The sequence below is a fragment of the Paenibacillus paludis genome, assembly GCF_042610515.1.
Classification (GTDB): domain Bacteria; phylum Bacillota; class Bacilli; order Paenibacillales; family Paenibacillaceae; genus Paenibacillus_AQ.
Genome location: NZ_JBGJZP010000029.1, coordinates 1 through 57,671, shown reverse-complemented (window position 1 = coordinate 57,671; position 57,671 = coordinate 1). Strand labels below are relative to the sequence as shown.

The 57,671-nt window shown below is 44.7% G+C and carries 45 protein-coding genes and 3 pseudogenes (1 of these 48 running past the window's edge); 13 read left to right on the top strand and 35 right to left on the bottom strand.

Annotated elements, in window-relative coordinates:
* The 3 genes and pseudogenes from ACAN56_RS32750 to ACAN56_RS32740 all read right to left on the bottom strand — a co-directional run.
* A protein-coding gene (locus ACAN56_RS32750) for an SDR family NAD(P)-dependent oxidoreductase (RefSeq protein ID WP_038587663.1) crosses the window boundary here: on the bottom strand, positions 1–682 show its 5' portion. It extends 68 nt beyond the left edge of the window; 682 of the gene's 750 nt are visible here — the first part of the coding sequence; its start codon is at positions 680–682; its stop codon lies beyond the left edge, outside the window.
* Positions 682–969, bottom strand: coding sequence for a heme-binding protein (locus tag ACAN56_RS32745; RefSeq protein WP_379148004.1), 288 nt, complete (start codon positions 967–969; stop codon positions 682–684). The genes ACAN56_RS32750 and ACAN56_RS32745 overlap by 1 nt, the downstream gene beginning before the upstream one ends.
* 158 nt (positions 970–1,127) lie before the next feature.
* Positions 1,128–1,250, bottom strand: a pseudogene (locus ACAN56_RS32740) (heme-degrading domain-containing protein); the annotation flags it as partial.
* Positions 1,251–1,554: 304 nt separating this feature from the next.
* On the opposite strand from ACAN56_RS32740, the gene ACAN56_RS32735 reads away from it, so the two are divergent.
* Positions 1,555–2,289: an IclR family transcriptional regulator gene (locus ACAN56_RS32735; RefSeq protein WP_379148002.1), complete on the top strand. Its 735-nt coding sequence runs from the start codon at positions 1,555–1,557 to the stop codon at positions 2,287–2,289.
* Positions 2,290–2,408: 119 nt separating this feature from the next.
* Here ACAN56_RS32735 and ACAN56_RS32730 read toward each other — a convergent pair whose 3' ends face one another.
* Genes ACAN56_RS32730 through ACAN56_RS32720 form a run of 3 tightly spaced genes read right to left on the bottom strand, consistent with a single transcriptional unit; the run spans position 2,409 to position 5,932 of the window.
* The gene (locus ACAN56_RS32730; protein ID WP_052092472.1) at positions 2,409–3,248 is read right to left on the bottom strand and encodes a carbohydrate ABC transporter permease; all 840 of its coding nucleotides are present in this window, start codon (positions 3,246–3,248) and stop codon (positions 2,409–2,411) included.
* Positions 3,249–3,304: 56 nt separating this feature from the next.
* Positions 3,305–4,195 carry an ABC transporter permease gene (locus ACAN56_RS32725; RefSeq protein WP_038587658.1) on the bottom strand — a complete coding sequence of 297 codons (891 nt, stop codon included), beginning with the start codon at positions 4,193–4,195 and terminating at the stop codon, positions 3,305–3,307.
* 21 nt (positions 4,196–4,216) lie between these two features.
* Complete coding sequence (locus ACAN56_RS32720; protein WP_379147999.1) at positions 4,217–5,932, bottom strand: extracellular solute-binding protein; 1,716 nt, start codon at positions 5,930–5,932, stop codon at positions 4,217–4,219.
* Between the two features lie 225 nt (positions 5,933–6,157).
* On the opposite strand from ACAN56_RS32720, the gene ACAN56_RS32715 reads away from it, so the two are divergent.
* The gene (locus ACAN56_RS32715; RefSeq protein ID WP_379147997.1) at positions 6,158–7,696 is read left to right on the top strand and encodes a response regulator transcription factor; all 1,539 of its coding nucleotides are present in this window, start codon (positions 6,158–6,160) and stop codon (positions 7,694–7,696) included.
* Between the two features lies 1 nt (position 7,697).
* Positions 7,698–9,398 carry a cache domain-containing sensor histidine kinase gene (locus tag ACAN56_RS32710; RefSeq protein ID WP_379147995.1) on the top strand — a complete coding sequence of 567 codons (1,701 nt, stop codon included), beginning with the start codon at positions 7,698–7,700 and terminating at the stop codon, positions 9,396–9,398.
* A 37-nt stretch (positions 9,399–9,435) separates the two neighbouring features.
* Here ACAN56_RS32710 and ACAN56_RS32705 read toward each other — a convergent pair whose 3' ends face one another.
* The 6 genes from ACAN56_RS32705 to ACAN56_RS32680 all read right to left on the bottom strand — a co-directional run bounded on the left by ACAN56_RS32705 (position 9,436) and on the right by ACAN56_RS32680 (position 15,207).
* Entirely contained in the window at positions 9,436–9,921 is a 486-nt protein-coding gene (locus ACAN56_RS32705) for a hypothetical protein (protein WP_379147993.1), read from the bottom strand.
* Positions 9,899–10,444: a helix-turn-helix transcriptional regulator gene (locus ACAN56_RS32700; RefSeq protein WP_038587643.1), complete on the bottom strand. Its 546-nt coding sequence runs from the start codon at positions 10,442–10,444 to the stop codon at positions 9,899–9,901. The genes ACAN56_RS32705 and ACAN56_RS32700 overlap by 23 nt, the downstream gene beginning before the upstream one ends.
* A gap of 238 nt (positions 10,445–10,682) precedes the next feature.
* Positions 10,683–11,741 carry a glycoside hydrolase family 130 protein gene (locus ACAN56_RS32695; protein WP_379147991.1) on the bottom strand — a complete coding sequence of 353 codons (1,059 nt, stop codon included), beginning with the start codon at positions 11,739–11,741 and terminating at the stop codon, positions 10,683–10,685.
* A 20-nt stretch (positions 11,742–11,761) separates the two neighbouring features.
* Positions 11,762–13,303 carry an extracellular solute-binding protein gene (locus ACAN56_RS32690; RefSeq protein WP_379147989.1) on the bottom strand — a complete coding sequence of 514 codons (1,542 nt, stop codon included), beginning with the start codon at positions 13,301–13,303 and terminating at the stop codon, positions 11,762–11,764.
* A 74-nt stretch (positions 13,304–13,377) separates the two neighbouring features.
* Positions 13,378–14,256, bottom strand: a complete 879-nt coding sequence (locus ACAN56_RS32685; RefSeq protein ID WP_379147987.1) for a carbohydrate ABC transporter permease — start codon at positions 14,254–14,256, stop codon at positions 13,378–13,380.
* Between the two features lie 12 nt (positions 14,257–14,268).
* Entirely contained in the window at positions 14,269–15,207 is a 939-nt protein-coding gene (locus ACAN56_RS32680) for an ABC transporter permease (protein WP_038587622.1), read from the bottom strand.
* Positions 15,208–15,440: 233 nt separating this feature from the next.
* Between ACAN56_RS32680 and ACAN56_RS32675 the strand changes: the two genes are divergently transcribed.
* Both ACAN56_RS32675 and ACAN56_RS32670 read left to right on the top strand, forming a co-directional pair.
* A complete protein-coding gene (locus ACAN56_RS32675; RefSeq protein ID WP_379147985.1) occupies positions 15,441–17,768 on the top strand; it encodes an AraC family transcriptional regulator in 2,328 nt (775 codons plus the stop codon).
* A gap of 289 nt (positions 17,769–18,057) precedes the next feature.
* A complete protein-coding gene (locus ACAN56_RS32670; RefSeq protein ID WP_379147983.1) occupies positions 18,058–18,888 on the top strand; it encodes a helix-turn-helix domain-containing protein in 831 nt (276 codons plus the stop codon).
* A gap of 150 nt (positions 18,889–19,038) precedes the next feature.
* Here the strand turns inward: ACAN56_RS32670 and ACAN56_RS32665 are convergent, their stop codons facing one another.
* The 11 genes from ACAN56_RS32665 to ACAN56_RS32615 form a co-directional block, all read right to left on the bottom strand.
* Positions 19,039–20,382, bottom strand: a complete 1,344-nt coding sequence (locus ACAN56_RS32665; protein WP_379147981.1) for a GH1 family beta-glucosidase — start codon at positions 20,380–20,382, stop codon at positions 19,039–19,041.
* A 5-nt stretch (positions 20,383–20,387) separates the two neighbouring features.
* Positions 20,388–21,965: a glycoside hydrolase family 43 protein gene (locus tag ACAN56_RS32660; protein ID WP_379147979.1), complete on the bottom strand. Its 1,578-nt coding sequence runs from the start codon at positions 21,963–21,965 to the stop codon at positions 20,388–20,390.
* Positions 21,966–21,999: 34 nt separating this feature from the next.
* Positions 22,000–24,663, bottom strand: a complete 2,664-nt coding sequence (locus ACAN56_RS32655) for a glycosylhydrolase-like jelly roll fold domain-containing protein (RefSeq protein WP_379147977.1) — start codon at positions 24,661–24,663, stop codon at positions 22,000–22,002.
* 36 nt (positions 24,664–24,699) lie between these two features.
* A complete protein-coding gene (locus ACAN56_RS32650; RefSeq protein ID WP_379147975.1) occupies positions 24,700–26,280 on the bottom strand; it encodes a type 2 periplasmic-binding domain-containing protein in 1,581 nt (526 codons plus the stop codon).
* 41 nt (positions 26,281–26,321) lie between these two features.
* Positions 26,322–27,191: a carbohydrate ABC transporter permease gene (locus ACAN56_RS32645; protein ID WP_379147973.1), complete on the bottom strand. Its 870-nt coding sequence runs from the start codon at positions 27,189–27,191 to the stop codon at positions 26,322–26,324.
* A 2-nt stretch (positions 27,192–27,193) separates the two neighbouring features.
* On the bottom strand, positions 27,194–28,099 hold the full coding sequence (locus ACAN56_RS32640) for an ABC transporter permease (RefSeq protein ID WP_379147971.1): 906 nt from the start codon (positions 28,097–28,099) through the stop codon (positions 27,194–27,196).
* Positions 28,100–28,310: 211 nt separating this feature from the next.
* Positions 28,311–29,903, bottom strand: coding sequence for a type 2 periplasmic-binding domain-containing protein (locus ACAN56_RS32635; protein ID WP_379147969.1), 1,593 nt, complete (start codon positions 29,901–29,903; stop codon positions 28,311–28,313).
* Positions 29,904–30,052: 149 nt separating this feature from the next.
* The gene (locus ACAN56_RS32630; protein WP_379147967.1) at positions 30,053–31,636 is read right to left on the bottom strand and encodes a response regulator; all 1,584 of its coding nucleotides are present in this window, start codon (positions 31,634–31,636) and stop codon (positions 30,053–30,055) included.
* 40 nt (positions 31,637–31,676) lie between these two features.
* Entirely contained in the window at positions 31,677–33,317 is a 1,641-nt protein-coding gene (locus tag ACAN56_RS32625; protein ID WP_331281753.1) for a sensor histidine kinase, read from the bottom strand.
* 478 nt (positions 33,318–33,795) lie between these two features.
* Positions 33,796–34,479, bottom strand: coding sequence for a DUF554 domain-containing protein (locus ACAN56_RS32620; RefSeq protein WP_379147965.1), 684 nt, complete (start codon positions 34,477–34,479; stop codon positions 33,796–33,798).
* Between the two features lie 58 nt (positions 34,480–34,537).
* Positions 34,538–35,359 (bottom strand): MerR family transcriptional regulator, encoded by an 822-nt coding sequence (locus ACAN56_RS32615; protein ID WP_379147963.1) that lies wholly within the window; start codon positions 35,357–35,359, stop codon positions 34,538–34,540.
* Between the two features lie 511 nt (positions 35,360–35,870).
* Between ACAN56_RS32615 and ACAN56_RS32610 the strand changes: the two genes are divergently transcribed.
* Positions 35,871–36,386: a sigma-70 family RNA polymerase sigma factor gene (locus tag ACAN56_RS32610; RefSeq protein WP_038587553.1), complete on the top strand. Its 516-nt coding sequence runs from the start codon at positions 35,871–35,873 to the stop codon at positions 36,384–36,386.
* Entirely contained in the window at positions 36,383–37,231 is an 849-nt protein-coding gene (locus ACAN56_RS32605) for a hypothetical protein (protein WP_038587549.1), read from the top strand. The genes ACAN56_RS32610 and ACAN56_RS32605 overlap by 4 nt, the downstream gene beginning before the upstream one ends.
* 659 nt (positions 37,232–37,890) lie before the next feature.
* Here ACAN56_RS32605 and pgmB read toward each other — a convergent pair.
* From pgmB to ACAN56_RS32570, 7 genes are all read right to left on the bottom strand, one after another.
* Positions 37,891–38,583: a beta-phosphoglucomutase gene (gene pgmB / locus ACAN56_RS32600; RefSeq protein WP_379147960.1), complete on the bottom strand. Its 693-nt coding sequence runs from the start codon at positions 38,581–38,583 to the stop codon at positions 37,891–37,893.
* On the bottom strand, positions 38,580–39,461 hold the full coding sequence (locus ACAN56_RS32595; protein WP_052091890.1) for an alpha/beta hydrolase: 882 nt from the start codon (positions 39,459–39,461) through the stop codon (positions 38,580–38,582). Before ACAN56_RS32595 ends, pgmB begins: the two co-directional genes overlap by 4 nt.
* Before the next feature lie 14 nt (positions 39,462–39,475).
* The gene (locus ACAN56_RS32590; RefSeq protein WP_379147958.1) at positions 39,476–41,179 is read right to left on the bottom strand and encodes a glycoside hydrolase family 3 protein; all 1,704 of its coding nucleotides are present in this window, start codon (positions 41,177–41,179) and stop codon (positions 39,476–39,478) included.
* Positions 41,180–41,196: 17 nt separating this feature from the next.
* Positions 41,197–42,174, bottom strand: a complete 978-nt coding sequence (locus ACAN56_RS32585) for an ABC transporter permease (protein ID WP_379147956.1) — start codon at positions 42,172–42,174, stop codon at positions 41,197–41,199.
* A gap of 77 nt (positions 42,175–42,251) precedes the next feature.
* On the bottom strand, positions 42,252–43,382 hold the full coding sequence (locus ACAN56_RS32580) for a sugar ABC transporter substrate-binding protein (RefSeq protein WP_379147954.1): 1,131 nt from the start codon (positions 43,380–43,382) through the stop codon (positions 42,252–42,254).
* Positions 43,383–43,415: 33 nt separating this feature from the next.
* Complete coding sequence (locus ACAN56_RS32575; protein ID WP_038587535.1) at positions 43,416–44,426, bottom strand: ABC transporter permease; 1,011 nt, start codon at positions 44,424–44,426, stop codon at positions 43,416–43,418.
* 18 nt (positions 44,427–44,444) lie between these two features.
* On the bottom strand, positions 44,445–45,968 hold the full coding sequence (locus ACAN56_RS32570; protein WP_379147951.1) for a sugar ABC transporter ATP-binding protein: 1,524 nt from the start codon (positions 45,966–45,968) through the stop codon (positions 44,445–44,447).
* A gap of 225 nt (positions 45,969–46,193) precedes the next feature.
* On the opposite strand from ACAN56_RS32570, the gene ACAN56_RS32565 reads away from it, so the two are divergent.
* Positions 46,194–48,686, top strand: coding sequence for a GH39 family glycosyl hydrolase (locus ACAN56_RS32565; RefSeq protein ID WP_379147949.1), 2,493 nt, complete (start codon positions 46,194–46,196; stop codon positions 48,684–48,686).
* Between the two features lie 919 nt (positions 48,687–49,605).
* On the opposite strand, the pseudogene ACAN56_RS32560 reads toward ACAN56_RS32565, so the two are convergent.
* Positions 49,606–49,779, bottom strand: a pseudogene (locus tag ACAN56_RS32560) (sigma factor-like helix-turn-helix DNA-binding protein); the annotation flags it as partial.
* A gap of 52 nt (positions 49,780–49,831) precedes the next feature.
* Positions 49,832–50,881, bottom strand: coding sequence for an NAD(P)-dependent alcohol dehydrogenase (locus ACAN56_RS32555; protein ID WP_379147947.1), 1,050 nt, complete (start codon positions 50,879–50,881; stop codon positions 49,832–49,834).
* Between the two features lie 120 nt (positions 50,882–51,001).
* Between ACAN56_RS32555 and ACAN56_RS32550 the strand changes: the two genes are divergently transcribed.
* Entirely contained in the window at positions 51,002–51,418 is a 417-nt protein-coding gene (locus ACAN56_RS32550) for a MerR family transcriptional regulator (RefSeq protein ID WP_038587526.1), read from the top strand.
* A 48-nt stretch (positions 51,419–51,466) separates the two neighbouring features.
* Here the strand turns inward: ACAN56_RS32550 and ACAN56_RS32545 are convergent.
* Positions 51,467–51,550: pseudogene (locus ACAN56_RS32545) on the bottom strand (sigma factor-like helix-turn-helix DNA-binding protein); the annotation flags it as partial.
* Between the two features lie 466 nt (positions 51,551–52,016).
* Between ACAN56_RS32545 and ACAN56_RS32540 the strand changes: the two are divergent.
* The 4 genes from ACAN56_RS32540 to ACAN56_RS32525 all read left to right on the top strand — a co-directional run bounded on the left by ACAN56_RS32540 (position 52,017) and on the right by ACAN56_RS32525 (position 55,564).
* Positions 52,017–52,712, top strand: coding sequence for a response regulator transcription factor (locus tag ACAN56_RS32540; RefSeq protein ID WP_379147945.1), 696 nt, complete (start codon positions 52,017–52,019; stop codon positions 52,710–52,712).
* Position 52,713: 1 nt separating this feature from the next.
* Positions 52,714–53,769: a HAMP domain-containing sensor histidine kinase gene (locus tag ACAN56_RS32535; protein ID WP_379147943.1), complete on the top strand. Its 1,056-nt coding sequence runs from the start codon at positions 52,714–52,716 to the stop codon at positions 53,767–53,769.
* A 223-nt stretch (positions 53,770–53,992) separates the two neighbouring features.
* Positions 53,993–55,174 carry an alpha/beta hydrolase family protein gene (locus ACAN56_RS32530; protein WP_379147941.1) on the top strand — a complete coding sequence of 394 codons (1,182 nt, stop codon included), beginning with the start codon at positions 53,993–53,995 and terminating at the stop codon, positions 55,172–55,174.
* Positions 55,175–55,246: 72 nt separating this feature from the next.
* A complete protein-coding gene (locus tag ACAN56_RS32525; RefSeq protein ID WP_379147939.1) occupies positions 55,247–55,564 on the top strand; it encodes an ATP-binding cassette domain-containing protein in 318 nt (105 codons plus the stop codon).
* Between the two features lie 49 nt (positions 55,565–55,613).
* On the opposite strand, the gene sigK is transcribed toward ACAN56_RS32525, so the two are convergent.
* Both sigK and ACAN56_RS32515 read right to left on the bottom strand, forming a co-directional pair.
* On the bottom strand, positions 55,614–56,315 hold the full coding sequence (gene sigK / locus ACAN56_RS32520; protein ID WP_038587424.1) for an RNA polymerase sporulation sigma factor SigK: 702 nt from the start codon (positions 56,313–56,315) through the stop codon (positions 55,614–55,616).
* 279 nt (positions 56,316–56,594) lie between these two features.
* Positions 56,595–56,684, bottom strand: a complete 90-nt coding sequence (locus ACAN56_RS32515; RefSeq protein WP_353953971.1) for a putative holin-like toxin — start codon at positions 56,682–56,684, stop codon at positions 56,595–56,597.
* Between the last annotated feature and the right edge of the window lie 987 nt (positions 56,685–57,671).

The window sequence follows — 57,671 nt, the reverse complement described above, 5'->3', positions numbered from 1 at the left end:
AGCTTGATTCATCAGAGGCCAAGAAATACATGGCTTTTGCCACTTCCTCCGGTGTACAAATTCGTCTTAACGGATTGGCTTGATTAAACGATTCAATAACTTCCGGTGGATTCGACAAAAACATAGGCGTCGCGCAAGCCGCAGGGCAGACGTTGTTTACCCGTATATTATACTTTCCGTAATCCAGTGCCATAGCTCTGGCCAGATTAACGACAGCCCCTTTTGCGGCATTGTAAGCAGCCATATCGTAATCTCCGACCATGCCGGATACAGATGCGGTGTTCACAATCGTTCCTCCGCCATTCTGGATGAGGTAAGGCACAAAGTACTTAGAGGTGTAATAAATAGATTTAACATCGATATTAAATAATCGATCCCAATCATCATCTTTCGTTTCGTGCAGCATCCCGCCGGCCCAAATACCTGCGTTATTTATGATGCTGTCAGTACCACCCATGGTTTTCATTGTATAGTCATATAAGTTTTGTATATCTGCTTCAACAGCTACGTTGCATTTGAAAAAGTACACCTCTTTATACCCCAAATCTTGTAGTTCCTCCATTACAGCAGCGCCGCGCTCTTCGTTGAGATCAGCCAGCAACACTTTCCAGCCTCTTTCAAGAAAGAGCTTTGCCGCACTTAAGCCCATGCCCGATGTCCCTCCTGTTATAACCACCCGCATTAGTTGTTCCCCTTCTTTCCCAGATATTTTCGAATGCCTTCCACACAGATTTGATGGTCAAGGTCACCCGTTAGTCCGCACACTGTAATTGAACCCACAACTCCTGCGTTTTGAATGCGAAGCGGATAAGAGCCGCCTACAGCTTGAAACTCTCCAGGATCAAGAAGACTGCTTTCGCTAAAAGTACTTCCTGAAGCTTTAAACATTTCTTCTGCGAATTTCGAAGAATGAAAATAACGGTCAACGACGTTCTTTTTCCGATCATACCAGTATGAATTTTCTGGCATTGTCCCATCCATGAGATGTGTGAATAAGACATGTCTATTTTTTTCGNAAAATAACGGTCAACGACGTTCTTTTTCCGATCATACCAGTATGAATTTTCTGGCATTGTCCCATCCATGAGATGTGTGAATAAGACATGTCTATTTTTTTCGATTTTAACGCCAATCCCTCCCATGTTCATCTCCTCTGCAATTTCAATAAATAGTAGTCCAAGCTGTAATGCGTCTTTGCTGGTAAAGGAAGAAAACTGAAGCTCATCTTCTTCAGCTAGCAAATTTTCCATTATTTCATTCATATGAATCATCTCCATAATTTATTACGACATTGTCGAATTGATTTCATTAATATCGTATAAAAAGATTATCACGGGCTCTGAACGAAGTCAAATGAATTCGGTAATGTCATATTGATTTCGCTATAATTGAAGTCTTCACAAGCAACTGTTATAATTTGTCCATAAAAGACATCAGCTTGTATATTCAGACCTAGATACCCCATTGTTTATGGGCATTTATCTTTGATCTAAAACTTTGTTGTTTTTGTTCGACCAAATACATTACAAAATATAAATAGTTTATGGGGGTACTATGAAAACGATTCAATCCATAGATAAAGCCATTTTCGTGCTGGAACATGTTTCGAAACACAACGGAAAACTATCTTTGACGGACTTAAGCCATTTGCTAGGTATGAAAATCACTACATTACACGGGATCATCTCCACTTTGGAATACGGAAAACTGCTCTACAAAAATCCGAGCAGCGGGAAATACTCATTGGGGTTGAAATTGTTTGAATGGGGGAAACAGTTCGAAGCCGATTTTTCAATCACAGAAATTGCACACCCTTATATGGAGGAACTTGCAGAACAATATAATGAAACCATTCATCTGGCTGTGCCCTATGAAAATAAAATTTTATATATTGACAAGGTTGAATCCGTTCACAAATTCAGATTTACGTCTATGGTTGGGACGACTGAGGAAGCCTTCCGCTCCGCTATCGGACTTGTTATCCTGGCCAATCTTTCAGCCCCCCATCTACCAGAATTTCTTGGAGGCATTGATGAATACCATGAAAAGCAACATTTCGAAACTCCGCTTCCTGCATTATTGTCTTCAATAAAACAGGAGGGTTATTACACTCAATTCGAGTCTCCTGATGATTATTATTGCATCGCGGCTCCTATCGTAAAGGCAGACGCTACCGTAGCTGGTGCACTCAGTATTGTGCTTCCTAGCCATCGATATCAGGAAGATTTGTGTCATCAGATTGTAGAGCAGTTAAAGCGAGTTGTTTCGGAAATCTCTTCTAATATTTAACAATCGGCCAGGATAGGAGGGCATGCCCGTTCGTTACTTTCACTTTAGAGTTGGCGTACAATACAAAAAGCAACTCATCCGTAGACAAGTCGCTTTTTGAACGCTGTATTCTCTATACATCACTCTTTAAGAGAACCTACTACAATTCCTGTAACAAAATATTTTTGCATAAAAGGGTAAATTAAGAGCAGCGGCAATGTTGAGACAACGATTTTGGCGGCATTTAGTGTCCGGTTCGAAATCTTAGCGTATTCGATCAGCTTTTGCGGATCGGTTATATTTTGCGCGTCTACGCTGAGCTGCTGGATATAAGTCTGCAACGGATAATTTGACGTTTTATTTATATACACCAGAGCACCGAAATAATCATTCCAATGCCCAACAATCGTGAACAGCGTTACTGTAGCAATTGTAGGCAACACCACAGGCACGTATATGGTTGAGAGAATTCTCCACTGCGAAGCCCCATCAATGGTTGCAGCTTCCTCCAAGGATTTGGGCACTGCCCGGAACGCGTTCATCAGTAGAATGACATTCCCGACCGCCACGGCTCCCGGCAGAATTAGAGCCCAGATAGAATCGAGGAGATGAAGCCCTTTGACTACCATAAAGGTTGGAATTAGCCCCCCGGAGAACAGCATGGCGATAATCACAATATTCATGTACACCTTCTGCGCCCGGAATTGTTTTGAGCTTTTGGATAACGGATAAGCGGCCAGAATCATCAGACTCATGTTGACGATCAAACCAAGGACAACACGCTCTACCGAAATCATAAATGAGCGCCAAAACTGGCTGTCCGAGAATAGCTTCTCATAGGAACTGAACGTAGGATGAACCGGAAAAATACTTACCATGTTTGCTGAAACCGCCGCGTTATCACTGAACGAAATAGCAACCAGATTAATTAAAGGGATCAGGCAGGACAAAGTGAGAGCTAACAGCAATATCCAGATCATGATGTCCGCAATTCGGCTTTTTATGGAATGCGCGTAAATGGAAAACACCTCCCTCTTTAGAAAATTCGGTAATCCGTTAACTTTTGAGCTAGCTTATTGGCAGAAAGAATGAGGACGATTCCGACAACAGACCGCAAGAGCCCGATGGCTGTACCCAAGCTGTATTGTCTCTCCACTAGGCCTACCCGGTATACATAAGTGTCAATAATATCGGAAGTTGCGTAAACCAAGGGATTATAAAGATTGAAAATTTGGTCAAAACCGGCATTAAGTACATTAGGCAAATTCAAAGTCGTAACAAGTAATATGGTAGGCATCAAGCCGGGCAAAGTCACATACCACAGCTGTTTAAAACGATTGGCTCCATCGATGGAAGACGCCTCATAAAGTCCCGGATCAATAGCCGTCAATGAGGCTAAGTATATGATGGAGCCATATCCAAACCCTTTCCACACATCAGTCAGCACCAGCATAGGTCTAAACCAATGATTGCTGGCCATAAACAAAACCGGATCAATGCCAAGCCAGCCCAATAATGCGTTGACCGGTCCTTCGTACGAAAAAATATTCATCACGACTGTAGCCAATACGGCCCAGGAAAGAAAATTGGGCAAATAAACAACGGTCTGCATAAACTTTTTGGCAAAACGTACGCGGATTTCATTTAACAATAAGGCGAATACAATCGAAACAAAGGTTCCCACAATAATTTTCCAAATGGCGATTACCATTGTGTTGATTAAAATCTGCCTGCTGTCGGGAATTTGAAACATAAACTTGAAATTATCAAGTCCCACCCATGCTGATCCGCTGATACCCTTGGCCGGAATGTAATTTTGAAAAGCCATTACGATGCCGAACATCGGTATGAAGGAGAAAATAATCAAGAATACCATACTCGGTGCGAGCATAAGGTGGAACGCAGTTTGGTCTTTTTTATTTTTCATCAAGAATCATCTCTTTCAGCATCATTTGGAGGTGAGTGCTTCGTTGACTTCCTTTGTAATCGTATCGCCGCCGGTTTTTTTCCAGCTGCTCACAAAACTATCAAATGCATCAGGGGTTTGCTCTCCGGTAATGATCTTCAAATACATTTCAAGCTCCATTTTCGTCAATGTCGGCAACTTCAGCGCCATGGAAGGCGTTGTTCCAAAAAAGATAGGGTTAATCTCGTTAACTTTTGAATTCTTGACCAGGTTGGCAGTTGTGATGCTCGAAGTATACCCAGCCCACGCGGTCGGGTCCGGCTTCTCTCCGTTTTTTACACTGTCCAAATATTTTTTGTAGGAGCGATAGGAGTTCTTGTCACTGTTGCTGAGCAATTTGCTGCTGTCACCGGTCTTTAGCGCATCCTCATAAATCCCGACATTACGGTAAAATGCATCATAGTAATCGATATTCATGGCCAGCGGAGAGCCTCCGATATTATTGCTGCTGTAGTCTTCAAACTCCTTCAAAACGGTTGCGTCCTTTTCCAGATAACGCTGGTAATCAAACTGAAGGCTGGCCATTTTTACAGCAACCTCCGGATGCTCGAATCCCTTCCGAACCACAAGGTAACTGCTGGCAGGATTGCCGGTGAACATCGTAACTGAGCCATCCTCTGATTGCGGAGCCACATAGGAAACCCACTTAGCATCCGGGTTCAGCTTAAGCGTATCCGCCACCGTCCAGCTTCCCCACCAGTTGTCCATGAACGAACCGCTTTTTCCGCTGGTAAGCAGCGCCTTTCGGTCGTCGGATGTCCGCACGGCAAATTGTTGGTCAATCAATTTCTTGTTGTATAGATCCGCCAGCTTTGCAAGGGCAGGTTTCATTTCAGGCTGTACGGAACCATAAGCCGCCTTACCGCTTCCATCCTTAATCCACTGTTTTGGGAAAGCGCCATACAGCGCAAAAATGTTGTTCAATTCGTACTGCCCCCCGGATATTCCGGCAACATTTTCATTATCAACCACAAGACCGACCGTTTTTCCGGCTCCATTGCCGCCGGGATCTTTCTCTAGAAATTGAGTAATAATATTTTCTACATCATCCATCGTTTTAGGCTCGGAGAGGCCCAGTTTGTCCATCCAGTCTTTACGCAACCAAAGTACACCCGGGCCGTGTGAAATTTCGGTAGTGGGCAGGGCCATTATTTTATCATCAAATCTGGCGGTCTCCAGAACACGGCCATCATAGGAATCGTAAATCTCCTTGATCCGGTCGCTGGCACAGTTTGTATAAGCATCCGTCAAATCCGCAATCAGGTCGTTCTCATAGAGCTGTTGCAGGGTGGTCTGGTCGGAAACCACCATGATGTCGGGAATAGTGCCCCCTGCAATGGCCATCGAAACCTTTTGAACATAATCCGTGCCGTCATTCGCTTCAAATGCAACTTCGTTTTGCACGTTGAGCTTATTTTTAAAATATCTCGTCCACACATTGTTGGTGGAATTATCCCCCTCATAAGCTGTCCCCTCAAGCGGCGTATAACTAGTTGCTGTCGCTCCAACCGTATAGTTAACGGTTTCAGGATAGGCTTCATAAGGTGTCGTCATGGCTTTCTTCCATGCCGGATCATTCAAATTGACCGCAGATTCTTTGGTGGTATTGTTGGAATTGGAGTTTTGACAGCCTGCGAGCGAAGCGGATAAAAGCGCTATCAACAAGATAGAAGCAGACTTTTTAACTGTCGATTTCATTACATAATCCCCCTTAATTGATAAGAACAAAAGCCCATATTGTTTTGCATCTTCATTGTAGAACTATGGCCATTTGACCGTATACGCAAATAAATTGCGTTTTACACAAATATATAACTCACTTTAAGCAACCTGTTTTGCCCGCTGATTGAATTCATTTAAACCATGGTACAATCAAAATGAATTACTGGGTTTGGCATACTGCGCTTGGAGAGGACGACCGAAATGTTAAGCATATTAGTAGTAGATGACCAAAGGGAAGAACGGGAGGGTATTGAATTTCTCATTCATGAACTGGGGTTTCCCCTCCATGTCGTAACGGCGGAAAACGGACGAAAGGCTCTCGATTATTTAGAGCATAAGTCTGTAGATATCCTCTTTACTGATGTTAGAATGCCATTAATGGATGGACTGCAGCTTTCAAAAAAAGCTTTAAGCCTTCAATCCAGCTTGAAAGTTATTCTGTTCAGCGGCTTCGCCGAATTTGAATATGCAAAAACGGCCATCTCCCTCGGTGTTTCTGATTATCTCCTCAAACCGATCAATGTTGAAGCCTTTCAAAATACCATGCAAAAAGTAATGGATCAGTTAATGGACCAAAAACAGGAAAATGCAGCTTCGCAAATTAAACAAGGTTATGTTAAGAAACATGTGCTTTTTAATCTGGTTAACGGCTTGGGAATGCCGTCCTCTATGAAGGATGTTTCGTTCGGTCTACCCGATCATTATCATGGAATGGTTTTGATGGAATTTGAAAAGAATTTTTTTGAGAATGCTGAACCGGATTTCGAGGAATTTATCTTGTCTTTGTTAGAGGGGCAGATTGATTACTTAAATCTAAATGATTGTCAAAGTCTGCTGCTGTTTTCCCAGCGCCAATCATGGTCTTTCTCTTCATCCCATGAATTAGGCATGCATATACGAGACAGCATACTAAAGAAATATAAAGTAAATTGCTACCTTGCTATTCATGATGAAATCACTTTGTTACCGGATCTTTCAACGGCTCTGATTCAATTAGATCAACTGATGGAATACCGGTTCTTCTCACCGGATTATTTTGTATTTGATGTCAAAAAAGATTTTTATTTTGCTGATGATAGGCTCCCCGAACTATCAGATAATGATTTATTAGACAAAATCAGAAGTGATTTGATGGCTAGAGATTTTTTTAGTCTTAGAGCCAATACAGATTTATTGTATCAAAAATATGCGAAGCAGCTTCAATTTTCACAATTATATGTCAAGTATATGTTCTCCTCTTTGTATCAGGAAATTATGACTTATTCAGCACCTATCCCTGAAATAGAGCTCTGCCGGGGAATCGAAAAACTATACAAATCAGAAGAATTAAAGGAAATAAACGAAATCATATTTGAAGGAATTGCCCGTCTTGAACAAGAGTACAGCAGTTCGGAATTTTTAAACCGGGATATTGCCTCTGTAAAGCAGTACATCGGGGATCATTATGGCGAGGATTTGAGTTTGGATCTTCTTGCTGCAAAGGTACATTTGTCTCCCCATTATTTAAGTTCAATTTTCAAAAAGAATACGGGAAACGGATTAAACAAGTATATTAAAAATGTTCGTATGAAAATAGCGAAAGACTTGCTGATGCAGACACATCTAAAAGTATCGGACATTTGCTATAAAGTGGGATTTCAAAACGTTTCTTATTTTTGCCAAAATTTCAGAGATTTTTTCGGGCATACTCCTGAGAAATTCAGACAGTTGAATCAGAAACTCAACTTGGGAGAGAAATAGCATGCAGATATGGCAGTCTTTTAAACAGAGAATCGGTGACTTTCGATTTCAAACCAAAATAAAGCTTTCTTTTTTACTGGTAAGTATGATTCCTGTGATTGTTCTCGGAAGTTTTTGCTTCTCGAAAACCAGGTCACTCTTAGTGCAGCAAGCAAAAGCCGATCTAAATGCCACATTAACTCAAAGTGTCTTAACTGTAAATAATCAACTTGATGTTTATAATAAATTCATGAACTTTCTGAGCTTCAATCAAGAAATTATAAATGCCGCCAATAACACTTATACCAGTGAATATGAAATGTATGATCAGTTAACTAACGTAATCGATCAAAACTTCTATACCGCACGTTACTTAAATCCTGGAGTAGAACAAATCACGCTTTATACCGGGACTAATTTACCTCAACACGGAAACACCGTAATCCCTATCGATGAAATAAAGGGAACCTCCTGGTATCCGAATGTAATGAAATCGGTTGATGTTCTTTGGTCTGCCAGTGAAAAAAACATATACAGTGTCCGCAGAATCCTTAGCACGAAACACAGAAATCCCAAAGATAATATTCTATTTGCACGGGTTAACTATGATAAACTATTCAAAACTTTTGAGCCCCTCCAATCTCACGGCTCGGAGATTATTATATTGGACTCCAGCGGAAATACCGTCTATTCCTCGGGCGCTAACCGTGAAAATCCGGATATTCCGGTTACCGCTAAGCAACATTGGCAAGGTGAGAGCTACACCGCCTTGTCTTCTACTGTCCCGCTTTCGGGATGGAACGTATATTTATATAAGCCGACAAATCTAATCACAAAGTCCGCATGGTGGATTGCCTTGATCGTCCTGTTGATGATTGCCACCTGCATCGCGGCAGTTGTCGTGGCAGGCACTCTCTTTTCGCGTAGAATTATGTTGCCTATTCACCGGCTGCATAAAAGCATGAAGCTTGTTGGAGAAGGGAATTTGGAAATTAAAGTCTCTAGCGAGTCTAAAGATGAAATTGGTGATCTGATCAGAGGATTTGGAAATATGGTGGGGAAAACCAAGACTCTTATTGATACTGTGTATGTGGCAGAAATCGCACGCAAGGAATATGAGATGAAAGCTCTGCAGGCGCAAATCAACCCTCATTTCCTTTACAATTCCCTCTCTATAATTAATTGGAGAGCACTGCGAATCCATGCGACGGACATTAGTGAAATGGCACAGCTTTTATCAACATTTTATCGTACTACTCTCAATAAGGGAGATAATCTTATATTGGTTTCAGATGAAATTCTTAATGTGCAGTCCTATATTAATATCCAATTGATTATGCACAGCAACAATTTCAAAGTGGACTATCAGATTGATGACTGCATTCTTTCTTGCCTTATGCCTAATCTGATGCTCCAACCTTTAGTCGAAAATGCGATCATTCATGGAATTGAAAACCGTGAAGACGGTGATGGAATAATACAGCTCTCAGCCAAGAAAGAAGAGCAAAGTATTGTTCTGCAGATCACTGACAATGGGGTTGGAGTGGAGGAAGAGCAGCTTGTACTTTTGCTTAAATCTCATTCTAAAGGGTATGGACTTAAAAATGTAAATGATCGGGCGGTTCTAATGTACGGCGAGCAGTATGGACTGACGATCCATAGTATTGTCGGGGAAGGGACTCAAGTTACACTCAAAATTCCTTATGGCGAACTTCAAGTATGATCCTAGTTCAAAGCATCTTCCCCGTTGTTATGAGAATTTATTTATTAAATTTATTTTCTATATCTTTAGCAAATTTCTCGCCCTCATCGGCTAAATGTTTTCTCATAAAGAATCCGCCAAAACCATTTATCCATGCTGCAATAGCCAGTAGCCGAGATGGAAAGTCCGCTCCAATCGTACAACTAAGTTCGCAAGAGGTGTTATCAATAGGCGTGACCTTCATTTCCCATGGAACTCCAACAATGGCTGGTATCCATCGGCATATATATGCTTTTGTCCTGTCAGAGTAAAAACGCAAATGATCGTCTGTGTGCTCTTTTAATTGATAGTGCTGAACAATCATCTCATTCCCCATGTTTTCCACATTAACCATATAGAATTCCCCATCTTCAAAATAACTGCCCATTGCCTTGTGACCTTTTGAAAAGGATTCATATTCAGCTGGAGTCATCTCAGTTACCCATTTGTACAAATTCACATGATTAGCAGCAATCTGCATTTTAAATTTCTTTGTCATTCTCATAGTCATTAACCTTCTTTCCTGTAATTTTTCTTGTGAGTTCATCGTGCCAGTTCATAATCATTTGATAATACTCTTTGCCAAACATCAACGTCGCGTGCTCATATCCCCCCATCTCATGACCATGTTGCTCTTCTATCAAGGTTAGCTTGTTATATTCACTGGCGACAGTGGTTTGAAAGTCGGCAATCAATCGAACAACCTCAAGATCGTCAAGATATTTATAGAAGAAAAGCTTATTCAAATACTCATAATTAAAAGGGGAAAACGTACAGGGTGTTTTTAACCATTCTATAAATTCACTCTTCCCTTTTTCCGTGATACCATATGATTTTTTAAATCTGCCTTCCTCTACCACTTCTTCAAACTTGATAAGCTCCCCCTTTTCCATTTTTTTCAGCATAGGATATATGCTTCCGAAGCTGGCATCAATAAAGTTGGAAGTACTTAACGTCATCTTCTGCTTGATTTCATATCCTGTCATATCCTTTTCGCAGAGAAACCCGAGTATTACGTAAATCAACATAGAATCCATCCCTTCATGAATAAATTATATATACAAGCGATATATATCGTTCCGATACATTAAACTTAAAGGCTGACGATCGATTTGTCAATAGCCTTTGCGGAATTTTATTTAGCAATCTTATTTAAGCATCGCTGGACTAGAATCAAAGAATGACGGTACTGCGCTTTCAATCTAAACAAAAAAATCCAAAAGGATGTTATCCCTTTAGATTTCTCAAAGTAAACTGCAATTCTAATTAATTCTCTTCATATAACAGGGTATCAAAAATATCATTCAGCGGAATATCGGCAACCGCCATCACTTCATCAGCAGCCCCGTAATACATCCGGACGGTATCCCCGATTAACAGGGCGCCGCATGAGAAGACCACGCCGCCGAAGAAACCGTTCACTTCATAATCCGCCTCCGGCTCCATGAACGGCCGGGTCGAACGTGCCAGGACTTTGCCCGGATCTTCGAGATCCAGCAGTACGGCTCCCATACAATACCGGTGTTTGGTATCGGCACCGTGGTACAGTGTCAGCCAGCCCCGCTCAGTCCTGAGCGGTACGGCTCCGCCGCCCATTCTGCCACCGTCCCAGGACGCCTTGCGGAGTCCCATCAGGAAACGGTGATTGCCCCAATGCAGCAGGTCCGGCGATTCTGCGATCCACATTTCCGGCGCACCGAAGGAATGCGGTACCGGACGGGTTAAGGCATAGTATTTGCCGCCAATCCTCTCAGGAAACAGCATCACGTCCTTGTTCTCCGGAGCCAGGATTATTCCGTGGCGCTTGTAGGTTACAAAGTCGTATGTCTCAGCCAAGCCAACGCCTACCCCGCGGGAAGAAGCCGCACTGTATGTGATGTAATACTTATCTCCGATCTGCGTGATGCGCGGGTCTTCCACTCCCCAGGCTTCAAGCGCCGTCTGCGGGAAGATCGCCGGCTGATCCTCCACGGTGAAATGGATGCCATCCTTGCTGCGTGCCACACGAAGATGGGACATGGAGGTCAGCATCACCATTTGACCCTTCTCCGCAACAAAGCGGGTATCACTAAGATCATACCGTTCATCGTTTGATGACAAACGTTCTACCGTAATCTCTCCTGTAGCATCATTCAGCTTCGGGACCGGCACCTCTCCTTCGGCGCTGCTGACCGGTGCTTCGGCCACACGGAGCAGCAGAATGGTTTCTTCTCCATAAACAGCAACTCCAGCATTGAAGGCTCCAAGCACTTTGAAGTCCGGCCGTGAAGGCTTCACATCGGTCGTCCTGACGATAGGATTATGTTCTGAACGTATTACTGCCATTCATATCTCCTCTTTCTGCTCTATTTGGCTACTACCGCATCGATCTGCTTCTGAATCTCGTCCATTACCTTTTGACCGCCGACACCGAGAATCTTGTCCTTCAGCATTTCTTTGCCTTTATCTGCCGGCAGTACACCTTGGGACAGCGGCAGGAACACAGAATCGAAGAATGGCGTGGTCTTGGCATATTCGGTCTTGACCTGTTCGGCGTCAAAGCTGAATCCGGTGATGGGGCTTAAGTTGAAGAAATCAGCTGCGCCGGCCTTTTCAACCCATTCCTTGTCACCGGCCAGCATGTTGTCCGGAGTACGCTCCAGTGTTGGACGCCAGGTGAGCACAAACCCGGGGAATACATACGTAGAAAGCTGCTTGTAACTCGAATCGCCCACAGATTCCCAGTCTTTTCCTTCAACACCATACTCCAGCAGATCGTGATTTTCTTTAACCGACAGCCAATTGGCTACATCCATGACCAGCTCGGCATGCTTCGAAGCTTTGGGGATCGTGAGGAAGTTCCACTGCTGGTAATTGGAATACGGCTTGGAGGTCTCGTCGTGGGGAACCACCACTTCAAGCTCGGCTCCATCAATCTTGAGCGCGTCCAGATACTTCAGACCTTCTACGCCATCAGCCGCATAATAGGTTGCCGCATATTTACCCTGGTTGAATAAGGTCTGGGCATTCTGCTCCTGGGCAATATTCTTGGATAGGATGCCATCCTCATAATACTTAGTCGCCCGTTCAAAGGATTGGTCCAGCGTCTTGGCATCCCACGCTCCTACAACCTTCTTATTTTCAAGTGAATAATAGAACATAGGCACTAAGGTCTCAATATAGCTTACTTTCCCAGTATTTAAGGTATCATTAAATAATGCCGGAAGCTTGTCTGCTTTGCGGCCGTCGATTACAAACGGCTTAATCGTAGTTTCCTTTTCTTTGACGGTATACAGGAATTTCTCTACATCAGCTACTGTCTTCAGCTCGGGCATCCCGTATTTCTCACGCAGATCCTTGCGGATAACGAAGCCGTACAAGGTTCCCTGCACAGTCCCGAGTGGAATACCCATGATCTTCCCGCCAAATTTGTTGGCATCCCACATTTGATCGGGAATGGACTCCTTCAATTCCTTACGCGAAGCTACCATATCATCCAGCGGAATAATTGAGCCGCTGGCAATCATCTGTGACATCGATAACCACGGCGCATCCAGATACATGTCAAATTCCTCGCCTGCCGACATTTTAACCGAGACCGAATTACCATAATCGGACCAAGGGAGAAAATTGATATTTAACGAAGCGCCTACGTTGTCCGCTTTCAGCTTTTCATTGACTGCCTTGAGCACATCCTCGAAGCCAGAAGGCTTATCACCCGGGAAATATGCTTTTAATTCCACTGTCTCCTTCGGGCTGTCCGCTGAATTGCTCTGACCCTTGCCCTCTCCGTTTTTCGGAGTGTTTGCTCCGGTATTATTGTTCCCGTTTCCCCCGCAGCCGGATACAAGCATGGATAGTGACAGTACCGCAGCTATTGTGATGCTGAGCATTTTCTTTGATCTCATTTTAATAACCCTCCCCAATTCATAATAATGCTTATATGCAATAACCGGAAATCCGGTTGATGCCAGAAACTGGCTTACCCTTTGACTGCCCCTACCGTCAGCCCTTTGACAAAATATTTCTGCAGCATGGGATAGAGCAGGATAATCGGACCGATAGTCAGCACTGTCGTTGCCATGCGGACCCCGTAAGTCGGGGCCACGGTAGAGATTGCAGCGGAAGCCGGAATCAGATTTTTGGCCGCTTCCATATTAGAGACCATCCGGCGCAGTATCAGCTGCAGCGGGAACAGCTTCTCGTTATCGATAAACATCAGTCCCATGTACCAGTCATTCCAATAATAAAGCGCGTAGAACAGTCCCACTGAGGCCAGAATCGGCTTGGAGATCGGAAGTATAATCTGAAAGAACACTCTCATTTCATTGGCGCCGTCTATACGTGCCGCTTCCTCCAGCTCCTCCGGAACCGTTCTGAAGAAGCTTACTAGAAGGAATACAAGGAAAGGCTGGCAGAGCAGCGGAAGAATCAGCACCCAGATTGTATTTTGCAAATGCAGCCATTGGCTGACCACGATATAGAAGGGAATGATTCCTCCCGTGAACAGCATGGGCAGATAGCAGAAAAGTAAAAATGGAGTTTGCAGCACATTGCGCTTATTGGCCAGTGAATAGGCCAGCATGGCCGAAATACAGAGTGCAGTGATCGTACCCGCAACTGTAATGATTATGGTTATGCCATATCCATTGTATAAAGCGTCCGAGTGCAGGAGCGCCTTATATGCGGCAATCGAGAATGCTTTAGGGAAGAGCGTGTAGCCGTTCACAATCAGCTCACTCTCCTCTGTGAACGAACCGATGACCATCAACAGAAATGGAAGAATGCAGAATAGGGTGAACAAGATGAGGACAGCATAGGCAAAAATGCTAAATAAACGGTCGGACAACGTCTGTTTCAAGTGTTTTCCCTCCTAGAACAAAGCAGATTCTTTGGACATTTTACGCGTAACCGCATTGGCGATAATCACGAAGATAAGACCCATCACCGACTGGAACAAGCCCACCGCGGAGGACATCCCGAAATCATGAAGCTGCCGCATGGAACGGAATACGAAGGTATCAATCACATCCGTCGTCGGGTACAGCAGAGAGTTATCACCGATAATCGCATAGATCATGGCAAAGTCGCCGTTGAAGATTCTGCCTACCGACAGAAGGGTCATAATGGAAATGGTCGGAACAAGCAGAGGTAAGGTAATCCTCAGCATAATCTGCATTTTGGAAGCGCCGTCTATCCGTGCTGCTTCATATAAATCCTCGGAGATACCCGTAATGGCCGCCAAAAAGATAATTGACAAGTAGCCGGCTCCCTGCCACACACGGATAATCGTAAGGATCCATGGCCATAAGGCAGATTCAAACATCCAATTGACCGGCTCAAAGCCCAAATTCTGAATCCACGCATTGACAGGCGGAGATTCACCTCCCAGGAAGGATTGAACCAGCATGCCGATCACAATCCATGACATGAAGTAAGGAAGAAAAATCAGCGACTGCGAAATCCGTTTGAAATACTTATTGCGGATCTCATTGAACATCAGAGCAATAAGAACCGCTGCAAGTGTTGTAAAAACAATGAACAGCACATTCAGCAGCAGGGTATTGCGCAGGATGATCCAGAAGTCATCCGATGTAAAGAAATAGTTGAAGTTGCGGAAGCCTACCCACTCACTTCCGGTAATCCCTTTGGAAAAGTCATAATTCTTAAACGCAATAAGGATTCCGTAAATCGGAAAATAACTGAAGATAAGAAAGAAGAGCAATCCTGGCACCGCCATCCCGTATAAAAAAGGATTACGTGCAATTTGCTGCAGTTTGTAGCCTGCCCCGCGTTTCCGGACATTTGGCATTTCTGTGTACCCCCTCGTGAATAATTCGTTACAAGCTTTGTCTGGGAAAAACATACCAGGCTTTGATACTCCAGACCATTGCGGGAATTAACGATGTCTACTGTATGCATGAATCAGCGGACTTCCCAAAAGCATCACAGTTTCAGGAACCATCGATTGTCTTTATCAAAAGCAGCGATATGATACAATAAATCTGCCTTATCAATCCACAGAGATACAGACGGGGGTACAACATGCCTAGATTAAAACTATCCCGGTTGAATTTTTTGAAGCAACGCTCCACTTTTATCAAAATCATCATTTATTTTGTCAGCGCCAATATTATCGTACTGGCGGTTTCATTCATTGCCCTCTATTCTCTATCCTCAAAGACCCTGCTCAAAGAAATCGGCGACCACTCCGAGTCTCTGTTAGTCAATGGAGCCAAGAATACAGCGCAGCTCATGGAATGGTCTATCAATTACGCTTATTCCTCGAGCTCCGATGTCCAGATCGAGTCTTATGCGCTCTCAGAGCAGCACAGCGACCTGGACACCTATGCGGTTTGGAGCCGGCTGATGAACATCAAGAAGGGAAATCCATCCATCGATTCGGTCTATCTGATTAATGATTATACGCAGCAAATTATCGATTCCCGGCTGGGCGTGAATGAATTTGACAGCTTCTATGACCAGGAGGTATTACAGCGGCTGCGGACCCGGAAACTGACTGACGGAGCCTTTCTTATTCCCCGCACCCTTCTGCTGCCGCTGGAATCCGGCAAGGAGAAGAAAGTGATTACGGCTATCGTCCCCTATGAGACCGGCAAATCTATTTCCGCTTTCGTACTGAACGTCGATGCTGACAATATCATGACGCTGCTGCAGAAAAACAGCAATGTTCTGGAGACCAGTGTCTTTGTGCTCAATGACAAAAAAGAGCTTGTCTTCAGCACCGTGAAGCTGGACGCAGAACAGATACAAGAGTTCAGCCAGGCCGTGGAAAAGGAGACGAACGGCTGGAAGATCGTTAAGCCGCAGAAATCCCCGGAGCAAATGCTGGTCTACGCCAATACCTCCATCAATGGCATCCAAAACTGGAGATTTATCGAGACGATTCCCAAATCGATAATCTTAAGCAAAATCACATGGCTGCGGAATTTGACACTGTTACTGTTTGCAGGACTGTTTGCCGCTTCCCTGTGGGTGATCATTCTATTGTCGAAACGGGTGTATTCGCCAATCCAGGAGCTTGTTCACAATGTTATGGAGCAGCATCATGCGGAGCAGCTGGACGGGCAGAACGAAGCCAATGAGCTGGTGTATTTATCCCAGGTATTTGTCTCCCAGAATGAGCGGATCCATGAGCTGACCGAGCATGGGCGGAAGAACAAGTTTCTGGCCCGGGAGCGGTTTATACGTGAATTATTGGGAGGGCTTACCTTATCCATTGCGGAAATCCGCAACAATTGCAGCGAGCTTGGCATTGAACTGTCTGAGGAGGGAGTATCTGTAGCTATCTTCCGGATAGACCAGTTTGCTTCCTTTACAGTGCGGTATTCAGAGAAAGACCAGCGGCTGTTGCGCTTCGCCATGGCTAATATTATCCAGGAATCCCTGCAGACAGACGTTATAAAAGGGATTCTTACCGTTGATATGGGCAAAGATCATGTTGCAGTGATTCTCCCGGTTGGCAGGGGGCAATCTGCGGCTATGTATGCCGGGAAGCTTCAGCAGGCGCAGCGGCTGGTAGCACAATTTCTATCCATCGGAACCACAGTAGCCTGCGGCAAACATTTGGAGGGGTTGAACGAACTTCATGAGGGTTATATGGAGGCCTATGAGACGACCCAGGAGCGTTTCCGTTTAGGGCAAGGAGCATTTGTAATAGAGGAGTATGCAGATGCAAGCCCTGCCGAGCTGTATCATATGCCGCTGGAGCTGGAAAGGCAAATGGTACAGGCCATCCATAGAGCGGATGCTTCCGCCTTCCTTGACAGCCTGTATATGGCTATTTCTTCGCTTAGAGAACGGCCATACTTCGAATGCAAAATGTCATTAATCACTTTATTCATGGAAATCCGCCGCTCGATGCAGGAGATCACCCATCAACCCGTGCTGCCCAGCTCCTGGAGTCTGACCTCGGTAGAGAATCAGATTATTAAGCTCGAAACGCTTGAAGCCGTTGTGGAGTGGATGGCAGGAGTATCCGCCAAATTTCTGGATGAGATCGCAGCCGTCCGCAGTGTCTCAAGAAATGCCGGTCTGGTCGGGCAGGTTGAACAGCTCATCGAAGCACATCTGACCGATGCTAATTTGTCCGTTAAGATGCTCTCCGATGAGCTTGGCCTGTCGGTAAATTATATTAGAAATTTGTACAAGAACGAGACGAACCGCTCCATTACGGAAACGATATCCGAGAAACGTCTAAGCATCATCTGTGAGGAACTGATATCCAGCGAAGCGCCGATTGAGCCAATCGTACTGAAATATGGCTTTTCTTCATTAAATACCTTCTATATTGCTTTCAAAAAAAGATATGGCGTTACTCCGGCAGTCTACAGGAAATCCAATCAGAAATAGATCCGGGCCGTCTGTAGTGAAACCTAGCTGCCGCTTTCAGCGGATGGTCTATTTCTCCGGGATTGACGGCGACTATTTTGAACTTTCACCAACCAGATGATGCGTGTTTCTGTCAGAAGCAACTCATCCGCAGACAAGTCGCTTTCTAAACGTTCTATCGATACGCTTGATTATGTATTTCTTGATTCAACTGGTGGTTGAATATTATTAAAAATCAAATATGAAGTTATTGTACATCCCAGGTAATTCCAATAAAATTGGGTTACGTAAAGGAGCGTGAGGTATAATTATGAGGGAAAAACTAGCAAGAAATATAAGTACATACCGCAAAGAGAAGGGATTTACCCAAGAAGAACTTGCACAAGTACTTGGGATTTCTTTTCAAGCAGTATCCAAATGGGAGAACGCTCTGACAATGCCTGATATTTCGCTGCTGCCCCAGTTATCAAGAACCTTGGAAGTAAGCATCGATAAGCTTCTTGGGTATGTGTCGCAGAACCGGCCAATTACTATTTATGAGGAAGCATATAAAACTCAGGAATATTACTGGGGGACGGAACCGAATAAAGTTTGTTATCAAGTGCTGCAACTTATGCCTCCTACCAAACATTTGAGATTACTGGATATTGGCTGTGGCGAGGGAAAAGACGCCGTGTTCTTTGCCCGTAATGGATATGATGTTAGCGCATTTGATGTTTCGGACGCAGGTATTGAGAAAACGAAGAGACTTTCTGAAAAAACCGGTGTTCATGTTAATGTATTTAAGGCAGATATTTGTGACCACCGTTTGGATACACATTTTGACATAATCTATTCAAGCGGTGTTCTAAACTACATAAAGCCGGAATTCCGTAAAGAAATCTTTGATAATTATAAGCAGTTTACCAATGAGAACGGCTTACATGTCTTTAATGTATTTGTACATAAGCCATTTATTGCTCCGCCGCCTGAAAAAGAACCAAGTTCTTTTAAGTGGTACTCTGGAGAACTGCTCACACATTATCACGACTGGCTGATTAAGGATAGTCCGGAAATTGTTTTCGCCTGCAATTCATCAGGCGTTCCTCACAAACATGCCATGACTAAATTGATTGCACAAAAGATACACATGTTAGGCTAAAAGCACTGGATTATATTAAAGTGAACAACACTCCTCATTTATGATGCCGCGAATTGAACATTTGACTCAAAAAGTTACAAATAATCTATACTGACAAAAAAACACGCAGTTTGGCTGCGTGTTTTTGAATTCCTGCAATATGTCCTAATTTCAAACCTCCAGCCACCCGTTGGCTATCACTTTTTTATACCAGAAAAAGCTGTCTTTTGGGGTTCGTATTAACGAATTGAAATCTACATGAATTAATCCGAAACGCCTGCTGTAGCCATCAGCCCATTCAAAATTATCCAGTAAGGACCAGGCCATATACCCTTTCACAGGGACACCGGCTTTCATTGCCCTGTTTAACTGAGTTAAATGCTTGCTCAGATATGCAATACGCTTGGTATCCTCAACTTTTCCCTGGATTGGCTCACCATCATAACAGGCCCCGTTTTCCGTGATATAGATTGAAATCGGACCATAGCGCTCCGTAATGTGGAGGAGTACCTTGTAAAGACCTTCAGGGTAAATCGGCCAGTTAAAATCGGTTCTTTCATAACCTTCATCTATATCCTCAAGCTCAAACAAGCCGTTATCCTTCTGATAACGTCCCAGTGAGCCCATATAATAGTTGATTCCAAGAAAGTCGATAGGTTGCTTAATATCTTCCATATCCCCAGGCTGAATTTTCACCTTCGCTCCCCCGGCCTCAAAAACTTCAGTCATAAATTCAGGATATTCGCCTTTAAAAATAGGATCCATAAACCATTCTACCATCCAGCCTATTCTCCGGCGGCATGCATCCATATCCTCCTGCGTAGAGCTAAACGGTTCACGCCAGCTTACATTCGGAGCATAGCCGATTTGCCCGGGAATCTCCAGCTTCCGGAACAGCTTCACGGTTCTGCCATGTGCGATCATCAGATGATGGGCAACATCAAGCGCACTCTGCAGATTTTTTTCTCCGGGCGCCAGGTCTCCAATGTAGTAGGCTTTGAAAGACACACACCAAGGCTCATTGAAGGTAGTCCAGTATTTGATTTTCCCCTGGAATTGCTTGAACATCTCTCTGGCATACCAGACATAAGCATCAATAGTGTCACGGTTTTTCCATCCTCCTGTATCCTGAAGAGCTTGAGGAAGATCCCAATGATATAAGGTGCAGAAAGGTTCAATTCCGTTTTCAAGCAGCTTGTCCACCAGATGGTGATAGTAATCCAGCCCTTCCTTGTTAAGCTCTCCCGTGCCATCGGGGAAAACTCTGGACCAGGATATGGAGAACCGGTAGGTGCGCAGCCCGAGCTCCTTCATATAAGCAATATCTTCTTCATAACGGTGATAGCTGTCACAAGCGACATCCCCGTTGTCACCATTACGGATATTCCCTGGAGTATGTGCGTAAGTATCCCAAATCGACAGACCTCGTCCGCCCTCATTCCAGGCTCCCTCCACCTGATAAGCTGCTGTTGCTGCTCCCCAATAAAAATCTTCAGGAAACTGTATTATAGACAATCTGATCACTCTCTTTCCTTATAGATAAAATAATCAAAATCGGCATGCTGCCGGGTGCCTCCCAAATCCTGCACACACACTCCTACGAATGTACCGGTAAAACGCAACGGCTCCGTAGCTTCATCCGAAAGATGCAGAATATTGATCTCTCCGCCAATAGAACACCAGTTGCCAGCTTCAATTGCATAGTAGAACTGCAGACTATCCCGATTCACAACAGCCTTTAAACGGACCGGACTGGAATCCGGCAACTGCAGATCAGCCGCGAGGAGCTCATCGTACACTCCATGCTTCGATTGAATAATCCCGATCACTCTGCCGTGCTGCTCAAGATGTGTAATCCTTAAGTACACATAATCCTCAGTGTTGTAATAGAGGATCAAGCCGGCCATTTGCTGAAAGCTCTCCGGCTCAAATTCGATTGCCGTCTCTGCTTCCATACAAAATGATTGCTGCCGGCGGGCAACCAGACTCTGCCTATGGCAGGAGCTTAAAGATTCCATTCCCTTTAACCGCAGGAAGCCTTGCCGCTCACTGAGCGAGAGCCAGTCCGGCTCCGGCGGAATCCGCAGGGTGTTCCACTGCTGACCCAACAGGGGGGCATCGAAATCATCCCGCTCCGGTTCCGGCATAAACGGGTGAAGCGGCAAGTCTGGAGCCTGCACTGCAGCAGTAGGAGCGTTACCTCCCCCTTCCAGACGAAGCCAGCCTTCCCCGTCCCAGTAACATTTCTGCAGCGCTGTTTCCCTGCCCAACGTACAATGATGACCGTCCACCGGCCTTGCACATAAATGGGCCATGTACCATTCCCCATTTTGGGTTTCAACTAAAGAAGCGTGCCCTGCTTTTTGCAGTGTCAAACCGGATTTATTATTGCTGGTCAGCACCGGATTAAGCGGATCAATTTCGTACGGCCCAAGCAGAGAAGTGGATCGCGCGACAGTAACAGCATGCTGATACCGGGTTCCGCCTTCCGCAGTAATCAGATAGTAGTAATCGCCCTGTTTATACAGATGCGGCCCCTCCGTAAATCCTATTTCAGTTCCTTCAAAGATTGTTGTGGCCGGACCAACCATTCTTTGCTCCTCCTGCGAATATTCCTGAATGACAATGCCTCCGAACTTGTTCTTCCCCTTCCGGAAATCCCATAACATGTTGAGCAGCCATTTCCGGCCGTCATCATCATGAAATAAAGAGGGATCGAACCCGCTGCTGTTCAGATATACGGGTTCCGACCATGGACCTTCTATATCTGCTGCTGTCACCAGGTAGTTGTGCGTGTCCTTAAATGCACCTTTATGGGACTTAACATCTGTATAAATCAAATAGAAGAGACCGTTATCATAAGTCAGGCAGGGTGCCCAGACACCGTCGGAATCTCCGTTCCCCTGCATGTTCAGTTGTGATTTCCGGCTCAATGGCCGATTTAGCAATCTCCAGTGAATCAGGTCCTTGGAATGATGAATCTGTACTCCCGGGAACCACTCAAAAGTGGAGGTGGCAATATAGTAATTGTCTTCTACACGTACAATAGACGGGTCAGGGTTGAATCCGCGCAGTACGGGATTGATAATGGCCTTCATCTAAATTCCTCCTCATCAGGTCTCGTTAATGAGTTCAGTTGCCGGACAGCGGTGTAATGGTCACAGGACCAATAAGACCGCTAGGCTCTTGCTGGGAGAAGGAGGACAAGAAGTCCCGCTGGTCTTTAACTAGCGTATTCGTAATCTCGATAACCAGACTATTGGTTCCTTGGCGAATTGAACAAGCTATCTCCATACGATAAGGTGGGCAGAGATTGATACCTACGTGTTCACCGTTAATCCATACTTCTGCTGTTTCATAGACCTCGCCTAGTTCAAGCAATGCGCTGTTACAGGAAGCGTTCCACTCAAATTCCGTCTCATAACGGAACGTGCCGGAAAAGCTGGGCAGATCACCGGGACCGCTCATATTCTTCAATGTGGTTAATGTCCCCCACTCCCTGAACTGCGGATAATGATCGGCATCAGCAATGGAAACCGTCCATTCTCCTTTTAATTCCAAGCTTGAACCCGCAGCTATCTGTGGCGCACAGGCAGGATAATCTTTAAGGGAAGGCCCATGCAGCAGGATAATGGATTCATAAGGATGTAGAACAAGCTCGACCGTTCCGGCACCAGACTGCCCAATTGGCTCCAGCCTTTTTATCTTATTAAGAAAAGCATTATAGGCATAAACATCTCCTTGAACCGGTAGAACAATCTTCGTGGATATCATCTGATTCGGGCTCTCGTTAAAAAACATAAAAACATCTAAATCATCATGAGTATAGTGATAATTCCGGAGATAGGGCTCGTATTGCTGGGCTTTGACATCATAATATCCGTCTGCGGTAAGATTTTGCGCAAGTTCTCTTAATTCGCAAGTTTTCACATCCGGATGAGTTGAAAGCAGTGCCAGTTCACCGGATACATCGATACCTTCACTTGAGCGTTCCGGCAGTCCGTCAACAAAACGAATAGATAAGCCCTGCTCAGCGAATTGGAGCAAACGTTGTATCATCGCCGCCGGGAGTGCTTCCGCATAAGGTACAATCAGGCAGCAATAATCCTCACGATTAACATGCAGCTTGTTATCTTGGACATATGCCGCCTCCAGAAGAGTATCAACAGGAACAACTTCACAATCGATTTGATGCTGCATCAATACCTTAACCGGCTTATGAAAGTACATTGCGCTACCTGACCATTCAGCTTCAGCGTGGTAAACAACGGCTGCAGATGCCACATGTGTACCACCTGAGATGAGGTGACTAATCCGGTTGATGTACTGGTTCAGATAGCCATAGTAGCGGTACTGCGGATTTTTTCCGCCCGCATACATATGCGGCGGACAATCCGGCTCCGGAAAAGCTTTTTGGGTAAACGCATGCGGGACAAAATGGTTGACGCCGCGAACGAGCATATGGTCTGTGAGCCACTTCATCAGCTTTAACCCTTCCGCCCAGCCATACGCCCCATACACTTCACACATCGTCCGGCCTTGTTTCTTCGGATCAATATGCCCGAGCGACACACCAAGCTTAGCGAGGCCATAGTGGTAGAATTCACTATCCGTCTCTCCCCCTGTTGGCTGGCGGAAAGATAATTGATCAAAGCCGGGAACAATTTGCCACAGCACCACATCAAGGCCGGACATATCTTGTCCCCAGAGTGAGCGGAAGAAGTGTCCGGTGCCGGGACCAAGCCTTGCATGCACGTTGTTGTCTTCAAGAACATGTCCGATGTATTCTACCCCGCGGGCTCTGCACCACTCTCCGATTTGATTGCAGAAATTCTCTGCATAAAGCTTACTGACGATATTCATATATGTGTACCGGACTATGTGCGATTGTTCCCCCGCATCATGCCAGAGAAGATACAACTGTGCAGGGTAGTCCTCACCCAACGCCTGCTTAAGTAAGGCTGGCATTTCACTGCTCCAGGGAAGCGGCACTCCTTGTTTTCCAGGCCTTGAATTGAAATCGAAGGTCGTCTTATCATTATAAAATCCGGGTTCGTCTGAAAAGAATCCGGCAAATGTCTTGCCGAAATCTGCTTTATAGCGTTCATAAACAGGTTCATAGACCGTATCAAGCAGAATGCGGACTGAATCCCGGACAAGCGGATTCAGATAATCTTCCTGCTCCTTGCTGCCGCCATCCTTATTTTCTGAGATAATAAATACCCGCCAATATCCTTCAGGGATGTCCCAATAAAGGGTACCTTCATGTACAAATTCAGTGATATCGACACATTCATTGAGTAATGCTCCATTGGCTGGGTCACGGCGGACAGCAACCACTGAGATCAGCTTATTTAAGCCATTGGCATTGTGGCGCAAGGAAAATGTCGGCCGGAGTCCGGTCATCAGCAAGGTATCGAGCAGCAGAGAAGTGCCCTTGGCAGGACCCATGGTATCGATATAACGTTCACCCAAAAATTTACGCTGAAGCTCCTCCGGAGCCTCCTTCACCTTGCCTGCCGCATGTCCCGTAGGAAAATGATCGTCATCCAGCAGCCATATCTTCATTCCCCGCGTTCGCGCCTCATCCATGATAATATCCATATCCAGCCACCACTTCGGTCCAAGAAAATCAGGATGAGGCCGTGCCTCAACGCACAACGCCCCGATTCCGGATTCATGGACACGGGCGATTTCTTCCCGGATTACTGCTTCTTCTTCCCCATGCTGCCAGAGAAAAGGAAGAATATAATTGTGCTGCTTACCTTGCAGCACTTCCGTTAAACGACTGCTCATGTTTACCTCCTGCATTATCTAGTTCTGTTCAATAGTTTACTGCTGCACTTTGACGTACCATTCTCTGGCACGCTTCGTAACCTCTTCGCCGCCCGATTTATTCCATTTCTCTACAAACTCGTCAAATTTGGTGATCGGGTACTGTCCTATGATAATCTTGGCGGCATATTCAGCGTAGAGCGTGCGGTTATTAATGTCCGGGAAGCCGTCGTATACACTGGCCGGCATACCGTCACCGGCAATGACTTTGGCATACTTCTGAGCTTCCTGCATATTCCGGGTGACCTGATCAATGGCCCACTTGCTGTCTTCTGATACCGTGCTGTTGAAGAGGTCTATCGTAAGATCCAGTGTCGATATGCTTGTAGCCGGATTCAGAATCTGATTCTCCTGTGTGCTCTTATCATCCGGAAGCTTAATGGCTTTGCCGTCTTTCATTGTATAATGCATTCCTTCTACTCCAAGAAACAGGTCTTTCCAGTTTTTCTTATCGTACACATTGTTAAGCAGCTTTAGCGTGGCCATCAGCTTTTCCTCGTCCTTGTTGTTCTTGACAACCCACAGAGGAGCTGCAAATTTCTTCATCGTATAGAAGCCTTTAAAGCCTTCGACCTCAGGTACAGGAAGTACGGAAAACTCTGCCTTCACACCTGTGTTCTTATACAGGTTCTCAAATACCAGATTTCCCTGCTCTACCCAGTGGAAGTAGTTCCCTACCTTATCCGATTGGATCTTACCTTCCCACTTGTCCTTACTATTTAGAAGCGACTCTTTGTCGATTAGCCCTTCCTTATAGAGCTTGGCTATGAATTCCAAGGCGGCTCTCATATTCGGTGTGACCGCGGAATAAGTCAGTTCACCATCGTAAATATCCCAATCCGGATAACCCTCGAACATAGCTACACCATACATTGCAAACAAATGATCCATCCAGCGTGCCTGCTCCCGGCCACCGCTGGGAATTTCATCCTGCTTACCGTTGCCGTTAGGGTCCTTATCCCGGAAGGCCTCCAGCACCTTTACATATTCATCCTGAGTCTTTGGCATTGCCAGCCCCAACTTATCCAGCCAATCCTGACGGATCAGACCGGCATATCTGCCGTATTCGACCACATTGGGAATATAATAAATTCTCCCCTGACCGGTGGGGTCATTCGCCTTTACCACTTTCCAGATATCTTCCGGGATAGCCTCCCACACGTTCGGCGCATATTTGGGCAGCAGCTCAGTCAGATCGGCAATCGCTCCGTTCTTGGCCAGACTGTCTTCAAGTCCTTGCTGCGGTACGAACAAATCCGGCATTTCGTTAGCGGCGATCTTAAGGTTCAATTGATTGAGATAATTGGTCCCGCCGTTCCATTCCACATACGGATTAAGAATCCCTACACCCAGCTTTTCCTTATAAAACTCGTACAGTTTGCTGCCTTTGGTAACCGGCTGATAACCGATGTTGGTTCCCCATACCTCTAGGTCAACAATTTCATCTCCGTTGGAAGCCTGATTCTGGTTAGCAGTTGCAGTACCTGCTGAATTGTTTGCGTTCCCGTTACAACCGGTTATAGCAGTAACGGCAAGAGCGCTTGCTGCTAAGAATAAGCCAACCTTTTTAAATTTCATGTTTCTCCCCCTCTAAAGCTTTTTGTTTCTCTGCAAAGGAATCATCCCTTGACCGAACCAATCATGGCTCCCTTGACGAAATATTTCTGCAAGAAAGGATATACCACAACAATCGGAACAATTGCAAAGATAACCGTTGCTGCTCTTAGCGTCCGCTCATTATAGTTAAGATCCATCGTGGATGCGGCTCCCGCCATAATGACGCTGTCATCAGTGATGAATTGGCGGATTTTGATTTGCAGCGGAAACCAGTTGGTATCCTGCAGGAAGAACAGCGGATGCTGGAACTGATTCCATAGCACCACACCATAAAACAAAGCAAGGGTCGCCAGTACAGCCTTGGACAGTGGAAGCACAAATTGGAACAGCATCCGGAAATATCCGCAGCCCTCCAGAAAGGCCGCTTCCTCAAGTTCCTTAGAGAATTGCTTGAAGAAGGTTCGCATGATGATCAGATTGAACGGATTCAAAATATGCGGTATGACCAGGACCAGCGGATTGTCATACAGGCCAATACCGCGCACAGTCAGGAAATACGGTACGATAGGCGCCTTGAAAATCATCGCAACTACAACAGCCATCATAATGACCGAACCCCACCGGAATTCCGGCTTCGACAGCGGATAGGCGAATAAGGCTGTCATCAGAAGCGCCAATACTGTACCAATCAGAGTTGTGCTGAGTGTCAAAAAGAATGATTTCCATAAATCAGGACGGTCAACAATGTACTTCCAAGAGTCCAAAGTGAATTGCTTCGGCCACAGGGTGACCAGGTTCATATCTACAGCACTTTTGGAGCTTAAGGAAGTAGAGATCACGGACACAAGCGGTATTAACGCTATGACTGAGAACAGGATGAGCAAGCCAGTAATGACTCCTACGAATACTTTTTCTCCTCTTGATGCAAGCATAGTTACCAGAGCCCCCCATCCGAAACCTTATTGGATAACTTGTTAAACGTGTAGACCATGATAAATCCAATTACCGATTGGAACAGCCCTACTGCTGTTGCGAAACTATACTGCCCTTGCTGAATACCCGTCCGGAACACATAAGTATCCAAGATATCCCCTACGTTGTAGGTCATCGGAGTCAGCAGGTTATATACCTGATCGAATCCGAGATCCAGGAAATTCCCGATATCGAGCAGGAACAGCACAAGCACGGTAGGCAGCAGAATCGGGAATGTAATATGTCTGATTTGTCTGAATCTGGAGGCACCGTCGATCATCGCTGATTCATAAAGCTGAGGATCGATTGCACTGATTGCAGCCATGTAAACCACGGTTCCCCATCCCGCGTCCTTCCATATGGAGGCCAGTACATAAATAGGTCTGAAGTATGCGCTTTCCTGCATCGCCAGAACAGGCTCAGCACCAAACCATCCAAGGACAATGTTGAACATCCCGCTTAATGAAAAGAAATCGAAGAGAATACCTCCCACGATTACCCACGATAAAAAATGTGGAATGTATAGGGCAGTCTGGACTCCTTTCTTCAGCGCCGATTTCCGGATTTCATTGATCATTAACGCCAGCAGAACTGGAACCGGAAAAACAATCGCAAGCTTAAATAGTCCCAGCAGTAAAGTGTTGCCAAATACATTAAGAAAGTCAGGATGCTGCAGCAAGGTTTCAAAATGCTTAAACCCTACCCAAGGACTATCAATAAATCCCTTAAATACGGAATAGTCCTTGAAGGCGATTACAGCGCCGGCCAGCGGAATGAATTTAAATACGATGAGAAATATAATTCCCGGAATCGCCATCACATAAAGCGGCCAGTATACCTTCATCTGATGAGATGCAATAGATTTCAATGTTTCCCCTCCAATATCTCGTTGTTGAATTCGTTTACAGTGTAACTATACGGCCAGGTGAAGACACGCTCAATCGGGCATTTTTAAGTTCCTACCAGGTCATTTAAAGGAATATCTAATACGTTTGGTATCAGCCTAAATCTACAAGTTCTACGTTAAAAAAATGCCGGCCGACCGTAACCTGTCGAGCGGCATTTTAGCGTTAACCCGTTTATTTCTTCACTTTTGCGTACCATTCTCTGGCCCGCTTAGTAACCTCTTCGCCGCCGGACTTATTCCATTTCTCTACAAACTCGTCGAACTTGCTAAGCGGGTATTGACCCAGGATAATCTTGCTGGCATACTCCACATACAACGTACGGTTATTGATGTCCGGGAAGCCGTCATATACACTGGCCGGCATGCCATCACCAGCAATAACTTTGGCATATTTCTGGGCTTCCTGCATATTGCGGTTAACCTGATCAATCGCCCACATTCTATCCTCTGAAGCCGTGCTCTTGTTGAGATCCATCATGAAGCCAAGGGTGGATATTTTGGAGTAGGGATCAAGAATCAGGTTTTCCTGTGTGCTCTTGTCATCCGGCAGCTTAGTTGCCTGGCCGTCTTTCATCGTATAGTGCATTCCTTCTACACCCAGATACAGATCCTTCCAGACCTTCTCGTCATACATATTGTTCAGCAGCTTCAGGGTAGCCATCAGCTTTTTCTCATCCTTGTTATTTTTAACTACCCAGGCAGGAGGCGTGAATCTTTTCCAGGTATAGAAGCCTTCATAGCCGTCAACTTTTGGAACAGGCAGTACAGTAAAATTAGCTTTCACGCCGGTATTTTTAAACAAGTTTTCCAGAGGCAAATAGCCCGACTCTACCCAATGGAAGTAATTTCCGGCTTTATCGGATTGAATCTTGCCGTCCCATTTGTCTTTGCTGTTCAACAGCGATTCCTTGTCGATCAGGCCTTCCTGATACAGCTTGGACAAGAACTCCAGCGAAGCTTTCATATTCGGAGTCACCGCAGAGTACGTCAGCTCACCGTCATAAATGTCCCAGTCCGGATAGCCTTCGAACATCGCTACACCATACATCGCGAACAAATGGTCCATCCAGCGTGCCTGCTCCCGGCCGCCTGTAGGAAGCTCATCCTGCTGTCCGTTGCCGTTTGGATCATCATCCCGGAAGGCTTCCAGCACTTTTACATACTCCTCCTGGGTCGCAGGCATTTGCAGACCCAGCTTGTCGAGCCAATCCTGGCGCATCATCCCGGCATATCTTCCGTAGTCAACCATACCCGGAATATAATAGATTTTGCCCTGGCCTGTAGGATCATTTGCCTTGACGATATCCCACATATCCTGCGGGATGGCATTCCATAGGTTCGGTGCATACTTAGGCAGTAGTTCTGTCAGATCGGCAAGCGCACCGTTTTTCGCCAAGCTGTCTTCAAGACCCTGCTGCGGCAGGAAAAGGTCCGGCATTTCATTCGCGGCAATCTTCAGATTCAGCTGGTTAAGATAATTCGTCCCCCCGTTCCATTCCACATATGGATGCAGGACGCCCACACCAAGCTTTTCCTTGTAGAATTCGTACAGCTTACTTCCCTTGATGATTGGCTTATACCCGATGTTCGTACCCCAGACTTCAATGTCGACAATTTCATCTCCGCTAGCAGTCTGATTCTGGTCTTGATTCTGGTTAGCGGCTGTGGAATCTCCAGTATTGTTATTATTCCCGCTGCAACCGGTTATGGTGGTAATAGCCAGGGCACTTGCCGCCAACATCAACCCAATCTTTTTGAATTTCATCTTTTTCCCCCTCAGCATATTCTTATTGAATCCGCTTACAATTCAAATAATACAATCAGCCACTCCCATGCTCAAATGGGCATTTTTAAGTTTAAACATGTCATTTTTAATAAAATAAAAGCCATTCCTAAGGGAATGACTAAGTACATTCAGATGTTCGGCAGATTCTTGCGGAAATCTCTAGGTTTACAACCCGTGAACTTTTCAAACATCCGAGCAAAATGCTGCGCATCTGAGTATCCGACCATCTGGCAAATTTCGTACACTTTCAAATCTGTATTCTCCAGCAGTTCTTTTGCTTTATCGATTCTTATCTGTGTCAAAAAATTCAAATAGTTATCTCCCGTCTTACGTTTGAACAACTGGCTTAAATAATAGGGACTGATGAAGAAACGCGCAGCCAAATCGGCAAGACTGATTTGTTCATTGTAATGCTTGGAAACATATAACTTAATCTCTGAAATAATATCTTTTTTTTGCGCCAAATTATGCTCTACTTTGAAACGGATGATCCCCCTAATGACATGAATCATCCACTCCTCCAGATACTCAAGCGTCCTAAACCGTGAAATGCCCTCCAGAGATAAAATCGGACCGCCAACCAGATCATTCTGCTGCAGTTGCTGAAAAGACAGCTTCCGGATACTTGACAGAAGAATGGTTAAACACCATTGCTGGAGATCTGCAGGGTTCATCCCCGGCTCAGCTGTCATTCCCCGGAAAATCTCACGGATTATAGCCACACATTCCTCCTCATGCATGTTATCGAGAGCTTCTTCCAGTCTGGTTATAGCTTCCTCGGGAACGGCGTGGCTGCGGTCTGTTATTTTCATAATCTCCGTAAAGGAGATCACGGATTTTCCTCCCTTAATTACTTTGTAACTTAGTGCATTTCGTGCTTCTTCGAAAGACTGACATATTCCTGTTGTTCGCTTATACACTGTACCAATTCCCACGCTGATTGACAGATTCAGCTCCCGGTAGACCGCCTGTTTCATCTCTTGAATCACATGAAGCAATCTTCCATGCAAAATATTGCTGTTATGTGCAATCACAATGGCAATTTGCGGGCCGAAATACCGGAAGCGGTATACTTGGCAGTAATTTTTCAAAGCCTGGTCTATCAGTTGGAACAGTGGCTGAAAACCAAGCTCCTTCAGCGCATCAGTGCTGCCATCAATTTCAATCAGGATCGAATTGAACCAGATGCCAGCTGTAGGAATTTGAGCACTGCGAAGCAGCTCATCCACCAGACTGGTCTGATCATTCCCGATATCAAGGATGTCCCGTAAGGTTTCTTCCTGAATCCGGCTATTCATTGCATGCTTTAATTCGTCTAATCCCTGTAACCTGATCCTGTCTGCACGAATCCGTTCAATAACCTGGTTCACACTGTCACGCAGTTCTGCTTCCTCTACCGGCTTGTTGATGTAGAACTGCACTCCCAGCTTCATCCCTCTTCTCGCATACTCAAAATCTGCATATCCGCTTAACAGAATGAATTTAGTCTGAACTTTTGTTTCTTCCAGCATTTTAATCATATCGAGTCCATCTGCTTTGGGCATACGGATATCCGTTATTGCAATATCGGGACGGAGCTTTTGAATCATTTCAAATCCGTCAAGCCCATTATAAGCTTCTCCGACAACCTTGCATTCTGGAAGATAGCGGCTAATGATCTTTTTGAGCCCTTCCACAATACCCTTTTCATCATCTATTATTACTACTTTCATCCTAAACCCCTCCTGCTTTCTTGAGCATGCTGCCGATATATCAAACTTTTGGGATCAATATTTCAATTTTCGTTCCTTCCACAGCTCCGGGTATAATGGTTAAATAATACCGGTCGCCGTAATGAAGCTTAATGCGTTCCGCAATATTTTGCAGTCCCAATCCTTTTCCAGCCTGCTCACCAATGCTTTCAAATTTGTATTTATGTGAATCCGCTCCGTCTAGAAGAGCACGCAGCTCAGATTGTTTGTCCGGGCTCATACCAACTCCGTTATCCATAATCCGAAATAACATTTCTCCCTGTTCCGTCCAACTACCCTCAATCCTGATGTCCATAATACGGCCGTAGTCCTCAAATCCATGATTTATGCTGTTTTCAACGATTGGCTGAAAGACTAGAGGGATTATGCTGCACTCCAGCATTTCATCAGGTATCTCAATCTCAAGCTTAAACATATGATCAAAACGGATATTCTGGAGCTGCAGATAATTAGCTGTGTATTCCAGTTCATGCTTAACTGAATGCTGTTTACCTTCTTTGGCTAAGGCTAGCCGGAACATGCGCGCCAGAATTTTAATCATGTCTGCAGTCTCGTCATCATCCTTCACCAGTGCCTTCATACGAATGGACTCTAACGTATTGTAGAGCATATGAGGGTTGATTTGATTTTGGAGAGCGATGAATTTTGCCTGCCGCTGTTTGATTTCTCCGATATACACATCCTCTATTAAAGTGCGGATTGTTGTGATCATTTTGTTGTAACTGTGCACCAGGCTTCCGATTTCATCATTAGCCTGCTCTTTCTCTATAGCCAGATACTGGCCTACTTCAGCCTGCTTCATACTTCTCCGGAGCGCCTTTATAGGCTTTGTAATCGTATAGCTTAAACCAAATGAGAACAGCGTTATAACCAGACAGCTCATCAGAATGACAACGACAGTCATAACTTTAATTTGATTAATTTTTTGCAGAAGCCTTGAGCGGGGGATGTCAGTCCTAATTAACAACTCCCCTTGAGATGTCTTTCCCAATAACACAATATGATTTTTGATTTCGTTATTCTTGATATAGCTAGCGCCTGAGTCCAGAACTTGCTTCCAGGATAACTTTCCGCTGGCAGCATCAGAATGGTAAACTATTTGTTGCTTAAGATTAGTAATAACTACACTTATTCCATACTTGTCCCGGGCCAAAATAAACTCATGATCAAGCTGCAGCAATGTAAAGGGATCTAAATCAATAAGCAGCATTCCTGCATATGCACCATCTGAACTGAATAGCACTCTTCCCGCTGTTACAACCGCTCCCTCCCCTTTATCCTCATAGTAGGAACGGTCATGCAGTCCGGTAATGAAGAAGGTTTCATTGGAATCGCGAAGCCCTCTGTACCACTCCTGGGACAACAGCATGTTCTCATTCACTTTGTTTGTTGAACTGCTGTACTGATACACGCTGTTATCCCTGCTAACCAGCATCACCGTACTCATTTCCGATTTGAGCAATGAGACCCGCATCAGCAGCCGCTGCACAGCAAGTCTTTGATTAACTAATTCGTCAAAAGGCAAATTTTGTGTTTCGCCGAGACCGTATATGATGTCGTTATCTACGAGTACTGATTTCGTAACCTCCTCATATTCTTTAAGAAATTCGTTCAAGGTAGTCTTGATTTGGGAAGTATACAAGGAGGCAAATTCCTGAGAAGAGTCCTCTAACCCTTTCGCGGATTGCTGAAATATGAATGCGCTTACAGATAATAGAGGAATAACACATACCAATACATAACCGAGCATTAACTTATTTTGTAATTTCATATTTTTTAATCTTGTAAATATTCTTCTTCTCCAGCGCTTTCGGGTTTGTTCCATACAGGGCCCTTCCTTCATTAATGTTCCATTAATAATACACATTGTAAGGCATCATAGCTACAGGATAAGATTGCTGCTGATATCCAATTAGTTATACAAGAAAATATACTATAAGGAATTAATAATAAAAGAGGGGTTTTTAATTTTTTTCAGGGACATTTACATGATTTTTCTGTTTCTAGATATGAGAACATGCCGAAAAACCGAGCCCAATAAGGGATCGGCTTTTTGGCAATCAAGCGCTCACGACAGTGCAAAGATCCTAAATAAATTCAGAGGTTTATCTTGCCGGCTTCTACATCCCCATTGCTTGTGTGACCGTAATAAATATAACTGGGATCAGTAACGCCGGAATCAGATTCATTGTCTTAAACTTTCCGATGCCAAGAATGTTTAAGCCCGAGCAGAATATCAGCACTCCGCCAACAATCGATATTTCAGTCAGCAGTTCAGGTGTAATGAAACCGGACAACACATTTGCCAATAAGTACAGAGAACCTTGCAAGCAAAAAAGCACCACTGCAGACAAGATGATTCCGATACCAAACGTAGATGCTAATACAATTGAAGTGACTCCATCGAGAATTGCGTTGGTGAATAAATAGGTGTGGTTCCCGTGCAGTGCACTCTCTATGGGTCCCAGGATAGACATTGTTCCAAAACAAAACAGCAATATTGCTGTTGATAATCCTTCCGACAGATTCCCCTTTGAAATTTTGCTAATCAGATGTTTGAATTGCTGTTCCAAATTAAGCATCTGACCGATGACACCACCCAGAGCCAGGCTCACAATAAATAAAACGGGATACTGGCTGTCCGACATATACGTGACTGCCGAGTGGATACCAAGAGCAGCAGCTGCCAGACCCATTGCCTGCATAAGAATATCCTGGTAGGACTCATTCAAACTTTTCTTAAACAAACTTCCGGTCACGCTGCCTGCAATAATAGTTGCTACATTAACAATTGTTCCAATCATTGTCGCTCTCTCCTACGATTCTATTGCAAATAGCATAAACCCTCCATCTACTGGAGGGTCAATGTTTTTTTATCGGCAACTGAATCTCGGTAACGAATCTGGAGGCATCCTGCGTAAGTCCGTAATCAATGTATGTAATTTCGAGTGCGTCATCTGCCAAAGCGTATCCCTTCTCATTAACGTAAGCCAGTAATTTTTGGTAATAGGGGGTTGAATCCGTATGCGTGCCTATAAACCGCATCGTTAGATATTTTTGCTCAGGGAGAAATTTCACTTCATTCCCCGCAGACTTATCCGGTTCTATGAACAAAAAGAGGGAATTATACTCATCGAATTTACTTTGCTGCAGACTATTAACTGATATCGTTAGTCCGACTTGTCCGAGAAAAATGCTCGATTTCATCTTGCTCTGATTTTCTAAAAGACGAATTGGCATCTCCAGACTATCATTCTTATGAATCTTCTGTTTCAACATAATGATAAGTCGGGCTGGAAGCTGCACTTCCCGGACCTTAAAGTACTCCTCCCCTTTGGCCGCATCTTCAATCTGCTGGATCCGGTTAGTAATTCTCTGTTGAATCTGTTTGAACTCAAGAATCTTTTCTTCCGTTCTGCGCTGCTGCTCCTTTAATAAAATTAATATATGCTCAATATCCCTGTCGTCCAGAAACTGCCTAATTTCCTTCAACGGAATATTTAGCGCTTTCAGGTAGAGAATCGTGTTCAAGCGTTCGAACTGGCCAAGCGAATAATACCGGTATCCCGTCACTTCATCCACAAACGCTGGTACAAGCAGATCAATTTCATCATAATAACGCAGCGTCCGGATATCGATTTGAAAGAGCTTTGATATTTCCCCGATCAAAAACATGGTGTTCATTGTTCAACCTATCCCTTTCCACATGGATCCTTTTAATATAGCTGTTCGATCTCTAAAGTGACAAGCTTTTATTTAGTATTCTTGGTTTCCATCTTTTCATCCTACAAGCCCAATTAAAATATTCTTCAGAGCACCATTGAATTATCCTCCCTCTTCAAATCTTTCGTTCTTTTCTTAAATATGCAAACAGCGCGTGCCGATACTTAAACCGGTGCGCTGTTTGAGTTTTTCCTGAAATTGTTTTGAAAACCCTTATAACATGACCCGTTCGCCTGCTCGCTTACTCGCCACAAAGATATTGCAGTCGTCGGCATAGCGTACAAACCATAGGCCTAGTCCGGTCAATTCCTTATCCAGATCTTCCAATAGTTTTTAACATCGTAAAACTATTTCCTCCCTTCATCAGTCTAACCATTAGCTATGAAAGATCAACGTGCTTGATCAAGTACCAGGCCTGGTATACGTGCAGTGACTCTAATACTTATGTTTAGAAGGGGGTTTACGAAGAGTAATGAGATTTAACAACATAAAATTAAAAGAAGAGCAGTACAGCGAAAAGCTCGGAGTAATTCGGGATAAGCTATACCGCCTCGCTTACTGTTATGTAAAAAATGAGCAAGAAGCGCTGGACATCGTATCTGAGGCTACTTACAAAGGGTACCTCGCTTATGGCAAAATGCAGTCCGTGACCTATTTTGATACCTGGATGTCACGTATTGTGATTAATACAGCTATTGATCATGTACGCCGCAACAAGCGGACGGTCTATATCGAGGATCATGGAAAAGAGCTTGCGGCTACTGAACGGGGAGCGACGCTGGAAGAAAGAATGGATTTGTATGATGCACTGGACCGGCTCGTACCAGAAGAGAGAACTTATATTATTTTGAAATTCTTTGTGAATCTTCCCTTTAGGGAAATGGCGCAAGTGCTTTCTCTATCGGAAAATACAGTCAAATCTAAATTTTACCGTATTATAAAAAAATTAAAACATTATTTGATTGAGGGAGAGGTTGATAACGTATGATGGGAAAAGATCGTTACGAGAATATCAAAATTCCTGAACAGCTTGCCAGCGTCATTTATAATGCTCAAAAAAGCGCATCCGCTCGTAAGAGATCCCTTAGAACAATGCGCTTCGCTTCATTAATTGCGGCCTGTATTATGCTCCTATTCACCGTTAACATCCCAAGTGTATCACACGCGATGTCTAAAATACCTGTAGTTGGGAAGATTGTTCAGGTTCTGCAATTTGGCGGAGGTGGCGAGCGGACAGACGGCGCCAGAGTGGGAACGGAAGCGGCAGAGAATACACTTAAAATTCATTTTAGTTCTGGGAACGAGCCTGTTGCCAATGTACCTTCCTATACAGTTGAACAGAAAGGTGCACCTAACCGTCTAATCTTTACGTTCAATGGTACCCGTCAATTTGATTATGAAACGATTGAGAAAGATTTGCATACTCTTCCCCTAGTGAAGGATGTTTATCGCAATATCATTTTGGATGACTCGGCAATGCGTTTCGTCGTTGAACTGAAAGATGGTGTAAAGCATTCCATATCTGAATTTAAAGATCCTGGATATCTTGAACTGAAGCTGACTCCAAACGGCGAATCGGCGCCGCCTCATGAGGTTTTCTCTATTCGTACGGGAGAAATGTTGTTAGGAGAGGAAATGGGTATTCTCGAAGAGCTATATCCAGATGAGGATATCTCCTTTATAAAAACAGCCACCGGTAATTTCATCGCGGTCATTGGCGAATATGATACTGTTGAAGAAGCCAAGAATAAGCTCAAAGAAATTACAGAGCATGAGTTCTATAACGGTGAATTTTATGTAGACAGCTGGATGAGTAACGAAAGCCCGAAATGATAAGCTAATCAAGTGGAAATACTTTGATGAACAACCTGACTAGAACGAGGCTTATGATGATGGTGGAAAGCTTCTCCCATGGTGTAGTCATACCATCCAGAATTTCCAATTATCACCCAATCGTCATTTAGCATAAAAAGGGCGCTCAGATAGGCAGCCATCAAATGTCTGTTAGGCCTTGTATATCTCCCAGGTATTGGTTATTTTATTTGTTTCACTCCAATAATCATGATTTCCGGGTACAAACAACACTGGAATACCGGTATTGTCCCGCAGCACATGCAGCACATCCAGGCTGAGATTCATATCATTTGAAATGCAAAAAGAAGAGCAGATTTAGCCTTTGAAGAGAACTGCGAGAGAACTCGAAGAGAAAAATGAGAGAACTAGTCCGCTCCCTACCATTGACAATATGTTCGAAGCAAACTCCGGGGAGGTTTTTACAATGACATAAACAAATTACTGCGTCCCCAATACGCCATTCCTCAAAGTAGTTATCTTTCCAGTCATGCATAGATGATGTTAATTGTTGCTATATGCATCTTCGCCTTCAAATATCAGTAAGAACAGCATAGCTTGTAATGACAAACAGCGCGCACCGTAATATGCCAGTGCACGCTAATGATCAGTTATTCTCCTCTGTATAGCTCAGCTTTGTTTCAATCTGGGCAAGTTCCGTTGCTCCATTGACTGTATGCTTCCAAAATCGTGCTCATCCTGAGATTATCCGTAGCGCGGACGAGATAGTCAGCTTGATGTAAAGATTCCGCTGATCCGATGCCTACCGCGAACATGCCTGCCCGTTTAATAGCCTCAATGCCTGCAGCCGAATCCTCTATCCCAATGCAAGCCTTATACGGAACTTTCAGATAATCCGCTGCATCGGTGAAGGTTTCTGGATCCGGCTTGCCATGCCTGATGTTGCTCGCGTCAACAATATAGTCAAAAGCACCGGTCAACTCCAGGCGCTCCAGTACGAACGGAGCGTTTTTGCTCGCCGAGCCAACGGCCAGCTTAATGTTCGCTGCCCGCAGCTCCTTAATCAATGTGTCGATGCCGGGCAAAATATCGTTTGGCGAGATAGACTGAATTAACCATGTATAATGTGTATTTTTCTTGGCCGCCAGCCGCTCCAGTTCATCGATCGGCCGTACCGGTTGCTTAGGTGAAGAAGCAATGATCCGCTCTAGCGACTGCAGTCTACTGACTCCTTTCAGTTGCTCATTCAATGCCCTGTCAACTTCAATTCCAAGCTCTTCGCCGAGCTGTTTCCAGGCCAGGAAGTGAAATTCCGCCGTATCTGTAATCACCCCGTCCAGATCAAAAATTACCGCTTTGGGAAGATTACTCACTGCGCCCCCACTCCTTGCTTCAGCCATTTCATACTCAGTTGAAACCACTCGGAGAGATGCAAGTGCTGTAACTGCTCCGCCGCTTTGACCGTTTCATCGGCGAGCGACATGCCATGCGGCCCTTTTTCGAACATATGCAGTTCACAGGGTACCTCATTGCGGAATAATGCCTCAGCCAGGCCAAATAAATCCGTCGGTAGAATCACCGTATCTTGATAAGTGCCCCAGATGAATGTGCGGGGAAGCTCTGAATGGATATAATGCAGCAGATTTAAAGAATCTTTCTCTTCATCCGACAAATTTTCTTTGCCCATAAGGATTTCACGGATGCTTGGCCCTCTCATATCGGGCATCAAGCCTTTCTCCATCAGTTCAATGACGAAATCGGGAGTTTTCTCGGAACGAGGTTCCAGTGTAACCGCCGGATAGCCAAGCAGTATTTGATTGGGCTTGATTTGGGAGGCGCTTAATCCCGTACCTTCATTAAGTAGGGGCTGATTATGATAAATCCCCAGACTAAGCGCAAGATTTCCGCCGGCAGAGAAGCCAACCACTGAAATATTGTCTTTGTCCACAAGCCATTCATCCGCATGTTCCCGAATGAGAGCCATCGCATGGGCCAACTCTAGCAGCGCAGTAGGAAACGGATTATCAATTTTTACAGAATAGGACAAGACAAAAGCGTGGTAACCCATTCTGCTGTATGCGAGCGCTACAGGTTCTCCTTCATTTTGGGAAATGACGTTATAACCGCCGCCAGGGCAGATCACAACAGCTGGACGCACCAGGTTTTTTCGGTCGAATTCTCCATCATCCAGAATATAGGTGGTGAGTGTAGCTGCTGAGTTATCCAGCAGCGGAAGCTTTTGATGAATCACAGTAAATCCCCTCTCTATAATTTTGTATCCCATTTATCGCAAAACGGATCAACAGGGCTCTTGCCTGCAAACTCCGATACGCCCATCAGCTTCTCAATCAGCAGCGGCAATGTATACTCATTGACTCCATAAGTGTTAATGTAGGTCTTGACACGCGGAACATCAAGTAGATGATATGGGTTCTCTGTAGAAATAAACACTGTCGGAATGGAATTAATATAATTTGGAACATTGATGCCCATCGGATTAAGCCACTCAATCCGGACAGCTGTCTGATTGGACTTGGTTGCCAGATTACACAGATAGACTATAATATCATAGCTTTTTATCATTTCTGTAAAAGAGCCCTGCAATCCTTCGTAGACGCCCGTTGGCTCAAAAAGGGTTACGGAGAATCCCTCGTTCTCGAGCAGTGGAATAAATGAAGCCGCCAGGCCACTGGTCTTGTTGTAACCTAGCGCGTTAGCCTCACTCTCGATGCCGTAAAGCAACACACGAGGGAAACGCTCCGGTATAATTGGGAATACTCCCTCTTCCTCTTTGACTAATGTGATTGATTGATCAGCGATGGCTCTGGCAGTTTCCCGGTGGCTATCATGCCTAAGCACCTGTTCAGCCTTGGCAAGTACCGGTACATTCTCCCGCTCATGCAACTTGAGTGATGCCTTGAGCCCCAGAATGCGGAGAACAGCCTCATCTAATCTGTTAGTGGAGAGCATGCCTGCCGCCAGACCTTCCCGCATAAACTTCACATCTTCTTCCAGGTTTTTCGTGAACAGGAACATATCGCAGCCGTTTTCAATCGCCCGGGGCACCAGCTCATTTCTCGGCATCGGAATGTTCATCCCCGCCATCGTTGTCGCATCGGTGATAATCAGTCCATTGAAGCCAAGCCGTTCCCGCAGCAGCCCACCAAGCAGCTCGCTTGCCAGTGATGCGGGCAGAATGTCCTCATCGCGAAGAGACGGATTCAAAAGTTTGGAGTATTCAGGAAGGACAATATGCCCGACCATGACCGTCTTGGCTCCTTCATCGATCAAATGCCGGTACACACTTCCGAAGGTATGGTCCCATTCTTCTGTTGTTAAGGAATTAACAGAAGTCACAAGATGTTGATCTCTCTCATCCACACCGTCGCCAGGAAAATGCTTGATCGAAGCAGCCATGCCCTGCTCCTGGCAGCCCTTCACATAAGCAGCCCCCATTGTTTTAACCCGCTCCGTGCTGCTCCCGAAGGTTCTTGTATTGGTGATGGGGTTGCGGAAGTTGAAGTCAATGTCGACAACGGGAGCAAACGCATAGTTGGCGCCTACGCTACCGCCTTCAATGGCGCATATTCTTCCTAATTCGTAAGCCAACTCATCGTTTCCGGTTGCGGCAACTGCCATATTCGAACCAACTTTGGTGCCGTCACTAGTTATGCCCTGTCCGCCCGCCTCCAGATTGGCGGCTATAAGCAGAGGAATCTGCGCCGACTTCTGCAGGGTTGATACAGTGGCAACCACTTCTTCCTTGGCCATAGAACGGCACATCAAACCTCCGATGCCAATCTCTTCTGCAATATGCTTCAAGAACGGTTCATCCTGTTTGTAGCCAACCATGAAAAACAACTGCCCGATCTTTTCCTGCATCGTCATTTTCTCGAATGTCACTTGTACCCATTTCATGTCTTCTTCATTCAGATTAAATGGCTTCTCTCTCAAACGGTTAATATCCACTTCTCCCACTCCTATCTTTATTGCGATTGTCGCCTAATGTTTTTGTTTTTGGCACCGATTCTGATTTTCTTGGAAAATTCGCGTATCTTCTCCTGATTAGAGGTATATCCCATGAAAGCCACAATGAACACACCAAGATTAACGGTCTGTATAGAGCTGTCAATCCCCATGACGACCATCCCATAGGATAGGGCATTCATTCCCAGCGCACCGGCAAAAATCCCAAGGGGGATATTCGAGAAACGCGCCAAATAAAGTCCAACCAATACCGGCCCCATTGATGAGAACATCAGCGAGGTGGAGCTCAGATTGTTAGCCGGTGACACCAATACCGTGGAGGCATTGATAACAGCGGCAACGCCGAGCAATGCACCCACTATCAAATAAGTAATAATAATATTCTTTTTCTCTTTAACACCCATATTGACCGCCAGACGGGGACTAGCCGCAAGTGAACGCATATCATAACCAAATTTCGTCCTGCCCAGCAGAATATAGAACAGCGTCATAGTAATCAGCAGCACAACATATATCCATGGAGACCGGGCAAAAATAGTTAGTTGGGGATGCATGTACAGTTGTGTCCCAGTCCCGCCATAGACGATGCCCGACAACGCTTCGTACACCATCACTACACCAAGTGAAACAATGATGGTCGGAACTCTGATTGCCAGGTAAAGAACACCCTCCAGCAGACTAAGAACCACCGCAATTCCCATTGTCAGCAGTAAAAGTGTCATTGGACCCCCGTCCAAATCGATCGCCAGATTACTGCCAATTATGCCTGAGAGAATAATAATAATCCCTGGTGCGAAGTCCCATCGCGCTCCCGACAAGGGCAACGCGATGGCATAGGCTATAATCGTGGATAGCACGCTATTTCTAATGATTCGGTCAAATGCCCCTGATGTTGCATAACCTGACCGATCCATCATGAAGGTAATTAGCAGAAAGATTACATATACTAATACTGGGAACAAAAATGTTTTGAGCAAACCCCAAACTCTCTTAATCCAAAGATTCTTCATGCACTCACTCCGTTACATTGGGACACGTAAGGCCATCCCCTGATCTATTCATTTCTGGCCTGTTGAATTTCTGGCAAAGTACGGCTGGTTAATGCCTGCAGCGATTCCCATGTAGCGGATTCGTTGAAGCTCAGCATTACTTTCTTAAGTTCATCAGCGGTAACCGAACCTTTCGACTTGTCGGATGGAATCACATATTTGTTGAAATTATCAGTTTCTTCTACTGAGCTCAGCGTTACATAGTTGACTCTTCCATTAGGCTCCCAATCGGAATACACTTTTCCATGAATCCGGTCGTACAGCTGCGCAAAGGCGTTGGCTACAATCTGCGTGTAATTGTTTGTTCCAGCCATCAAGACATTGCCACTCGCAAGACCCGAACTTGTAGAGTTGTTATAGCCTAGCGCAAGCAGATGGATTCCGGGAGAAGAGCTGTTCAGGATAGCCGGATAAACAAAGTCCATCCCTGAACCCAGACCAAAGATCGTATCCACTTTCGGATGCTCGGAGATGATTTTGGTTACTGCATCACTTGCGTTCTCTGGCGCGAAGGAATGGTATTCCGTTGGATAGATAGTAACTTGATGGTCAACGTCCAATTCTTTCATTTTCTCAGTCAGACCCGAAATGATTGCCGGAGCGTCCAAGAAAGCAAACTCAGGAAATGAAGTGACTCCGATATTTCTGGCCCCTGCCCGGTAAGCCTGCTCAGCATACAAGGCACCCAAGTCCGCCGGGTTGTCGCCGAATTGCTTGATCCCTCCGACAAAGTAGTCACTGGCTATACTTCCATCCACATCCCCCAGCGCTACCGAATAATACACACCAGCTTCTTCCGCCAAGCTCACACTTTGTTCAAGCGCGGTATCATAACCGCTTATGACTCCATCCACACCTGAGGCAAGAAGATTCTCAAGACCTTTAATATGGTCCTCCTCGCTTGAACCCACGGTTGCATAATTGAACTTCACATTGAAATTTTCTTCCAGATAGGAGCCGTAAGATTTGATTTCCTGGCCTTGAATATCCGTATAATTGTACAACATGACCCCAATGTCAATCTGATCCTTCTCTTTGCCGCCTGTATTATTGGCTTTGTCACCACAGCCGGTGAGAACGATTCCAACCAGCATCATAAGCACGCTTAGAATAAGGGTTACTTTACTTTTTTTCATTGCTTATCCCTCTTTTACATGAATTTTTTAGAATTACCGGGGCATAACCTCAGAAGAAGGACGCTTGAGCAGCAGGAACACCACGAGCAAAAATACAACACCTTTCACCAAGGAGACCATTTCAGGAGCTACTCCCACCATGACCAACCCGTTATTGAGCAAAATGTAAGTAATGCTGCCTACAATCGCCGAACTCATTTTCGCTTTGCTGCCTCCGTTCAGGGATAAACCACCCAGAATGAGGGCCACAATGACATCCATCTCCATTCCGGCTCCCGTGTTCTCGCTGATGACCGTTGAACGAGCTAAAGATAAGATGGAAGCAAAGCCTACCAGCACACCTGCCAGAGCATAGCCGGTAATTTTAGCCTTTTTCACCTGTACCCCGCTTTGCATAGCTGCCAGGGAATTGTCGCCAATGGCCCGGTTATATTTACCAATCTTTGTGTAATGAAACAGTACGATTCCTATCAGACCTATTAGAATAAGAAAAATCAGAATAAACGGAATGTTTCTGCCGAGCAGCTTGAGCTGTTCTGTATCCACAACGCTAAGTTTTTCGGTCGCAGTCGATACCTTATAGGTCACCAGCCCTCTAGCAATAAACATCACCGAGAGGGAGGAAATCACCGACATCAGCCCAAACTGTATAGCGATAAACACATTAAGCAGATAACAAATGACGGATACGACAATGGCTGCTAGGATGCCAACTGCAAGCGGTGCTCCAGCATTCAGCGTATAAACCGCAGTTAAGGAGCTCAGCGCCATAACCGCCCCTACTGATATATCCATGCCGCCATGGGAGAAGATAAAGACCATTCCTACTGAAATCGTGAATAGTACAGCAAGCTGCTTGATAATCGTCCGCAGGTTAAAGCTTGACAGCAAGTCCCCACCGGTCAATAGGGCAAAGACTACGATGACAAGCGCCAAACCTGCATATTGAATTAATGTATTTTTATTTTTTTTTAGAAAGCCGAGAGTGCCCGGGAATCTTCCCCTGCCGAGTCTTCCTTGTGTAGCTGTATTGCCGTGTTCCATTAAGCTCCCGCCTTTACTCTAAATCATGTGTTCAATTAGCATAGCCTCACTGAGATTCTCCGCCCTGGAGAACTCTTTGCATATTCTCCCGTCCTTCATCATCAGAATCCGGTCGCTCATACCAATCAGTTCCGGTAATTCCTCTGAAATCATCAGTATGGAATACCCTTCTTTCTTCAAAGTATAGAGCAACTGGTACATAGTGGTTTTAACACCTACATCCACACCTCGGGTAGGACTGTCTAAAATCAGAATTTTCGAGTGGTTCCCGATCCATTTGCCGAAGGACACTTTCTGTTTATTGCCTCCCGACAATTCCCCTACGTTCTGATTCATACTGCTGGCTTTAATCTTCAACCCCTCAATCTGTCTCAAGGCAAACCGTTTCTCTTCGCCGGGCAGAATCAAACCAAAGTGTGAAAGCTGGTCCAGCGCGGACAAAACCAGATTATCCTTGATCGACGCTTCCATAATTAGAGTTTCTTTATCTCTGTCCTTGGATACATAACCGATCCCGCTGGCCATTGCCGCCTTAATACTCTTCAGGTTGCGGGGAATAGCAGGAGTGCCGTCCTCCTTATTCTCATAGACCAGGACCTCTCCCTTCACTGGCTTTAGACCCCCATACAATAACTTGCCCAACTCATGCATTCCACTGCCTGACAGCCCGCCTATCCCCAGAATCTCACCTTTGTGCAGATCCAACTGGATGTCCTTCAAAACGGAGCTGCTGACATTCCTGACCTGGATCATAACCTGATCGTCATAGGAACCATCGTAATCAACCCGGTAATAATTTCCTTCAATGACCCTGCCTACCATGGATTGCTTAATGTGATTCTCATCAAAATCCTGCTTCTCAATGCTTGTAATCAGTTCGCCGTCCCGCATGACCGTCAGCACATCGCAAACATCCATCAACTCACTAAGATCGTGGGAAATAAACAATACGGCCTTATTCTGGTCTCTAAGCCTGCGCATAATCTGGTGGATCAGAACTCTGCCTTCATGCGACAAAGCGGTAGTTGTCTCATCAACAATGAACAATGTAGGATCATAGTACAGGGCTCTGGCGATTTCGATCAGCTTTCTCTGCTCAAAACCTAGCGTATACATGGGTCTGGTTACATCGAGCTCACGCAGCTCAATCAGTTCCAGCGCTCGCTCCGCTTCCTGATTCATTCGTTTATAATCGACGAATCCCCGCTTAACAAACCGCTGCTCCTCACCAAGAAACATATTCTCTGCAATTGACAATTCGGGAATGGTGCCCGTCTCCTGCACAATCATTGAAATCTTATGCTCCCTCGCATCGAGTGTGTCCTTGGGACGGTAGGTTGCGCCATCAATACGCATTTCACCGCTCGTGACGGACAACAGGCCGCTCATCATGGCCGAAATGGTTGATTTACCGGAACCGTTCTCTCCGATAAGACCTCGAATTTCTCCAAGCTTTACATTCATGCTGACCTGATTAACAGCGGTTACATCATTAAATTTTTTACTTATCTGCTTGGTCTCCAGAAAAACTTGCTTATCCATATCCAACATCCCTTTTGCCATATGATATCGCTTACCCCACGAATATATCCTAACATGTACTACAGCTAATCTTAACTGTCCATGTTAACTAGATTAGAGCATAAATTTAATCTATAATAAGAATCCAAGTACTTCCTATTGCAAATTTCGAGCTTTCAGATTAAATAAGTGCCTAATATATTGCCATTGAAGATTAAATAACCACCTATAGAAAGAGGCGATAATATGGAATTCCGACACGAGGTTATTAGTTTCCCCAAACAACTGCCTATTAAATTCTTCCTTCACCGCATCGGGCATGTTAACCGCCACTGGCATCAATCGTTGGAGCTTATTATCAATATCAAAGGAAAAGTGCATATAACTGTCAGCAACTTGTCCTATGAGCTTGGACCCGGAGATATTATTCTGATTAATTCTAACGAAGTTCATGAGCTGCATGCGGATAATGCGACAATGATAGCATTACAAATCAAACTTGAATTGCTTAAAGAATCAACTATGGATATTCAGAGAATGTATTATGACTGCAACTCAGCCCGTTCCGGTGACTCAGAGCGATTCAAAAATATTAAGCGGATCGTTGCCCAAATTCTGAAATATAATATAAACTCCAACGAGTATATCGATCTCAAAAATATTTCACTGGTGTATGAGCTGATCTATGAACTATGCTCCAATTTCAGCAGTGACAAGGAGGAAGGTCTCAGCTACTCCCAAGAGAATCTGGATAGGCTGAGCCGAATACTGGATTATGTCAACAGCAAATACAATGATCGAATCTCTTTGCAAAATGTGGCCAAAGCAGAATATTTATCCGTCCCCTATTTATCCAAATACTTCAAAACGAGCATGGGTATATCCTTCAGTGACTACCTGAAGGATATCCGCCTGCATCATGCAGTAAATGATCTTACGAATGAGTCGCTGACTATTGACAAGGTGGCGGTACAGAACGGCTTTCCCAATGTCCGATCATTCGTCGTGGCTTTCACTGATAAATACGGGGAAGTTCCGAGTGTATGGAGGAAAAAGCATGCAGGCGAAATTTTGGGAAGCATAGAAGCTACCAAAGAAAAATCCGTGAATTACTATCAGGATGAGCCGCTTTCTTATTATGAGGATATTTCAGCCTTCATAGAGAGCAATCTGGAATCTGCCCCCGTCAATTTGCCTCAGCGGGTGGGCAGCAGTAGAACTTCTTTGATTGAAGTTCCAGTTTCCAACTGCCTGATGGCACTTCACCATCATTTCAAGAACTTTATTGGAGTAAGCCGGGCCAAGGAGGTTCTGCTCGCCGATGTGCAGCAGGCACTGCGCATCGCACAGGAGGAAATTGGTTTCAAATATATAAAAATGCACAGCCTGCTGGATGATGACATGATGGTTTATAGTGAGGACGCAGAGGGAAAAGCAATCTATAATTTTCATTTTATTGATATGGTATTTGATTTCCTGCTCTCCATCCGCCTGAAGCCGCTGGTGCAGTTCTCCTTCATGCCAAAGCTGCTCGCCAGCAATCTGGAGAAAACCGTCTTTTACAATCAAATCAACACCAGTCCTCCGAAGAGCATAGATAAATGGAATCAACTCATCCGGGCGCTGACACTGCATCTAATTCAGCGGTACGGCTTGGGAGAAGTCAAGACATGGCTGTTTTGCGTATGGAATGAACCCAGTTCCTCCAATTTACTGTTTGGCTTCAGCAATGACGACATCTTCAATAAGCTGTACCTTAATACTTATGAAACCGTGAAGAATATTGATCCTTCCATTCCCTTCGGGGGGCCAGCTGCCTTCTCCACCTATAACAAGAACGAAGACTGGCTGTTTCGGTTTCTGGATTTCTCCAGAGCTGCGGGCTGCACGCCGGACTTCATTACAATCCATTATTACGATATCGATTTATGGGATTATAATGGTCAAGATAACCAGTTGAATCTGAGTCCAGTGAGCCATTCCTTCACTGAATTTATTGACCGGCTGAAGCAGCGACTTGAGGAAGCCAAGTTCGACTCACTGCCGGTATATCTCACGGAGTGGAATTCGACAGTCTCCCATAAAGACCTGATGAGTGATACCTGCTTCAAATCGGCTTATATCATTAAGAATCTCACCGAGAACTATGACCGTCTGGATGCTTTTGGGTATTGGCTGTTAACCGATCTGCATGAAGAAAATCTCCTTCCGCAGCAGTTGTTCCACGGAGGGCTTGGCCTCTTCACCTATAACAATATTAAAAAACCGTCTTATCATGCTTTCTTCCTCCTTAACAAACTGGGGGATGAGTTGATTGCGCGCGGCGATGGATATTTCATTACCAAATCACGAACCGGCTTTCAGATTTTGCTGCATAATTATCATCATTATGATGAGGTCTACGCTCAAGGAGTTTCTATAAGTATCTCTTATCACGAACGGTACTCTCATTTCCCGATAAAATCACGAAAGGAGTTTAATTTTGAATTATCGCCGGTTAATGGCAACTATGACTTTGTGCAGCATATCGTGAATCAGCAGTTCGGAAGCGCATTTGACAATGAGAACAGTTTTGGTGCAGCCGCGGGGCATTCTGTTGAAGAAATTAATTATCTGCGCAGCATATCCGTACCTAAACTCAGCAAAAAGTGTGTTACCGCATCGGGTTGTCTCCCGATACAAGTCATCCTGGAGCCATTCGAAATTTGCCTCATAGAACTCATAGAACGATCTGAGTAGATATCCTATGATGAATCAACACTAGTCAATCTAAATGGAAAAGCGATAGAAACTGCATCTCAGTTATGTATTTCTCATTTCTCCAACTGGTAAACTTATGTATTTTTTTTGTAGATCTACCTTAAACTCAGCCAGACATGTACAATCAGACCTCTCACCTCTTCTGCCAACCCACTGTCGAATACCTTGTTGGTGGGATTAATCTCATGCTCTAATTTACTGGCCATTGCCAGGCGAGCAAATGGTAATGAGCGGCCTGTGCCAGTCTTTTACTTGCTAATGGAATCAGCATGAAAGAAATCCAGAAATGGCTGGGACACAGCAACTATTCTACACCGGCTGACACTTATTCTCGTTTGAATACAGCTCGAATGTATCTTCAGCATCAACAATGAACGGTATTCTGATATTTTTAATTAAAAAGATCGCACTGCCCTCAATACTACATGAGAGTCATGCGATCCTCGTTCTCTCCTCCGGAAAAAGGAAAGAACTGCAGGAGAGAACTCAATAAAAAGTTCTCTCCTACACTGTTTCAAAAACCAAGGTTTTTCGAAAAAAAACCTTATAAATCAAGCATACTGAGGCAGGGGTCGAACACGTACGCTACTCACGTAACGCAGAATTTTAAGTTCTGTGCGTCTGCCAATCGTAATTCATCCAAATACACTGATGAATGCCGCTCGACCTATTTCACCACTAACCGGAACAATCCTTGTCCCTACTCTCCATCCGGGAACTCAACAATGCACTTCGTCCACATTTCCACATGGTTCAGCTCCTTCTAATAACATTTTTCCTTTAATCCCTATTTCACAGAAGTAGCCTACAAAAAAGACAAAGCAACTCATCCGCAGACAAGTCGCTTTCTTACGCTATATTATTACCGGATACTTTTTTGAAGTTATCATTTTCAAGCTCACCGCTTCGCCTTATAAAACTCATGATACAGCTTCATCAACGCCCTTTTTTTAATTCTTGAAACGTAGCTGCGCGAGATGCCGAGGTTGCGGTAGATTTTGCTCTTTTCGATTTTAAGATCGACTTCTTTAATAACATCATCAGCTTCGGAGCCAAGGATATCTATAAGAGTGTGAATTTTTTGGAATTATGGACACGATACGATGTCAAAAATAGGACAATCCTTATTCATTCCCCATCGTACTGATATCGATTACAAACCGGTAACGGACATCTGAAGCGAGTACACGCTCCCAGGCTTCATCAATCCGGTCGGCAGAAATAACCTCGATCTCAGATGCAATATTGTGTTCAGCACAGAAATTAAGCATTTCCTGCGTTTCACGGATTCCGCCAATCATTGACCCGGCAAACGAGCGGCGGTGGCCGATCAGCGAGAATACGTTAACTGCCAATGGATCAGCGGGTGCACCGACATTGACTAATGTACCATCCAGCGCCAGAAGCGAAAGATAGGCATCAATATTAATCTGCGCACTTACTGTATTTACGATCAGGTCGAACGAACCGGCAAGCTGCTTAAATGTCTCCGGATCGCTAGTCGCATAATAATGGTCCGCCCCTAAATGCAGACCGTCTTCCTTCTTTTTCAGTGACTGTGATAAAACAGTAACCTCAGCCCCCATGGCATGAGCGATCTTCACAGCCATGTGTCCAAGTCCTCCAAGACCCACCACAGCTACTTTTTTGCCTGGAGCGGCCCCCCAATGGCGCAGCGGTGAATAGGTTGTGATTCCGGCACACAAAAGTGGTGCAGCAGCATCAAGCGGAATAGCGTCAGGAATCCGGACCACGAAGTCTTCTGTTACAACAATGTGAGTGGAATACCCGCCCTGGGTATAGTGCCCGTACCGGTCGATAGCTCCATAGGTGCCTGTACTTCCATTAAGGCAATATTGCTCCTCACCTTTATGGCAATTGCTGCACTCTCCGCAGGAGTCAACCAAGCATCCTACCCCTACCCGGTCACCTACTGAATACTTTGTGACTTCGGAACCGACCTGGCTAACAATTCCGGCGATCTCATGCCCTGGAACGAGTGGATAAGTGACCGGCCCCCACTCCCCGCGGGCTGTATGAATGTCCGAGTGGCAGATCCCAGCGTACTTAATCTCAATAAGAACATCGTGCGGCTGAAGATTCCGGCGCTCAATGGTGGTTAGCTTGAACGGACCTTCCTGGCTGAATGTAGCGCGTGCATTAACTTTTATCATAGTGTAACCTCTCTTCTAGTTAATATTAAAATCTGTAAGACCGGCTTTACAAAACATATGTTATTACTTAAAGTTAACTCTAAGTCAAGCAAAAAATACAATTGAGACTGGAGATACATGATGAAGACATACTCCATAAGTGAAGTTGCAGAACACTTTAACATGACACCACATACCCTGCGTTACTATGACAAGGAAGGTCTTATGCCCTTTATAGAAAGGACCTCCAGCGGGAAACGCGTTTTCAAGGAATCGGATATGGACGCTTTAAAAGTCATTGAATGCTTGAAGTCATCCGGGATGCCGATTAAGGAAATTAAACATTTTATTGAGTGGTGCTCTGAGGGGGATTCCACCTTGCAGCAAAGATATGACATGTTCCTGGAGCGGAAAGCTTCCGTAGAAGCACAGATGGAAGAATTAAAAAAAACGATGGAAGTCATAGAACATAAATGTTTATATTACAAGACCGCCTTGGATAGCGGTACGGAGGATGTTCATAAAAACAATAAAATAAAAAGTTCATCCGCTCATTAGAAATGGACTTTCAAATTCGTAAGCTTCTTGATTGAGGCTGCCATCTTTTCACCGCTTCGCCTTATAAAACTCATGATACAGCTTCATCAGCGCCCTTTTCTCTATTCTTGAAACGTAGCTGCGGCTGATTCCACTATCAATAAAATTAAAGATAGCGAAGATATTTCATTAAGAGCATTAACAAAGTTTATTTCCCCTAGTGATTTTGTGCTGATTGGGGCTTTAAAGAGACAGGTTTACGAAGTGGAGAATTGCATCAACAAGATTAAGGAATTATTATTTATACAGATCCGTTTGCGTAATTCTGATCATCAATTGTTTAAAGATAAAGGGCATACCAGCTTGTTGAATCCAGAATTCCCCAAGGCGTTGCTCAAGCTCTTATTCCAGCGTATCCGGAACTGGAGAGGCGCTTTGAGCGCGACTTTTTTTGAAATATAAGCGTTATATGTTTCACACGATAACTTATCCTTCTATTTCTCGCTGAAACGGTACCGTCCTTAAAAAGGACGGCAAAGCCGTTTCCACTTGTCAATTCGAGTCATGCGGCTCTTGTGTTATAAATGCAGTCCATTTAAAGAGGTTGGGAGGTATAAAGATGCCAAAAACGATATTAGTTGTAGACGACGATGAAGAAATCGTAAAACTCATCACAAAGAGTTTAAGGTACGAGCAATTTGCAATAATTTCGGCATGTTCCGGGAAAGAAGCCTTATCTGCGTTGGAAGAAAACCACATTGATTTCATCGTTCTTGATATAGTGATGCCTGATATGGATGGACATGATGTCTGCAGAAGTATCCGAAAATCTTATAATGTTCCAATTCTTTTTTTAAGTGCGCGTGATAAGGACATTGATAAAATCGTCGGGCTCGAAATAGGAGCAGACGATTACATGACCAAACCTTTCAGTATTCAGGAGCTTGCCTCCAGGATAAAGGCCCACTTCAGAAAAGTGGACAGGCTGTTTAAAGAGTGGGATGAACTTAGTACCAGTAACGAAAAGGCTGATGCTCCGCTCATTTTGAACGATAAGACGTTTGAAGCATTCCTGCATAGCAGGAAGCTCGACTTATCAACGAAGGAATTTCAAATTTTGTCTATTCTTATGCGTCACCCCAATCATGTATTGACTCGTGAGCAGATATATGAAAACGTCTGGGGAGACGAATACGGTGAAATAAATACCGTAACGGTCCATATTAAAAATATCCGTAAGAAACTTGGTCCTGAATATGACTTTATTAAAACCATATGGGGCATAGGATATAAATATACGGAAAGAGCGCAATAGTATGAAACTGAAAATAAAACTTCCCCTCTTATTCCTGCTGATGCTTATAATTTTTATGTTTTTAATTGGAATGTACCTGAAGCTTGTCTTTGCAGTATATTCCCCTATACACAGTTCATTGCTGGACTCGCGATATATAGCATTGCTCCTGCCCATATTTGCCATTGCCTTTTTCATATTTATTATTCTGATTATCTATATTCATTTTTGCATAGAGAAACCCATTCAGCTTCTGAATACCAGGCTGGAAGAAGTAAATATTGTACATCCAATGCCTCCGCTAGCTTTGAGGAGTAATGACGAGATCGGAGAACTTTATAAGCACTTCAATAAGATGGAGCATAGGCTTCAACTCGCCCACAGAGAGCAAACCGATATGATTGCCGCAATCGCCCACGATTTGAAAACACCCCTGACATCTATTAACGGTTTTACCGAACTGCTGGCTGCACACAAGGACTTACCAGAAACTGAAAAGCAGGAATATTATGAATTGATTCAAAGGAAGTCAGAATATATGGTCGAACTCATCAATGATTTCTCCAGCTTCACCAAAGAAAAACTGGAGTTGGAATCCATGGTAGCTAAACCTGTAAAAGCATTAAAATTATTTGAAAAAATTGCCCTTGAATATGAGTACGAGCTGGCGGGACTTGACAACGAGCTTAATTGCCGCCATTCATTCACGGAAAATATATTGCTAATGGTCAATGAACCGATGATCCGTCGGGTTTTCGGCAACCTCTTTAGCAATGCTGTAAGATATGGAGGGAAGAATAAGCTGAAAGTGTATATGACCGGATACCCGCTAGGACATTATGCCTATTTCCAAATCGAAGATAATGGAATTGGAGTGCCGGATAAGGATATTTCTTCTCTGTTCCTCAAATTTTTCACTGTGGATAAATCGCGGCAAATCCAAAAGGGCGGGCTGGGGCTGGGTCTTGCAAGCTGTAAATCCATTATTGAACATCACGGGGGCGAAATTGTTGCCTACCCTTCCGAATATGGCGGTTTGGGGATAAGATTCAGCCTTCCCCGGGCGGCACAACGCTGACTTTATTTTTGCACATCTTCTTTTACAACAAAGTTAAAGGCTGCTGCCAGGTGTGACCACACTCAGGCAGCAGCCTTTTTTTGATTTTTTGCGGTTTATAGTTTTTTATATTCTCTTTATAAACATTTATTTTTCTTTTAAAGAAGCTTTATCTTTGTGTTGTAAAAATATACTTGTAGTAAAAAAACTACAATCACTAGAACTGGAAAAGGAGGATGTTGCAATGTCAATTGAGTTCAGCCGTTGGCCCAGTAACTACATGATGTCATACCAAGTCACCAAAGCTTTGGGTATGGCAAGCCTCGGTGCTACGGACGTCACCGAGATCTACGAGGCCTGCAAAAAAATCGACCCCGATGACAAGGATACATGGCACAGGGAATGGCTCATAACCGCCCAGGCATTGGAAAGACACGGCAAGGAGGCCGAAACGGCTGGAAACTGGTATACAGCACGAAACTGCTACATTCGCGCCTGCAATTACTACAGAATCGCAGAGTATGCGGTGATGGATGATGACATCGAGAAAATCCGTATCTTTAAGAAGGTAAATGAACTCTTCGAAGCTGCCGGAAAGTACTTCGATGTCCGCCCGGAGAAGATCCAAGTCGATTACGAGGATGTCAAGCTGGAGGGGTACTTCTTCTCCCCTTCCTGGATAAAAGGTCCAAAGCCGACCCTTTTTGCTCTTAACGGTGGCGACGAGTGGTCAATTGAAAATTATTTCTGGCTAGGTCCCGCCTTCATTTCGTGTGGATATAACTTTCTGGTCTATGACCAGCCTGGCACCGGCCTCTCGCTGTACGAAAAGGGAAAGGGGAGACGGGCGGACAGTGAGGCTTTTCATTCCCGAGCAATCGACTTTCTTCTAACACGGCCGGAAGTTGATCCCGATAAGATTATCGTGCACGGGGAGAGTTTTGCGGCTTACGACTCGCTGCGATTCGCTTCGTTCGATCACAGGATTGCTGCCGTCATCTCCGACGGCGGTACGCACGCCTTCGACTGGGATGCCATGCTTAAATGGATGCCGCCGAGTCTGGCCGCACACGGCATGAGAATTCTGGGGGCAAAAAGCTTGGAGGATTTTGCGGGGAATCCGCGTTTTGCCTATAATCTTGAGGGCGTGCTCCACCAGATAGAATGTCCGCTTCTTGTAATGCACGGGGCGGAAGAGATATTGGTTCAGCCAAATCCGCTGACACAAGCCTTGAAGAATTACGAGCAAGCGGGTTCGAAAAACAAGACGTTCTACCCGATAGAGGATAGACGACTTGGCGGATTAGAACACTGTCAGGTAGACAACATCAACGTGCTGCATGAGGTAGTGCTGAATTGGCTCTGCTCAATTGGGCTTGGGCCAGCCTCGCCCCGCTTAAGCGATTGCCAGGACATCATAAAGTAGATTTATTGAAAGATTTCTGATTGAGCTTGTTCAGGAGTGGCGTACTTAGAATCCTGAATAAGCTCTCTCTTTATGGAGGAGTTGAAGTTTGGCGACTATATCGCATTGAACAATCTTTCGCTGGAGGTGAGCCGAGGAGAGATATTTGGATTTTTGGGACTGAATGGCGTTGGAAAGACAACGACCATAAAGATGCTCTTGGCGATGCTCAAGCCAACCTCCGTGTACCTCTTCCGACTTCCTTCAGATTCCACCTCACGATGGACAACCTTGTCCTTGGCTAATGTTAGGCGCTCGCCAGCCTCCGTTCGGGACTTTCACCCTAGAGATGACGCCCATGCTGGGCGTACTAACAAAAAAGCAACTTCCCTGTTGGCAAGTCGCTTTTAAAATGTTCTATTGTTAATCGCTACTTATTACTTAAATTATCATCCAGACCTCACCGCTTCGCCTTATAAAACTCATGATACAGCTTCATCAGCGCCCGCTTCTCAATCCGTGACACATAACTCCGCGAGATCCCCAAGTCCTTCGCAATCTCCCGCTGCGTCCGCTCTTCCCCGCCAGTGTCCAGGCCGAAGCGGCCGACGACGACTTCCTTCTCCCTCTCGTCCAAAATGTCGAGGTTGCGGTAAATCTTGCTCTTTTCGATTTTAAGATCGACCTCTTTAATAACATCGTCAGCTTCGGAACCGAGGATATCAATCAGCGTAATCTCATTGCCCTCTTTATCCGTCCCAATAGGATCATGTAACGACACGTCCTTGCGGGTTTTCTTCAACGAGCGTAAATGCATCAAAATTTCGTTTTCTATACAACGAGCAGCAAAGGTCGCGAGCTTCGTGCCCTTGTTGGGCCGGTAGCTTTCGATGGCTTTGATCAGTCCGATCGTGCCGATGGAAATCAGATCCTCCATATCCTCGCCGGTGTTATCGAATTTTTTTACTATGTGGGCAACTAAGCGCAAATTGTGTTCGATTAGCAAGTTACGAGCCTTAGCGTCGCCCTCAGCCATCATCCCTAAGTATTTGCTTTCATCCTGCTCCGAGAGCGGCTGGGGAAAAGCATTGTTTCTTACGTACGATACCAGCAGCGTCAGTTCTTTGATCAGTAGCGCTATCGTGCTTATGATTCCTGGCAACTTGGCGACACCTCCCGCACATGTACAATGAAACCGATCAGCAATGAGAACTACGGGTTCATGGTCCTTTTATTGTATGTGGGTAGATGCCTAGAAGTGCCTGTACGGGAGAAATAGGTACGGGCTATTATAACAGGGTTTGAGGTATACTCTTTGGTGTGATAAGATAAGAATATAAAAGGAGCCGTGCGTCAACACGACTCCCGTGTACAATCCGCATTAAGAGCGGCGGCTTACGGAATGGGCCAGAGATAGACCGTTATCCTTCGTCGGGGCGGTCTATTTCTTTTTGTGGAATGAAAGGATCAACACAATCAGCGTCGCAAATGAAATCATTAGCGTCAGTGCTTGGTATACCTCCACAGGCATCACCTCCCTTCCGGGAGATTAGCCGACCGCCCTTATGCCGTTGTACAAACCTTATTATAGCAAACCATATTCTCCCAGGATATGGTTTTTTGTGTTCTACAGAAGGTAGTCGAAGTGGTTGGAGGCCTCTTCCACATTCGTTGTCAGCTTAGCCTTCCCGCTACAGGGCACTCGTGAAATCAGCCTTGAATGTCGAAGATACATGGTTTTATAAAAAAAATAATCTTTTGGGCCGTAGCATCTTCTCGTGCATCATTGCCCTACTCCTAATCAGTTTTTGAGCATTTTTTTGCCGACAGTAAATTCGATGAATCCCAACAATAATCCCATGATCATAATGTACCAGTAATCACTGAATAAAGGTGATAATGTCACCAGAGTGAAAATAATTGTATATAAGCCGTATAAAAGAATAGACCCACTTAACAATTTGTAAAACCTATTTCTTTTTGTAATAAAAAATAAAGCAATAAAAAAGATTAAACACACTGATAGCAGAATAGATGGGAAGTAGTAGAAAGAGGTTGTTAATGAAGTGTTGAACCCGATTGATTGGGTTTCACTTGTTAAATTATAAAAATTTTTAAATCCATCTGTTACTATTAAGATTACTATGATGATTTGAACCGCTTTCCAATCCTGTTTCATATTAAACTCCTTTCGTTGGCGTGTGTGCTTCCGGAAAGTCTATTCCTGGCTCTGAGCATGAACGGACCGAGTTGCACTTATTTGGAGCTTTTAGCCTGTTACAGTAGGACATCGGACTCCAGCGCAGTTATTTCTCCCTGATGGCCGATTTTAGATAGAATATAGAGTTGATAAGGTCGTCTGGGTCCGCAAAAGAGATTAAACAGGGGTTTTACTCTCCATAGCGTCTCCTGAGTCCTCCCTCGTAATTAAGAGGGATTCTCACGAATGCTCACTCATTCGCAGGATTTCATCGCTACGAAGCGGTGGAGATGGTTGGCTTGCGATGGAAATTGAACC

Excerpts from the sequence above, each read along its gene's own strand:
- ACAN56_RS32745 (WP_379148004.1), bottom strand. The coding sequence starts at position 969 with ATGCCAGAAAATTCATACTGGTATGATCGGAAAAAGAACGTCGTTGAC.
- ACAN56_RS32735 (WP_379148002.1), top strand. The coding sequence starts at position 1,555 with ATGAAAACGATTCAATCCATAGATAAAGCCATTTTCGTGCTGGAACAT.
- ACAN56_RS32730 (WP_052092472.1), bottom strand. The coding sequence starts at position 3,248 with ATGATCTGGATATTGCTGTTAGCTCTCACTTTGTCCTGCCTGATCCCT.
- ACAN56_RS32725 (WP_038587658.1), bottom strand. The coding sequence starts at position 4,195 with ATGAAAAATAAAAAAGACCAAACTGCGTTCCACCTTATGCTCGCACCG.
- ACAN56_RS32720 (WP_379147999.1), bottom strand. The coding sequence starts at position 5,932 with ATGAAATCGACAGTTAAAAAGTCTGCTTCTATCTTGTTGATAGCGCTT.
- ACAN56_RS32715 (WP_379147997.1), top strand. The coding sequence starts at position 6,158 with ATGTTAAGCATATTAGTAGTAGATGACCAAAGGGAAGAACGGGAGGGT.
- ACAN56_RS32710 (WP_379147995.1), top strand. The coding sequence starts at position 7,698 with ATGCAGATATGGCAGTCTTTTAAACAGAGAATCGGTGACTTTCGATTT.
- ACAN56_RS32705 (WP_379147993.1), bottom strand. The coding sequence starts at position 9,921 with ATGAGAATGACAAAGAAATTTAAAATGCAGATTGCTGCTAATCATGTG.
- ACAN56_RS32700 (WP_038587643.1), bottom strand. The coding sequence starts at position 10,444 with ATGTTGATTTACGTAATACTCGGGTTTCTCTGCGAAAAGGATATGACA.
- ACAN56_RS32695 (WP_379147991.1), bottom strand. The coding sequence starts at position 11,741 with ATGGCAGTAATACGTTCAGAACATAATCCTATCGTCAGGACGACCGAT.
- ACAN56_RS32690 (WP_379147989.1), bottom strand. The coding sequence starts at position 13,303 with ATGAGATCAAAGAAAATGCTCAGCATCACAATAGCTGCGGTACTGTCA.
- ACAN56_RS32680 (WP_038587622.1), bottom strand. The coding sequence starts at position 15,207 with ATGCCAAATGTCCGGAAACGCGGGGCAGGCTACAAACTGCAGCAAATT.
- ACAN56_RS32675 (WP_379147985.1), top strand. The coding sequence starts at position 15,441 with ATGCCTAGATTAAAACTATCCCGGTTGAATTTTTTGAAGCAACGCTCC.
- ACAN56_RS32670 (WP_379147983.1), top strand. The coding sequence starts at position 18,058 with ATGAGGGAAAAACTAGCAAGAAATATAAGTACATACCGCAAAGAGAAG.
- ACAN56_RS32660 (WP_379147979.1), bottom strand. The coding sequence starts at position 21,965 with ATGAAGGCCATTATCAATCCCGTACTGCGCGGATTCAACCCTGACCCG.
- ACAN56_RS32655 (WP_379147977.1), bottom strand. The coding sequence starts at position 24,663 with ATGAGCAGTCGTTTAACGGAAGTGCTGCAAGGTAAGCAGCACAATTAT.
- ACAN56_RS32650 (WP_379147975.1), bottom strand. The coding sequence starts at position 26,280 with ATGAAATTTAAAAAGGTTGGCTTATTCTTAGCAGCAAGCGCTCTTGCC.
- ACAN56_RS32645 (WP_379147973.1), bottom strand. The coding sequence starts at position 27,191 with ATGCTTGCATCAAGAGGAGAAAAAGTATTCGTAGGAGTCATTACTGGC.
- ACAN56_RS32635 (WP_379147969.1), bottom strand. The coding sequence starts at position 29,903 with ATGAAATTCAAAAAGATTGGGTTGATGTTGGCGGCAAGTGCCCTGGCT.
- ACAN56_RS32630 (WP_379147967.1), bottom strand. The coding sequence starts at position 31,636 with ATGAAAGTAGTAATAATAGATGATGAAAAGGGTATTGTGGAAGGGCTC.
- ACAN56_RS32620 (WP_379147965.1), bottom strand. The coding sequence starts at position 34,479 with ATGATTGGAACAATTGTTAATGTAGCAACTATTATTGCAGGCAGCGTG.
- ACAN56_RS32615 (WP_379147963.1), bottom strand. The coding sequence starts at position 35,359 with ATGAACACCATGTTTTTGATCGGGGAAATATCAAAGCTCTTTCAAATC.
- ACAN56_RS32610 (WP_038587553.1), top strand. The coding sequence starts at position 35,871 with ATGAGATTTAACAACATAAAATTAAAAGAAGAGCAGTACAGCGAAAAG.
- ACAN56_RS32605 (WP_038587549.1), top strand. The coding sequence starts at position 36,383 with ATGATGGGAAAAGATCGTTACGAGAATATCAAAATTCCTGAACAGCTT.
- ACAN56_RS32580 (WP_379147954.1), bottom strand. The coding sequence starts at position 43,382 with ATGAAAAAAAGTAAAGTAACCCTTATTCTAAGCGTGCTTATGATGCTG.
- ACAN56_RS32575 (WP_038587535.1), bottom strand. The coding sequence starts at position 44,426 with ATGGAACACGGCAATACAGCTACACAAGGAAGACTCGGCAGGGGAAGA.
- ACAN56_RS32570 (WP_379147951.1), bottom strand. The coding sequence starts at position 45,968 with ATGGATAAGCAAGTTTTTCTGGAGACCAAGCAGATAAGTAAAAAATTT.
- ACAN56_RS32565 (WP_379147949.1), top strand. The coding sequence starts at position 46,194 with ATGGAATTCCGACACGAGGTTATTAGTTTCCCCAAACAACTGCCTATT.
- ACAN56_RS32555 (WP_379147947.1), bottom strand. The coding sequence starts at position 50,881 with ATGATAAAAGTTAATGCACGCGCTACATTCAGCCAGGAAGGTCCGTTC.
- ACAN56_RS32550 (WP_038587526.1), top strand. The coding sequence starts at position 51,002 with ATGAAGACATACTCCATAAGTGAAGTTGCAGAACACTTTAACATGACA.
- ACAN56_RS32540 (WP_379147945.1), top strand. The coding sequence starts at position 52,017 with ATGCCAAAAACGATATTAGTTGTAGACGACGATGAAGAAATCGTAAAA.
- ACAN56_RS32535 (WP_379147943.1), top strand. The coding sequence starts at position 52,714 with ATGAAACTGAAAATAAAACTTCCCCTCTTATTCCTGCTGATGCTTATA.
- ACAN56_RS32530 (WP_379147941.1), top strand. The coding sequence starts at position 53,993 with ATGTCAATTGAGTTCAGCCGTTGGCCCAGTAACTACATGATGTCATAC.
- ACAN56_RS32525 (WP_379147939.1), top strand. The coding sequence starts at position 55,247 with ATGGAGGAGTTGAAGTTTGGCGACTATATCGCATTGAACAATCTTTCG.
- ACAN56_RS32515 (WP_353953971.1), bottom strand. The coding sequence starts at position 56,684 with ATGCCTGTGGAGGTATACCAAGCACTGACGCTAATGATTTCATTTGCG.